At 63.3% G+C, this 56,980-nt stretch carries 48 protein-coding genes and 2 riboswitches (1 of these 50 running past the window's edge); of the genes, 21 read left to right on the top strand and 27 right to left on the bottom strand.

Annotation, left to right across the window (positions count from 1 at the left end; genetic code table 11):
- From ACB030_RS04715 to ACB030_RS04700, 4 genes are all read right to left on the bottom strand, one after another.
- Positions 1-819 carry the 5' portion of an NCS2 family permease gene (locus tag ACB030_RS04715; protein WP_371158432.1) on the bottom strand. It extends 525 nt beyond the left edge of the window, so 819 of the gene's 1,344 nt are visible here — the first part of the coding sequence; its start codon is at positions 817-819; its stop codon lies beyond the left edge, outside the window.
- A gap of 262 nt (positions 820-1,081) precedes the next feature.
- Positions 1,082-1,417 carry a hypothetical protein gene (locus tag ACB030_RS04710; RefSeq protein WP_371158430.1) on the bottom strand — a complete coding sequence of 112 codons (336 nt, stop codon included), beginning with the start codon at positions 1,415-1,417 and terminating at the stop codon, positions 1,082-1,084.
- 133 nt (positions 1,418-1,550) lie between these two features.
- Positions 1,551-3,218, bottom strand: coding sequence for an energy-dependent translational throttle protein EttA (gene ettA, locus ACB030_RS04705; RefSeq protein ID WP_371158428.1), 1,668 nt, complete (start codon positions 3,216-3,218; stop codon positions 1,551-1,553).
- Between the two features lie 319 nt (positions 3,219-3,537).
- Positions 3,538-4,380, bottom strand: coding sequence for a lytic transglycosylase domain-containing protein (locus ACB030_RS04700; protein WP_371158426.1), 843 nt, complete (start codon positions 4,378-4,380; stop codon positions 3,538-3,540).
- Between the two features lie 357 nt (positions 4,381-4,737).
- Between ACB030_RS04700 and ACB030_RS04695 the strand changes: the two genes are divergently transcribed.
- From ACB030_RS04695 to ACB030_RS04685, 3 genes are all read left to right on the top strand, one after another.
- The gene (locus ACB030_RS04695) at positions 4,738-5,478 is read left to right on the top strand and encodes a glycosyltransferase (protein ID WP_371158424.1); all 741 of its coding nucleotides are present in this window, start codon (positions 4,738-4,740) and stop codon (positions 5,476-5,478) included.
- An 88-nt stretch (positions 5,479-5,566) separates the two neighbouring features.
- Positions 5,567-5,965 carry a lipid-A-disaccharide synthase N-terminal domain-containing protein gene (locus ACB030_RS04690; RefSeq protein WP_371158422.1) on the top strand — a complete coding sequence of 133 codons (399 nt, stop codon included), beginning with the start codon at positions 5,567-5,569 and terminating at the stop codon, positions 5,963-5,965.
- Positions 5,955-7,643, top strand: a complete 1,689-nt coding sequence (locus ACB030_RS04685) for an ArnT family glycosyltransferase (RefSeq protein WP_371158420.1) — start codon at positions 5,955-5,957, stop codon at positions 7,641-7,643. The genes ACB030_RS04690 and ACB030_RS04685 overlap by 11 nt, the downstream gene beginning before the upstream one ends.
- A gap of 60 nt (positions 7,644-7,703) precedes the next feature.
- On the opposite strand, the gene ACB030_RS04680 is transcribed toward ACB030_RS04685, so the two are convergent.
- Together ACB030_RS04680 and ACB030_RS04675 are read right to left on the bottom strand one after the other, a co-directional pair.
- Complete coding sequence (locus tag ACB030_RS04680) at positions 7,704-8,702, bottom strand: NAD-dependent epimerase (RefSeq protein WP_371158418.1); 999 nt, start codon at positions 8,700-8,702, stop codon at positions 7,704-7,706.
- Positions 8,699-10,060 (bottom strand): UDP-glucose/GDP-mannose dehydrogenase family protein, encoded by a 1,362-nt coding sequence (locus tag ACB030_RS04675; protein WP_371158416.1) that lies wholly within the window; start codon positions 10,058-10,060, stop codon positions 8,699-8,701. The genes ACB030_RS04680 and ACB030_RS04675 overlap by 4 nt, the downstream gene beginning before the upstream one ends.
- Positions 10,061-10,373: 313 nt before the next feature.
- On the opposite strand from ACB030_RS04675, the gene ACB030_RS04670 reads away from it, so the two are divergent.
- Entirely contained in the window at positions 10,374-10,982 is a 609-nt protein-coding gene (locus tag ACB030_RS04670; protein WP_202047080.1) for a YitT family protein, read from the top strand.
- Positions 10,983-11,239: 257 nt separating this feature from the next.
- Here ACB030_RS04670 and ACB030_RS04665 read toward each other — a convergent pair whose 3' ends face one another.
- From ACB030_RS04665 to ACB030_RS04655, 3 genes are read right to left on the bottom strand one after another with little or no spacing between them, the layout of a single operon-like run.
- Positions 11,240-12,046 (bottom strand): heme ABC transporter ATP-binding protein, encoded by an 807-nt coding sequence (locus tag ACB030_RS04665; protein ID WP_371158414.1) that lies wholly within the window; start codon positions 12,044-12,046, stop codon positions 11,240-11,242.
- A 15-nt stretch (positions 12,047-12,061) separates the two neighbouring features.
- Entirely contained in the window at positions 12,062-13,093 is a 1,032-nt protein-coding gene (locus tag ACB030_RS04660) for a FecCD family ABC transporter permease (RefSeq protein ID WP_371158412.1), read from the bottom strand.
- Positions 13,090-13,929: a hemin ABC transporter substrate-binding protein gene (locus ACB030_RS04655; RefSeq protein WP_371158410.1), complete on the bottom strand. Its 840-nt coding sequence runs from the start codon at positions 13,927-13,929 to the stop codon at positions 13,090-13,092. The genes ACB030_RS04660 and ACB030_RS04655 overlap by 4 nt, the downstream gene beginning before the upstream one ends.
- Positions 13,930-14,097: 168 nt before the next feature.
- On the opposite strand from ACB030_RS04655, the gene hutX reads away from it, so the two are divergent.
- Complete coding sequence (gene hutX, locus ACB030_RS04650; protein ID WP_005329147.1) at positions 14,098-14,610, top strand: heme utilization cystosolic carrier protein HutX; 513 nt, start codon at positions 14,098-14,100, stop codon at positions 14,608-14,610.
- Complete coding sequence (gene hutZ, locus ACB030_RS04645) at positions 14,607-15,164, top strand: heme utilization protein HutZ (RefSeq protein WP_005329149.1); 558 nt, start codon at positions 14,607-14,609, stop codon at positions 15,162-15,164. Before hutX ends, hutZ begins: the two co-directional genes overlap by 4 nt.
- A 70-nt stretch (positions 15,165-15,234) precedes the next feature.
- Here the strand turns inward: hutZ and ACB030_RS04640 are convergent, their stop codons facing one another.
- From ACB030_RS04640 to ACB030_RS04630, 3 genes are read right to left on the bottom strand one after another with little or no spacing between them, the layout of a single operon-like run.
- On the bottom strand, positions 15,235-15,639 hold the full coding sequence (locus ACB030_RS04640) for a hypothetical protein (protein ID WP_025328092.1): 405 nt from the start codon (positions 15,637-15,639) through the stop codon (positions 15,235-15,237).
- Between the two features lie 39 nt (positions 15,640-15,678).
- Positions 15,679-16,233: a cysteine hydrolase family protein gene (locus ACB030_RS04635; protein WP_202047075.1), complete on the bottom strand. Its 555-nt coding sequence runs from the start codon at positions 16,231-16,233 to the stop codon at positions 15,679-15,681.
- Positions 16,234-16,258: 25 nt separating this feature from the next.
- Entirely contained in the window at positions 16,259-17,233 is a 975-nt protein-coding gene (locus ACB030_RS04630) for a ChaN family lipoprotein (RefSeq protein ID WP_371158406.1), read from the bottom strand.
- Between the two features lie 201 nt (positions 17,234-17,434).
- Between ACB030_RS04630 and ACB030_RS04625 the strand changes: the two genes are divergently transcribed.
- From ACB030_RS04625 to ACB030_RS04605, 5 genes are all read left to right on the top strand, one after another.
- Positions 17,435-19,528, top strand: a complete 2,094-nt coding sequence (locus ACB030_RS04625) for a TonB-dependent hemoglobin/transferrin/lactoferrin family receptor (RefSeq protein WP_371158404.1) — start codon at positions 17,435-17,437, stop codon at positions 19,526-19,528.
- Positions 19,529-19,794: 266 nt separating this feature from the next.
- Entirely contained in the window at positions 19,795-20,937 is a 1,143-nt protein-coding gene (locus tag ACB030_RS04620) for a 3-phenylpropionate MFS transporter (RefSeq protein WP_371158402.1), read from the top strand.
- 82 nt (positions 20,938-21,019) lie between these two features.
- Positions 21,020-24,493, top strand: a complete 3,474-nt coding sequence (locus tag ACB030_RS04615) for a NahK/ErcS family hybrid sensor histidine kinase/response regulator (RefSeq protein WP_371158400.1) — start codon at positions 21,020-21,022, stop codon at positions 24,491-24,493.
- Positions 24,494-24,695: 202 nt separating this feature from the next.
- Positions 24,696-24,782: riboswitch (cyclic di-GMP riboswitch) on the top strand.
- A 111-nt stretch (positions 24,783-24,893) separates the two neighbouring features.
- Positions 24,894-27,494 carry a glycosyl hydrolase family 18 protein gene (locus ACB030_RS04610; protein WP_371158398.1) on the top strand — a complete coding sequence of 867 codons (2,601 nt, stop codon included), beginning with the start codon at positions 24,894-24,896 and terminating at the stop codon, positions 27,492-27,494.
- A 328-nt stretch (positions 27,495-27,822) separates the two neighbouring features.
- A riboswitch (cyclic di-GMP riboswitch) is annotated at positions 27,823-27,908 on the top strand.
- Between the two features lie 285 nt (positions 27,909-28,193).
- The gene (locus ACB030_RS04605) at positions 28,194-30,872 is read left to right on the top strand and encodes a carbohydrate-binding protein (RefSeq protein ID WP_371158396.1); all 2,679 of its coding nucleotides are present in this window, start codon (positions 28,194-28,196) and stop codon (positions 30,870-30,872) included.
- Between the two features lie 163 nt (positions 30,873-31,035).
- Here the strand turns inward: ACB030_RS04605 and ACB030_RS04600 are convergent, their stop codons facing one another.
- Positions 31,036-31,836 (bottom strand): putative RNA methyltransferase, encoded by an 801-nt coding sequence (locus ACB030_RS04600; RefSeq protein WP_371158394.1) that lies wholly within the window; start codon positions 31,834-31,836, stop codon positions 31,036-31,038.
- A 122-nt stretch (positions 31,837-31,958) separates the two neighbouring features.
- The gene (gene crp / locus ACB030_RS04595) at positions 31,959-32,597 is read right to left on the bottom strand and encodes a cAMP-activated global transcriptional regulator CRP (protein ID WP_025328082.1); all 639 of its coding nucleotides are present in this window, start codon (positions 32,595-32,597) and stop codon (positions 31,959-31,961) included.
- 373 nt (positions 32,598-32,970) lie between these two features.
- Between crp and ACB030_RS04590 the strand changes: the two genes are divergently transcribed.
- Both ACB030_RS04590 and ACB030_RS04585 read left to right on the top strand, forming a co-directional pair.
- Positions 32,971-33,375, top strand: a complete 405-nt coding sequence (locus ACB030_RS04590) for an OsmC family protein (RefSeq protein WP_106885955.1) — start codon at positions 32,971-32,973, stop codon at positions 33,373-33,375.
- Positions 33,376-33,423: 48 nt separating this feature from the next.
- The gene (locus tag ACB030_RS04585; protein ID WP_205641133.1) at positions 33,424-33,723 is read left to right on the top strand and encodes a hypothetical protein; all 300 of its coding nucleotides are present in this window, start codon (positions 33,424-33,426) and stop codon (positions 33,721-33,723) included.
- Between the two features lie 69 nt (positions 33,724-33,792).
- Here the strand turns inward: ACB030_RS04585 and ACB030_RS04580 are convergent, their stop codons facing one another.
- The 3 genes from ACB030_RS04580 to ACB030_RS04570 all read right to left on the bottom strand — a co-directional run bounded on the left by ACB030_RS04580 (position 33,793) and on the right by ACB030_RS04570 (position 35,728).
- The gene (locus ACB030_RS04580; RefSeq protein WP_371158391.1) at positions 33,793-34,326 is read right to left on the bottom strand and encodes a DUF4136 domain-containing protein; all 534 of its coding nucleotides are present in this window, start codon (positions 34,324-34,326) and stop codon (positions 33,793-33,795) included.
- A 15-nt stretch (positions 34,327-34,341) separates the two neighbouring features.
- Positions 34,342-35,211, bottom strand: a complete 870-nt coding sequence (locus ACB030_RS04575; RefSeq protein WP_005330514.1) for a phosphoribulokinase — start codon at positions 35,209-35,211, stop codon at positions 34,342-34,344.
- A gap of 271 nt (positions 35,212-35,482) precedes the next feature.
- Positions 35,483-35,728, bottom strand: coding sequence for a YheU family protein (locus ACB030_RS04570; RefSeq protein ID WP_371158519.1), 246 nt, complete (start codon positions 35,726-35,728; stop codon positions 35,483-35,485).
- 89 nt (positions 35,729-35,817) lie between these two features.
- Here ACB030_RS04570 and ACB030_RS04565 point away from each other — a divergent pair, with 89 nt between their 5' ends.
- Positions 35,818-36,969, top strand: coding sequence for a membrane-associated sensor domain-containing protein (locus ACB030_RS04565; RefSeq protein WP_371158389.1), 1,152 nt, complete (start codon positions 35,818-35,820; stop codon positions 36,967-36,969).
- Here the strand turns inward: ACB030_RS04565 and ACB030_RS04560 are convergent.
- The 3 genes from ACB030_RS04560 to ACB030_RS04550 all read right to left on the bottom strand — a co-directional run bounded on the left by ACB030_RS04560 (position 36,951) and on the right by ACB030_RS04550 (position 39,729).
- Complete coding sequence (locus ACB030_RS04560; protein ID WP_371158388.1) at positions 36,951-37,928, bottom strand: hydrolase; 978 nt, start codon at positions 37,926-37,928, stop codon at positions 36,951-36,953. The genes ACB030_RS04565 and ACB030_RS04560 overlap by 19 nt on opposite strands.
- 59 nt (positions 37,929-37,987) lie before the next feature.
- Complete coding sequence (locus tag ACB030_RS04555) at positions 37,988-38,887, bottom strand: chemotaxis protein CheV (RefSeq protein WP_283941886.1); 900 nt, start codon at positions 38,885-38,887, stop codon at positions 37,988-37,990.
- A gap of 152 nt (positions 38,888-39,039) precedes the next feature.
- A complete protein-coding gene (locus tag ACB030_RS04550; protein WP_371158386.1) occupies positions 39,040-39,729 on the bottom strand; it encodes a hypothetical protein in 690 nt (229 codons plus the stop codon).
- Between the two features lie 39 nt (positions 39,730-39,768).
- Between ACB030_RS04550 and ACB030_RS04545 the strand changes: the two genes are divergently transcribed.
- Complete coding sequence (locus ACB030_RS04545) at positions 39,769-39,975, top strand: YheV family putative zinc ribbon protein (RefSeq protein WP_033130616.1); 207 nt, start codon at positions 39,769-39,771, stop codon at positions 39,973-39,975.
- Positions 39,976-40,198: 223 nt separating this feature from the next.
- Positions 40,199-40,831, top strand: a complete 633-nt coding sequence (locus ACB030_RS04540) for a peptidylprolyl isomerase (RefSeq protein ID WP_205641139.1) — start codon at positions 40,199-40,201, stop codon at positions 40,829-40,831.
- Positions 40,832-40,890: 59 nt separating this feature from the next.
- On the opposite strand, the gene ACB030_RS04535 is transcribed toward ACB030_RS04540, so the two are convergent.
- Both ACB030_RS04535 and ACB030_RS04530 read right to left on the bottom strand, forming a co-directional pair.
- Positions 40,891-41,106 carry a SlyX family protein gene (locus ACB030_RS04535; RefSeq protein ID WP_371158383.1) on the bottom strand — a complete coding sequence of 72 codons (216 nt, stop codon included), beginning with the start codon at positions 41,104-41,106 and terminating at the stop codon, positions 40,891-40,893.
- Between the two features lie 14 nt (positions 41,107-41,120).
- On the bottom strand, positions 41,121-42,089 hold the full coding sequence (locus ACB030_RS04530; protein ID WP_371158381.1) for a WD40 repeat domain-containing protein: 969 nt from the start codon (positions 42,087-42,089) through the stop codon (positions 41,121-41,123).
- Positions 42,090-42,208: 119 nt separating this feature from the next.
- On the opposite strand from ACB030_RS04530, the gene fkpA reads away from it, so the two are divergent.
- Both fkpA and ACB030_RS04520 read left to right on the top strand, forming a co-directional pair.
- The gene (gene fkpA / locus ACB030_RS04525) at positions 42,209-43,015 is read left to right on the top strand and encodes an FKBP-type peptidyl-prolyl cis-trans isomerase (RefSeq protein ID WP_371158379.1); all 807 of its coding nucleotides are present in this window, start codon (positions 42,209-42,211) and stop codon (positions 43,013-43,015) included.
- A gap of 147 nt (positions 43,016-43,162) precedes the next feature.
- Complete coding sequence (locus ACB030_RS04520) at positions 43,163-44,569, top strand: sigma-54-dependent transcriptional regulator (RefSeq protein ID WP_371158377.1); 1,407 nt, start codon at positions 43,163-43,165, stop codon at positions 44,567-44,569.
- Positions 44,570-44,786: 217 nt separating this feature from the next.
- On the opposite strand, the gene ACB030_RS04515 is transcribed toward ACB030_RS04520, so the two are convergent.
- The 3 genes from ACB030_RS04515 to ACB030_RS04505 form a co-directional block, all read right to left on the bottom strand.
- Complete coding sequence (locus tag ACB030_RS04515) at positions 44,787-45,653, bottom strand: tetratricopeptide repeat protein (protein ID WP_371158375.1); 867 nt, start codon at positions 45,651-45,653, stop codon at positions 44,787-44,789.
- 98 nt (positions 45,654-45,751) lie between these two features.
- The gene (locus ACB030_RS04510; protein ID WP_043132774.1) at positions 45,752-46,087 is read right to left on the bottom strand and encodes a hypothetical protein; all 336 of its coding nucleotides are present in this window, start codon (positions 46,085-46,087) and stop codon (positions 45,752-45,754) included.
- Positions 46,088-46,203: 116 nt separating this feature from the next.
- Complete coding sequence (locus tag ACB030_RS04505; protein WP_371158372.1) at positions 46,204-46,545, bottom strand: DUF2956 domain-containing protein; 342 nt, start codon at positions 46,543-46,545, stop codon at positions 46,204-46,206.
- Positions 46,546-46,797: 252 nt separating this feature from the next.
- Here ACB030_RS04505 and ushA point away from each other — a divergent pair, with 252 nt between their 5' ends.
- Complete coding sequence (ushA, locus tag ACB030_RS04500; RefSeq protein ID WP_371158370.1) at positions 46,798-48,552, top strand: bifunctional UDP-sugar hydrolase/5'-nucleotidase UshA; 1,755 nt, start codon at positions 46,798-46,800, stop codon at positions 48,550-48,552.
- A 219-nt stretch (positions 48,553-48,771) separates the two neighbouring features.
- On the opposite strand, the gene ACB030_RS04495 is transcribed toward ushA, so the two are convergent.
- Positions 48,772-49,623, bottom strand: a complete 852-nt coding sequence (locus tag ACB030_RS04495; protein WP_371158368.1) for a Tim44 domain-containing protein — start codon at positions 49,621-49,623, stop codon at positions 48,772-48,774.
- A 426-nt stretch (positions 49,624-50,049) separates the two neighbouring features.
- Between ACB030_RS04495 and dnaB the strand changes: the two genes are divergently transcribed.
- Both dnaB and alr read left to right on the top strand, forming a co-directional pair.
- Positions 50,050-51,444, top strand: a complete 1,395-nt coding sequence (dnaB, locus tag ACB030_RS04490) for a replicative DNA helicase (RefSeq protein ID WP_005330482.1) — start codon at positions 50,050-50,052, stop codon at positions 51,442-51,444.
- Between the two features lie 147 nt (positions 51,445-51,591).
- Positions 51,592-52,665 carry an alanine racemase gene (gene alr, locus ACB030_RS04485; RefSeq protein ID WP_371158366.1) on the top strand — a complete coding sequence of 358 codons (1,074 nt, stop codon included), beginning with the start codon at positions 51,592-51,594 and terminating at the stop codon, positions 52,663-52,665.
- Positions 52,666-52,819: 154 nt separating this feature from the next.
- Here the strand turns inward: alr and putA are convergent, their stop codons facing one another.
- Positions 52,820-56,773: a trifunctional transcriptional regulator/proline dehydrogenase/L-glutamate gamma-semialdehyde dehydrogenase gene (gene putA, locus ACB030_RS04480; protein ID WP_371158364.1), complete on the bottom strand. Its 3,954-nt coding sequence runs from the start codon at positions 56,771-56,773 to the stop codon at positions 52,820-52,822.
- Positions 56,774-56,980 lie beyond the last annotated feature (207 nt).

Here is a 56,980-nt window from a genome sequence, read left to right as displayed (position 1 = left end):
GGTGCCGGAAGAGTCGAACAGGTTGACCAGCATAAAGGAGAAGATGATCCCGGCCAGGCTGATGTCCAGCGATCCCATCAGGTCCAGCTGACCGAAGACGGGGGTGATGCTCGGCGGCACAGAGACGAAGCCCTTGAAGGTCACATCGCCGAACAGCCAGCCCAGGGTGGTGGTGACGACGATGGCGATCAGCACGGCGGAGTGCACGCCACGGGCGGAGAAGATGCAGATCAGGAAGAAGCCGAGCAGCCCCAGCAGGCAGGGCAGGGAGGTGAGGTCACCCACTGTCACCATGGTCGCGGGGCTAGCCACTACGATGCCGGCGTTGTGCAGGCCGAGCAGGGCGATCAGCAGGCCTATGCCGGCTGTGATGCCGACCCGCAGGGTGAGGGGGATGTTGGCAATCAGCCAGTAGCGCACCCGCAGCAGGGTGAGGATCAGCAATCCTAAGGCGCCCCAGAAGATGGTGCCCATGCCGACCTGCCAGGAGTAACCCATGCCTGCCACCACCACGAAGGCGAAGAAGGCATTCAGTCCCATGGCGGGGGCCAGGGCGATGGGCAGGTTGGCGAGCAGCCCCATGAGAATGCTGCCGATGCCGGCGATGAGGCAGGTGGTGACGAACACCGCCTGGGTGTCCATGCCCGCCGCAGAGAGGATCTGCGGGTTGACGAACACTATGTAGACCATGGTCAGGAAGGTGGTGATGCCGGCGATGACCTCGGTGCGGGCCGTGGTGCCATGGCCTTTCAGGGCAAACAGGCGCTCGAGCAATCCTTGCCCGGCGGCCTGGCTGGCAGCTTGGTGTTGTTGATTCATGTTGGATTCCAATGGGTGACGTGAAATAAGCAGCAGGCGAACGGCCAATCCCATCCATGCGGGGTAAATGGCCCTGTTTCTGGCGACTGAGTGACCAGACTCGTCCTGATACCGTGACAGCGCGCACATTTTTACACAGGCGGCGACGTTTACAAACCCCGGATCTGCGAGGCGGATCAATGAATAGAGTAAAAATTCAAACGTTTGCCCATCGAGGTGCAAAAACAAGGTTCGATAGAGGCTTGTGTTGCCATGGCGCCCCTCAGCGGCTCTTGAGGTAGCGCTCCACCAGCTGGGCCAGCACGGCGTCGCTGTGCTCCTGCAAGGTGGCGAGCGTCAGCCCCATGCGCTGCAGCAGCAGGCTGGCCTGCGCCTCGCTCAGGGTGCGCCCGTCGATGAAGTAGGCCTGTTCGGGCAACTGCTTGTCATGACGGGGGAGCAGCACCCAGCTCACCCGCTCGGGTTCGATGGCGGCAAAGATCCGGCTGGCCGCGGCGCAGAAGGTATCGATGTGGCGCTTGCCATCCGGGCCCAGGCAGCCGGGTTCGATCCGGATCTGGATGGTGAGTCTCTTCGGGGGGGCGCTGGTCTGGGTCATCGGTGAGTGCCGGTAGGGGGAAGCGGGAAGATTGTAAGCGAAAAGGCAAGAGAAAGGGGAGCCCGGGCTCCCCTTGTGACGTTGCCATCACCCTGATGGGGCGACGCATCACTTCGCTTGCATGACGGTCCGCTTACTTGGCGATGCGTTTGTACTTGGCGCGGTGCGGCTGGACGGCGTCGGCGCCGTAGGTCTTCTTCTTCCACTCTTCGTATTCGGTGAAGTTGCCCTCGAAGAAGGCAATCTTGCCCTCGTCCTGGTAGTCCAAGATGTGGGTGGCGATACGGTCGAGGAACCAGCGATCGTGGGAGATGACCATGGCACAGCCCGGGAACTCCAGCAGGGCGTTCTCGAGGGCGCGCAGGGTTTCGATGTCCAGATCGTTGGTCGGTTCATCCAGCAGCAAGACGTTGCCGCCGGTCTGCAGCAGCTTGGCCAGGTGCAGACGGCCGCGCTCACCACCGGAGAGCTCGCCGACCCGCTTCTGCTGATCTGCGCCCTTGAAGTTGAAGCGACCTATGTAGGCACGGCTCGGGAACTCGTAGTTGCCGATGCGCAGTATGTCCTGACCGTCGGCGACCTCTTCGAACACCGTCTTCTTGTCGTTCATGCTGTCGCGGAACTGATCCACAGACGCCAGCACCACTGTATCGCCCAGGGTGATGGTGCCGGAGTCAGGCTGCTCCTGGCCCGACATCATGCGGAACAGGGTGGATTTACCGGCGCCGTTCGGACCAATGATGCCGACGATGGCCCCCTTCGGAATGGCGAAGGAGAGATCGTCGATCAGCTGCCTGTCACCGTAGGACTTGCAGAGGTTTGCCACCTCCACCACCTTGTCGCCGAGACGGGGTCCGGGCGGAATGAACAGCTCGTTGGTCTCGTTGCGCTTCTGGTAGTCGTTGGTGTTGAGCTCCTCGAAGCGAGCCATACGGGCCTTGGACTTGGCCTGACGGCCTTTCGGGTTCTGACGCACCCACTCCAGTTCCTTCTCGATGGACTTGCGACGGGCCGCTTCCGAGCTGGCTTCCTGCGCCAGACGGGCGTCTTTTTGCTCCAGCCAGGAGGAGTAGTTGCCTTCCCAGGGGATACCCTCGCCGCGGTCCAGCTCCAGGATCCAGCCCGCCACGTTGTCGAGGAAGTAGCGGTCGTGGGTGATGGCGACGACTGTGCCCTCGTAGTCGTGCAGGAAGCGCTCCAGCCAGGCCACGGATTCCGCATCCAGGTGGTTGGTCGGTTCGTCCAGCAGCAGCATGTCCGGCTTTTCCAGCAGCAGGCGGCACAGGGCTACCCGGCGGCGCTCACCCCCGGAGAGGTGCTTGATCTGGGCGTCCCAGGCCGGCAGGCGCAGGGCGTCGGCCGCGCGCTCCAGCTGGTTCTCCATGTTGTGACCACCCTGGGCGGCGATGATGGCTTCCAGCTCGCCCTGTTCGCGGGCCAGCTTGTCAAAATCCGCATCCGGGTCGGCATAGGCCGCATAGACCTCATCCAGGCGAGCCATGGCGCGTTTCACCTCGCCGACCGCCTCTTCCACCGCCTCGCGGACTGTCTGCTCCGGATCCAGCTTGGGCTCCTGGGGCAGGTAGCCGATCTTGATGCCGGGCTGCGGACGGGCTTCCCCTTCGATCTCGGTGTCGATCCCCGCCATGATGCGCAGCAGGGTGGATTTACCGGCACCGTTCAGACCCAGCACGCCTATCTTGGCGCCCGGGAAGAAGGAGAGGGAGATGTTCTTGAGGATATGACGCTTGGGCGGCACGACCTTGCCGACCCTGTTCATGGTGTAAATAAATTGAGCCATTGGCTAATTCTCTTCCTTTTCAGCAGTTTAATGTCTTTGCATTAACAAACTGACGTCGTGGTGGGGCCTGGTCGGCAGGGGCCGACCCGGTTCCAAAAAACCCGTCGATTGTAAACCAATGGGAAGAGGGCGGCAAAGTAGACAACCGGGGAGTATTGAGTGCAGGGAGCCCCATCGGCAGCGGGATGAAAAGAGGCGGGCATCTGGCAGATGCCCGGTCAGGGTTTCGGGCCGAGCCGGCTTAAGACTTCCTTAATTCTGGCTCGATAGGATTCATCAGCCGACCTTGAGAAGTCATGGGATCAGCTTATGCCAGGGGTCAGCGGGGCTGCCTGGTGCTCTTGGCCGGGTCCTGCCCCGAGTAGTAGAGCACTCGCTGCACATACTCCTGGGTCTCCTGGTAGGGCGGTACGCCGCCATGGCGGATCACGGCCTGTTCACCGGCGTTGTAGGCGGCGCTGATCCTGACCCAGTCGGGACCAAACTGCTTCTCCAGCCACTTCAGGTAGATCATGGCGCCGCGGATGTTCTGCTGGGCGTCGAAGGGGCGGGTCACGCCGAAGCGCACCTGGGTCTCGGGAATGAGCTGCATGACCCCTTGCGCCTGCTTGGGGGAGACGGCTGTGCTGTTGAGATTGGACTCGGCGATGGCGATGGCGAGCGCCAGCTGGGGGTCGACCTTGTGACGGTGGGCGGCCTGGCGGATCATGACGGCCAGCTTCTGTTTGGTGAGGGATTGGCGGGCCAGATAACTATCCTGATCGAAGGGGGTGCTGGGGCGTACCCAGGGGGCGCCGCCTCCGCCCCCGCCGATACCACAGGTGCCAAGGGGAGCGTTGCCCACCCGCTCGTTGTAGTAACGAGCGGCTTGCTGATTGCCAAGGCGCATGGCCATGGCTAGGTAGGCGTTGGCGTGGCGAGGGCTGCGGATCCCCTGGGGTCCGCGAGCCAGCAGGCGGCCGATGCGATAGTAGGCCTCCGGGCTGCCCATGCTGGCCGCGGTGCAGTAGTGGGCTATGGCTCGCCGCGGGTTGCTCTGTTCCATGGCGGCGCCTTGGCGCAAGGCGCTCATGGCCTTGGGGGCCTGGCGAAAGGTGTCGGCATGGGAGGAGGTGGCAAGCAGCAGCAGGACTCCCCAGCCCCAGGTGCAGAGTCTCTGCATGATGGATACCTCGAATTAGTATCCGGAAGATATAGGCCCGATATGGGGGGGACGCCAGCCAGGGGATGGAACATCTGGTTATGTGTCAGGCCATCAGAGATGAAAACGGTCTGGAACTTTTGGCAGAGAAAAAAAGGGCTCCTGGTGAGTGTGATGGGGAGTCTGGAGTGTGCGCGGTCAGTCCCTCTGCTCGCGGCACAACTCAAATTGATGGATTTGTTACTTTCGGGGCAATAAACTGCCGGCCTTGCACTCTAACGTCTTGTATTTGCATGATGTTAGCCAGCTTGTCGAGAGAATAGAAATGGGGGACGCAGTCGAACCGATTGCATCCTTCGTCATGATTGGGAAGCGCATATGGTTGATTCGATCGATGTCTCTGTCGTAGTGCCCGCCAAGGATGAACGGGACAATCTGGCCCCCCTCATCGGCGAGATAGATGCCGCGCTGGCGGGGAAATACAGCTACGAGCTGATCTATGTGGACGATGGCAGCGAGGATGACAGCTATGCCGTCCTGTGCGAGCTGAAGAGGCGTTATGCCGGGCTGCGCCTGATCCGCCATGCCAGGGCCGTCGGCCAGAGCATGGCGGTGCTCAGCGGCGTGCGCCAGGGTCGTGGCGACTGGCTGGTGGTGCTTGACGGGGATGGCCAGAACGATCCGGCCGACATTCCCGCCATGCTGGAGGAGGCCAGGCGCCGCTTCGCCTCGGACAAGTACCAGGTGGGGCTTATCGGTCACCGTGTCAATCGCCGTGATGACTGGGTCAAGCGCCTCTCGTCCAGGCTGGCCAACGGTTTTCGCGATCTGTTGCTGCGGGACGGCATCCCGGATACCGGCTGCGGTCTCAAGGTGGTGCGGCGTGACTGGTATCTGCGCCTGCCCGGTTTCAACCACATGCACCGTTACATTCCGGCCCTGATCCAGGCCCAGGGCGGGCGCATGTCCCCCTGGCCGGTCAACCACAGGCCACGGCAGGCGGGTGTCTCCAAGTACGGGGTCTGGAACCGGCTCTGGGTCGGGCTGGTGGACGTGGTCGGTGTCTGGTGGCTGCAGCGCCGATCCAAGGTGGTCGAAGTCAGGGAGATGCTGGAGTGATGGAGCCCCTGCTTTCGTTGCCGTCGATCTGGCTGGATAGGGATGAGCTTGCCCTGCATGTCGGCGGGTTGCACCCGGGAGGGCGGCGATGATCGATGCCCTGCTCTCCATGGAGCTGACCTGGTTCGACTGGACCGGCCTGCATGTGACCGGCTGGAAGCTCATCGGCTACACGGGGGCCCTGATGTTCGGCGGCCGCTGGCTGGTGCAGTTCCTGGCCTCCAAGCGGGCCGGCAAACCCGTCATCCCGCGCCTGTTCTGGTACATGAGCGTGCTCGGCAGCCTGATGACGCTGAGCTACTTCGTCTTCTCCCCCAAGCAGGACTCCGTCGGCGTGCTGCAGAACCTCTTCCCCACCTTCACCGCCCTCTACAGCCTCTACCTGGATATCCAGCACAGGGGTTGGAAGCGGGACAAGCTCGTCGAGGACAACGAGATCCACCATAGCAAGGCCGTCGATGACAACGAGATCCACCATGACAAATGACCGCTTCTTGCTCAATCAGGCCTCACTCGGCTGGCTGCTGCTGATCGCCCTGATAGTGCTGGGTGCCGGCCTCGGGCTGCGGGATCCCTGGCCTGCCGACGAGCCGCGCTTCGCCCTGGTCGCCAAGGAGATGGTGGAGAGCGGGCAGTGGCTGTTCCCCATGCGCGGCGGCGAGATCTATCCGGACAAGCCCCCCCTGTTTATGTGGGGCATCGCCCTTGGCTATCTGTTGACCGGCTCCATCAAGGTGGCGTTTCTGCTCCCCTCCCTGCTGGCGAGCCTGCTGACCATAGCCCTGGTATGGGATCTGGGTCGCCGCCTGTGGAGCCCGGCGACGGGCTTCATGGCCGGGTTGCTGCTGCTGTTCACCGTCCAGTTCACCCTGCAGGCGAAGACGGCCCAGATAGACGCCCTGGTGACCTGCTTCATCACCCTAGGGGTCTACGGTTTCGTGCGTTTTCTGCTCTGCGGGGGAGGTTGGCGCTGGTACTGGCTCGGCTGGTTTGCCGCCGGGCTCGGCATCATCACCAAGGGGGTGGGGCTGCTGGCCCTGCTGATCCTGATCCCGGCAATCTGGACCCACAGAGACAAGATCCGCGCCGCCTCCCCTGCCGACTGGTTGAAGGCGCTGGCGGGGCCGCTGTTCATGCTGCTGGCCATCGGGCTGTGGCTGGTGCCCATGCTGACGGCGGTGGCCCAGAGCGGAGACCCAGTGCTGCAGGCCTACAGAGACAACATACTGCTGCGCCAGACGGTGACCCGCTATGCGAATGCCTGGCATCACGTCAAACCCTTCTGGTACTACCTCAGCTCGGTGATCCCGCCGTTCTGGCTGCCACTCTCCCTGCTGCTGCCCTGGCTGGTGGTGGCCTGGCGCAAGGCCATCCAGGAGCAGGACAAACGCGTCATACTGCTGCTCGGTTATCTGGTGCTGGTGGTGCTCTTCTTCTCCCTGTCGCCGGGTAAACGCGGCGTCTATGTCACGCCGGGCACCCCGGCGCTGGCGCTGCTGGCAGCTCCCTACATGGGGGCGCTGCTGGCGCGGGTCTGGCCCGCGCGTCTGCTGGGGGGGCTCGGCTGGCTGCTGGGGATCGTCTGCTTGGGTGGCGCCGGGGCTCTGGCCGTCAGCGACAAGCTGGCGAACCGGCTGGGGGAGCTGGGACCGGCCCCCTGGCTGCCCCTGCTGGTGCTGGGGGCGGCGCTGCTGCTGATCAATGTGCTGCTGCGCCGGGCGCCGCTCAGTGCCATCCTCTGTTCGCTGGCGGTGGGTTGGCTGCTCTACTCCTGCTGGATTTGCGTGCGCCTCAACGACATGCGCACGCCGCAAGGGGTGATGGCGCTGGTGGCGGAGCGGGTGCCAGCGGGGGACGAGCTGCTGCTTGCCGGTTTCAAGGAGCAGCACCTGCTGTTCGCCCGGCAACCCGTGCAACATTACCCCTACCTGCTGGGGGATGGGGAGCAGGCTCGCGAGGCGGCGGCCTGGGTGGCGGCAGCGCCCAGGCGCCATGTGCTGGGCAGCGCGGATCTGATGGTGCTGTGTTTCGAGCCTGAGAAGATGGAAAACCTCGGCAACCGCCATCGCACCGACTGGCTGCTGGCGGGGGCTGAGGCCCTCAAGCCCGCATGCCAGGGGTTGACCCCCAGGCTCGACCCCTTCCGCTATACCCCGGGTCCCTGAGGCCGGGACCCGGCAAAAGGGGCTGCCAGTGGCAGCCCCTCTTCATCTCGGGCGATGGGGTCATACCCCGTAGTAGGTCCTGTACCAGTCGACGAAGCTGGCGACCCCCTCCTCGAGCCCGACTTGGGCTCTGTAGCCGGTGGCATCGAACAGCGCCTGGGTATCGGCCCAGGTCGCCTGCACGTCCCCGGCCTGCATGGGCAGCAGGTTGCGGATGGCCCGCTTGCCGAGCGCCGCCTCTATGGCTTCCACGAAATCCATGAGTCGCACCGGGCTGCCATGGCCGATGTTGAAGAGGCGGTAGGGGGCTGGGCTGGCGTCGACCGCCCCCTGCCAGTCCGGGTCGCCCTGCGGGGGCCTGTCCGCGACCCGCACTATCCCCTCTACTATGTCGTCTATGTGGGTGAAGTCCCGGCTGAGCCGGCCCTGGTTGTAGATGTCGATGGGCTCGCCGTTCAGGATGGCGCGCACGAACTTGAACAGCGCCATGTCGGGTCGCCCCCAGGGGCCGTAGACGGTGAAGAAGCGCAGGCCCGTGGTGGGCAGCCCATAGAGGTGGGAGTAGGAGTGGGCCATCAGCTCGCCCGCCTTCTTGCTCGCGGCATAGAGGGAGACGGGGTGATCCACCCCGTCCGAGGTCTTGAACGGCATCTGCTCGTTGAGGCCGTACACCGAGCTGGAGGAGGCGTAGACCAGGTGCTGCACCCCGTGATGGCGGCACCCCTCGAGGACGGTGAGGGTGCCAGTGAGGTTGCTGTCGGCATAGGCGAAGGGGTTGTCCAGCGAATAGCGCACCCCGGCCTGGGCCCCCAGGTGGATCACCCGATCGAACCGCTCGCGGGCAAAGAGCGCCGCCATGGCAGCGCGATCGGCGAGATCACCGCGCTCGAAGCGAAAACCGGGCAGTGGCAGCAGCAGTGCCAGCCGCGCCTCCTTCAGGCTCACCTCGTAGTAGTCGTTGAGGTTGTCCAGGCCAACCACCTGATGGCCGTCGCGGCAGAGCCTCTGCGCCACATGAAAGCCGATGAAGCCGGCGGCGCCGGTGACCAGATATTTCATTGCCGTTGCTCCTCGCGCAATCCGGCGGTCAGGCTGTCGCCCCGGCCTATGGCGTAGTAAGTGAAGCCGCGCTGGCGCAGGCGGGCCGGGTCATAGAGGTTGCGCCCGTCGATGATGACGGCCTGTTTCAGGGTTTGGCGCAGCAGCTCGAAGTCCGGGGCGCGGAACTGCTGCCATTCGGTGCAGATGAGCAGGGCGTCGGCCCCCTTGAGGGCGGCCTCCTGGGTGCCGCACAGGGTCAGATCGTCCCGCAGGCCATAGAGACGCTGGGCCTCGCTCATGGCCTCGGGATCGAACGCCTGCACCTTGCCGCCGGCGGCCCAGATCGCCTCCATCAGTACCCGGCTCGGGGCTTCGCGCATGTCGTCGGTGTTGGGCTTGAAGGCCAGGCCCCAGAGGGCGAAGGTCCGCCCCGTCAGATCGCTGCCGAAGTGCTGCTGCAGGCGGGCCATGAGCTTGTGCTTCTGGCCGTCGTTGACCCGCTCCACCGCATGGAGCAAAGGGGCATCGCAGCCAATCTGGCCGGCGGTGTGGATCAGCGCCTTGACGTCTTTGGGGAAACAGGAGCCGCCGTAGCCGCAGCCGGGATAGATGAAGTGATGGCCGATGCGCGGGTCGGCGCCTATGCCCTTGCGCACCGCTTCGATGTCGGCCCCGAGCTTCTCCGCCAGGGTGGCCATCTCGTTCATGAAGGAGATCTTGGTGGCCAGCATGGCGTTGGCGGCGTACTTGGTCAGCTCGGCGCTGCGGGCGTCCATCTGGATGATGCGATCCCGGTTGCGGTTGAAGGGGGCATAGAGCTCTTCGAGCAGGGAGAGGGCGTGGGCCGAGTCGGTGCCTATGATGATGCGATCCGGCCGCAGGCAGTCGGCCACTGCGGCCCCCTCCTTGAGAAACTCCGGGTTGGAGACCACCTCGAGGGGAAAGTCGACCCCGCGATCGCGCAGGATGGCGGCGATATGCCGGTGCACCCGGTTGGCGGTGCCGACCGGCACTGTGCTCTTGTTAACCACCACCTTGCCGCCCTGCATCAATCGGCCTATGGTGCCGGCCACCGCCAGCACGTGCTTGAGATCGGCCGAGCCGTCTTCATCGGGCGGGGTGCCGACAGCGATGAAGATGAGCTCGGCGAACGCCACCCCCTCGGCCACGTCCGTGGTGAATTGCAGGCGACCGGCCTGATGGTTGGCCTGCACCAGGGGGGCGAGGCCGGGCTCGAAGATGGGGATCATGCCCTCTTTGAGGCGCTCGACCTTGGCGGCGTCCACGTCTACGCAGGTTACCCTGTGGCCCATCTCGGCAAGCACGGCGGCCTGAACCAACCCCACATAACCTATTCCGAATACGCTGACTCTCATCTGCTGTCGCTCCGCAGCCTGTGGCAAGGGGGCCATTTTAGAACGATTCCCGCCTGCTGGCAGCGAGATAGCCCAGGTTTTTCAGATGCGCTTCAGGCTGGCTTCAGCCTGAGAGGGGAAGGGTGTGACATATTTTGGTGCAAGGGTTGTAACGCGGCGCTGACGCGCACCATTTCGGCGCATGCGATCCCGTACTTGTGATCCGGGTCACTCAAAATGGACACTGTGACCATAACGAAGTCCCGACTCACGGGGCTCGCGCCCGTCACCGGGCCTCAGACACTCTTTTCACTTCGCTACTGGACATAAGGTTATGGACAACACTCCCCGCTCGGCTCATCCGCTCTATGAGGATGTGCTCGCCCTGCTGACCGCGGCAGGCTTCGTTTCCCTCGGCATCTTCCTGTTTCATCAGGTCGGTCTGCTCACCGGCGGCACCGCCGGGCTGGCGCTGCTGCTGCAGCAGGTCACCGGCCTGAGCTTCGGCCTGCTGTTCTTCACCATGAACCTGCCCTTCTACGCCCTGGCCTGGCTCAGGATGGGGCCGCGCTTCACCCTCAACACCTTCGCCGCCGTGGCCACCGTCTCCTTCATGACGGATCACCTCAACGCCGTGCTGCAGATAGGCAAGATAGAGCCTGTCTATGCGGCCCTGATCGGCGGCACCCTGATCGGCATGGGGCTGCTCATCATGTTCCGCCACAAGGCGAGCCTGGGGGGCTTCAATATCCTGGCGCTGTTTATTCAGGACAAGTTCGGCATCCGCGCCGGAAAGCTGCAAATGGGGCTGGATTGCGCCATCGTCATCGCCTCCTTCTTCGTGGTCTCCCCCTGGCTGCTGGCGCTCTCCGTGGTCGCGGCCATCATCTGTAACCTGGTGTTGACACTCAACCACAAGCCGGGCCGCTACCAGATCGCCTGAGCCTCCCTCCACTTTGCAAGCAAAAGAGCGCCTGATGGCGCTCTTTTGCTATTCGGGAGCCTGACTTGATCCACACCACCATGGGCTGTCCCGTCTTGGGGTGGTGGATGTCTTGGACGGGGTAGTCGTGGAGAGGGAGGGCGATGCGCCCGCCATCACACCACCATGGGCTGTCCCGTCTCGGGGTGATGGATCACCTGGGCGGGGTAGTCGTGGATACGAAGGACGATGCGCCCGTGTTCGCACCACCACCGATATCACACCACCATGGGCTGTCCCGTCTCGGGGTGATGGATCACCTGGGCGGGATAATCGTAGAGGCGGGCGATCAGTTCGGGGGTCAGCACCTCGGCCGGGGAGCCGTCCGCCATCAGCCTGCCCTGCTCCAGCATCACCAGCCGGTCGGCGTAGCGCGCCGCCAGGTTGAGGTCGTGCAGCACCACCAGCACGGCGGTATTGCGGGCGGCCAGGGCGCGGGCCATGGTGAGCAGCTGATGCTGGTACTTGAGATCGAGGGCCGAGGTGGGCTCGTCCAGCAGCAGCAGTCGCGGCTGCTCGGGATCAGGCAGCCGTTCCGGTGACGGCTCCTGCCAGATCTGGGCCAGTACCCGGGCGAACTGCACCCGCTGGCGCTCTCCGCCGGAGAGGCCGGGGTAGAGGCGGCCGGCCAGGTGCTCGACCCCAGCATGGGTCATGGCGGCCCGCACTATCTGGTCGCGGCGGCTGACGGGTTCGCTGTGGGGCAACCGCCCCATGGCCACCACCTCTTCGCACAGGAAGGGGAAGCTCAGGGACGAGCTCTGGGGCAGCACTCCGACTCTGTGGGCCAGGGCATCGCCGGCCCACTCTTGCCGCTTGCGACCGAACAGGGAGATGTTGCCGTCATAGGCCAGCTCGCCGGTCAGGCACTTGAGCAGCGAGCTCTTGCCCGCCCCGTTCGGGCCGAGCAGGGCGGTCAGACTGCCCCCATGCAGGTCGAGATCCAGGCTGTCCAGGATGAGGCGATTGCCCCGGGTGAGGCTGACACCGCGGCAAGCGAGCAGGGGGGAGGGGGATCCGGGCAAGGTGGCGTTCTCCTGTTACAGCGTCCGGCGACTCTTGACCAAGAGCCAGATGAAGAAGGGGGCACCCAGCAGGGCGGTGATGATGCCCACCGGCAGCTCGGCCGGTGCCAGCAGGGTGCGGGCCAGCATGTCGGCCCCCAGCAGCAGGGCGGCGCCGAGCAGGGCGCTGAGCGGCAGCAGCCTGACGTGATTGGGCCCGGCCAGCAGCCGCACCAGGTGGGGCACCACCAGACCGACGAAGCCGATCATGCCGGCCACCGCCACCGCCACGCCGACGCCGGCGGCAGTGAGCAGGATGAGACGCCGCTTGAGGCATTGCACATTGACCCCCAGATGACGGGCCTCACCTTCCCCCAGCAGCAGGGCGTTGAGGGGGTTGGCATCGCGCATGAAGAGCCACAGCAGGGCGACCAGGGTCAGCAGCGCCAGCCCCACGTCCACCGGCTTGCCGGCGGCCAGGGAGCCCATCTGCCACAGGCTCAGGTTGCGCAGCATCTGATCGTCTGCGAGGTAGGTGAGCAGCCCTATCACGGCCCCTGACAGCGCCGTGATGGCGACGCCCGCCAGCAGCATGACGGTGACCGAGGTGCCCCCCTCACGGGTGCCGAGCAAATACACAAGCGTGGTGGTGAGCGCCCCGCCGAGGAAGGCAAGCAGGGGCAGCAGACCGAGGCCGAGCAGGCTCTGCAACTGCTGGCCGAGGGGGGCCAGCAGTACTATGGCCAGGGCGGCACCCAGCGCCGCGCCGCCGGAGACCCCTATGATGCCGGGGTCGGCCAGGGGGTTGCGAAACAGCCCCTGCATCACGGCGCCACAGAGGCCGAGAATGCCCCCCACGGCGATGCACAGCAGGGTGCGTGGCAGGCGGATCTCCTGCACTATCAGCAGCTTGTGTGCCTCTATCCCGCTCTCTTTGCCGGCAAACAGGGCCTGCAGACTCTCGGCGAAGGAGAGCGACATGGGGCCGGTGGCGAGGGAGCCGACCAGTAGCAGGGCGAGCGTGCAGCCGGTGAGCGCGAGCAGCCAGGGCAGCGGCAGACGCATCATGAACCCTGCTTGATCCACTGGGCTATCTGGTTGGCCTGCTGCAAGGATCTCAGGCTGAGCCCCCCTTGCAGGGCGTGACCGTCGATGGCGTGGATGGCCCTGTTCTTGCCCGCCGGGGTGGCGGCCAGGGCCGGCACCTGGGCCAGCACGCTGTCGACGCTCTGATATTGTTGCCAGTCACGGCCGCTCACCAGCACCAGATCCGGCTGCAGTTCGATCAGGGATTCGGTGGAGACGGGCTTGTAGTCGTGCAAGCGGGCGACCGGGTTGACGCCGCCGGCCAGGGTCACCAGGGCGCTTGCGGTGGTATTGCCGCCGGCTATGCTGGTGGGCTGGCCCTTGTGTAGCAGCAGGAAGGCGACCTTGAGGGGCTTGTTCTGTTTTGCCTGGGCCGCCAGCTTGTCGCTCTGGACGGCGATCTCGGCCTTCAGCCTGGTGCCGGCGGCCTGATTGCCCAGCAAGCCGGCCAGGGCGTCGATCCGCTCGTTGAGGTTGGCCAGGGTGGGTGCCGTCGGCAGCACTGTCACCTCGAGCCCGGCCCGGCGCAGCTGTTCCAGGGCCGGTGGCGGCCCCATCTCGTCGCTGCCGACCAGTCGGGTCGGAGCCAGACTCAGTATCCCTTCGGCAGCCAGGGCGCGGTGGTAGCCGACTCTCGGCAGCCCCTTGGGTTCAGGGCTGCTGACGTCGGTGGCAATCAGGCTCTGCTCGCCCCCCAGGGCCATGATGAGCTCTGTGGTGGCCGGACCTATGCTGACGATACGTTCCTGCGCCACGGCAGGCAGGGAAAGGGCTGAACAGCCGAGCAGGCTGAGTGCGAGGGCAAAACGACGGCCCATGCGAACCTCCGAAGGGTGTATGAGAGTGGGATTGCCGCCGAGAATATCAAGCTCGTGAAAAAAATGCACTGATAATGAAAGCGATTATCAATTGCGTTAAGGGGGCCGCTTTATTACAGTATCCGCCGCGAGACCGAGTACTATCGCCAGATCATCCAGGGAGAACCGATGAGCATTGCACAACGCATTCATGCGCTGCTGGAACAAGATCCCAGCGCCCATCCTTCCAGCATCGCCACCGAGCTGGCCGTCAGCGAGTGGGAGGTGGTGCGCCACCTGCCCGCCGAGCTGATGACGCTGGTGCCGAGCGATCAGGCCGAAGCCCTGCTGGCGGATCTGGCCAGTTGGGGTCAGGTGACCACCATTGTGGAGTCTGACGGCTCCATCTTCGAGGTGAAGGCCCCCTTCCCCAAGGGCAAGACGGCCCGTGGCTACTACAACCTGATGGGTCGGGACGGCGAGATGCACGGCCACCTCAAGCTCGACAACGTGGTCGGCATTGCCCTGGTCAGCAAGCTGTTCATGGGCAAGGAGGGGCACTCCTTCCAGTTCTTCGGCCACAGCGGTCGCTGCATTTTCAAGATCTACCTGGGCCGTGACGAGCAGCGTCAGCTGCTGCCTGACCAGGTGGAGCGTTTCAAGGCCCTGCGCCACCAGTATCAAGAGGAAGTGAAAGCATGAGTGAACGTCAGGAGCGTCTGCAGAACCGTCTGCAACCGGAGATCCGCGAATTTCGTGACGGTTGCCGTACCCTGCAGCTCGCGACCGTGGATGGCGAAGGCAACCCCAATGCCAGCTACGCCCCCTTCGTGCTGCAGGAAGATGGCTACTATGTGCTGATCTCCGAGATAGCCCGCCATGCCCGCAACCTGCAACAGGTGCCCAAGGTCTCCCTGATGCTGATCGAGGACGAGACCGGCGCCCGCGAACTGTTCGCCCGCAAGCGACTCACCTTTGACGCGGTGGCCGAGGTGGTGGCACGGGATGACGAGCGCTGGGGCAAGGCGATAGCGGCGCTGGAGGGGCGTTTCGGCGACATCGTCAAAGGGCTCTCCAACCTCAAGGACTTCGTGCTGTTTCGCCTCAAGCCCGAGCAGGGACTGTTCGTCAAGGGCTTCGGCCAGGCGTTCCGGGTCTCGGGTGACGAGCTGGTGGACTTCGTCCATCTGGTGGAAGGGCACAAGCGCGTCGACAACGGCGCCGAGTTGACCAGCGAGACGGACGCACCTGTCTGAGGCGCGAGGTCATGAGATGAAAAACGGGCAGCCTGGGCTGCCCGTTTTGTTACCTGTCCCCCAATCGGGATCACTCCTGCCAGGAGGCCTTGTTGGGGAAGGCGTCGCGATCGGCCTGGGTGGCGGTCTCGTTGCACTCCCCCCGGATCTTCCAGGAGGTCTGACTGAGGACTATGTAGCCGGTGCGGCAATAGTTGCGCGCCGCCAGCGTCTCGGTCAGTTGCTCGTCCTGCAGGGCCTCGCGGCGCTCCAGCAGGCTCTTGCTGTTGCGGCTCAGCCGGCTGTCATCCTCCTGCAACCGACTCGGCAGGACGTCGAGGGGCGCGGCTTCGAAGGTGAAGCGCTTGCTCCCCTCTTCGTTGATGTTGGTATGAAACAGGGGGGCCGGGCCGTCGGGCGTGGTGCCCGGCATGCCGGAGCAGGCCGTGATCGCCGGTAACAACAGCACAAGGGCAACGGCAGAGAATAGACGCACGCAAGACTCCAATCGGGTGATCACTTCAAGGCGGGCAGATTAGCACGCCAGCGCGGGTTGAGCCGCTTCGAGCAGCTGATCCGTGGTGAGCAGGGTGATGCGTCTGCCCTCGGGCAGGTCCAGATGCTGCCACATCCAGTTGTGGTGCTCGATGATCTGCTCGGCGCTCAGGTGGGGACGATCGGCTGTGGTGTGACCATCCTGCAACACCAGCACCTCAAAGCCATGGGCCGCGGCGCTGCGTACCGTGGTATCGACGCAAAAATCGGTGTTGCTGCCACAGAGGATCAGCCTGTCGACGGACTGCTCGGCCAACAGGAAGGCCAGCTCGGTCTCGAGGAAGCTGTCGCACGCCGTCTTGCGTACCCGGCTATCCCCCTTGGCGGGTTGCAGGGCCGGGTGCAGTTGCCAGCCCGGGGTACCGGGTTCCAGCTCGCCCCCTGGCAGCTCGTCATGCTGGATGTAGATGACCCGGCCATGATGCTGTCTGACATGGGCCGCGGCCCGGTTGATGTTGGCCAGTACCTGTGGCTGTTGGTGATGGGTCGCTTTCATGACCCCTTGCTGCACATCGATGATCAATAACACGTCCATATTTTACCCGCCGTATCCTGGAAGATTAGGGTTGCAGCCACTGGCTGCAGTCACGGCTGCGGGATTGATGCAGCGCGCCCATATCTTGCTTCATTTCCGCTGCATTTAGCCAGCGTTCCGGCAGGGGGGCTATGTGCACCCGCACGTCGGCACTCCGTCCGGGGGCGGCCTTGCCATCCCGGGAGCCAGTCTCAGGCACCACCAGGGCGACTCTCAGCGCCGGATTGCGGCTGGCGATGCGGCTCGCGATACCCAGCCCCCCCTCCACGTGGAAGTTGCCGGCGATGTGCATGATGCGCCGGCCGGGATGCTGCTTGAGATAGTCGACCATGCTCTCGGCCATGGTGTCGTCCCAACTGGTCTGGGCGGCGAAGCGGCGGGCATTGCCGTCCGCATCCCCATGATGCAGGGAGGCCATGAACTTCTGGCGGTAGCCGTCATCCCCCAGGGTGAGCTCGCGGGCGAGCTGGCTGCGGCGGCTGGCTGGCAGCTTGTCGAGCCACTCGGGGCCTTCCTGACCGACGCAGCTCACCAGCGGCTTGGGGGCATTGGCGGCGATCACCGTCAGCTGCTGCGCCTTGGCGAACTCCACCAGGGGGCGGTAGTCGCTCGGGTAGTTCGGCCAGGCATGGCCGTCCCGGATCAGCGTGGATTCGCCGATGCGCCCGGCCAGGTAGGCATCCAGCACGGGTTGATCGGCGCGGGTGAACTGCTCCATGGAGAGCACCAGGGCCCGCCCATCGACGCGCGACATTCCTGCAAGCTCCGCCAGCAGGTTTGCCTGCAACAGGTGCACGGCCGGGTGGCTGTGGAGCTCGCCCACCAGCACTATGTCGGCATCCCTGACCTTGCCCACCGCCTGGGCGAGGCTGAGGGGCCTGTCGTCCGTCCCCTCGCCAAGCTGGTAGTGATAGAGGGTCTGGGGAGGCTGGATCTGCGTCGCCGTGGCGCAGGCGGCCAGCAGCAGGGGCAGGGCGAGCAGGGGGAGTCGTCGAGTCATGGCATCTCACTCACAAAGGCAGAGATTGGCAAAGGTACAGCACCATACGATGGCAGCATGGCGAGCAGGAAAAAAGAGGCGCTAGTGTAAAACCGTTCAGAAGCAAAAGAAAATGAGAATGATTCACTTTATTATTGATCTTTGTCGCGGGCTGGGTAAGATGCCGTTCGGTTGATAATGATTCTCAATAAGGACTTTGCAGTGGCGCACAACAACACCCCCTCTCTGATTGCCCTCGCCGTGGCGGCCGGGCTGGTATCCCCTGCTTTCGCCGCAGACAAGAAAACGGATGAAGTCATGGTCGTCAGCGGCTCCCGCATGGAGCAGAAGCTGGAAGACGTCTCCGGCCCCATCGCCGTCATCACCTCGGAGCAGATCGAAGAGCAGGTCGTCAGCAATGTCGCCGATCTGTTCCGTTATGAGCCGGGCGTGAGCGTGCAGGGGGGGGCGGGGGATGCCCAGACCTTCACTATTCGCGGCATGAGCGAGAACCGGGTCAAGGTGGTGCAGGACGGGGTGCGCCAGAACGACGCCTACAAGAATGGCGGTGTGGGCCAGACCTACTTCGACACCGACATGATCAAGCAGGTGGAAGTGGCCAAGGGGCCGGCGTCCGCAGCCTACGGCTCCGATGCCCTGGGGGGCGTCATCGCCATCACCACCAAGGATGCCGGCGACTTCCTCAAGGGGAAGGAGAGCTACCTGGACGCGACCACCGGCTATGCCTCCAGCAGCCACCAGAAGATGGCCGGCATCACGGGGGCGCTACGCACCGGCGAGTTCGAGAACCTGTTGCGCTACACCTGGCGCGACGGCGGGGTGACCCAGAACCATGACAGCGACAAGGACGAGTTCGACATCGTCAGCCAGGCGGTGCTGCTCAAGAGCAAGTGGAACCTCTCCGATGCTCAGTTCCTGAAGCTGACGGTCGACTACTTCATCGAGGGGCAGGATCCTGATGCCATCGATCTGACCAAGGCGGGCTCCGTCTTCAATCAGCCGATCACCGATAAAGATACCGACAACCTCTCCCTGGTGCTGGATCACGGCCTGGCCCTGAACGCCCCCTGGGCGGATCGGGTGGACAGCAAGATTTACTACACCCGCACCAAGCAGACCCTGGATCAGTACGCCTCCTCCAAGTATCCGGTCAACCCGCGCAACCCCTATGTGACCAAGAACTCCCTGGATCACAACGGCTTCGAGCAGGAGAGTCTGGGGGCCCAGGTGAAGTTCAGCAAGGCGCTCGCCAACCAGCGTCTGGCCTGGGGTGTGGAGTATGAGCACACCGACAACGAGCGTACCCGTTTCAAGGCGCCGACCGTGCCGGGCGACTTCGTTGGTTACAGCGAGCTGAGCTTCCCGTCCACCACCAGCGAGCGCAGCGCGCTCTGGGCCTTCGACGAGATCAAGTTTGGCGAGCGCTGGGTGCTGACCCCGGGTGCCCGTTACGACTACTACAAGATGACCCCGGACGAGGATCCCGCCTACACCGGCGAGAACATGCAGAAGATATCCGAAGGGGAGTTCTCTCCCAAGCTGGGGCTGGTGTTCAAGGCTCACGAGGCGGCCAACCTGTTCGCCCAGTACAGCCACGGCTTCAAGGTGCCCATGTATGACAACGCCTTCTCCACCCTGAACCACCAGGCCTACGGCTATCGCATCGAGCCGAACCCTAACCTCAAGCCCGAGAGCAGCGACGGCATCGATCTGGGGGTGCGCGGCAGCAGCGGCGGCTTCAGCTACGAGGTGGCGACCTTCTACAACCAGTTCGACGACTTCATCGAGCTGACCGCCGTGGGGACCGAAGGGCGCACCGCCATCTATCAGTACCAGAACCTGGACAAGGCGACCACCAAGGGGGCCGAGGTCAAGGCGGACTACTGGCTGAACGAGCTGGTGAACGTCTGGGGCAACCTGGCCTACATCGAGGGCAAGGACGGCGACGGCAACTACATCAACAGCCTGAGCCCGTTCAACGGCAGCCTGGGTGTGCGTCTGGAGCAGCCGAACTGGAACATCAACACCGCACTGCGCTTCGCCGACGACATGGACAAGGTGGGCAAGGACGCCAGAGGCAACGACAACATCAAGAGCGCCGGCTGGGGCGTGGTGGATATCTACGCCCAGTTCAAGCCGATGCAGGATCTGCAGCTCAACGTCGGCGTCTTCAACCTGTTTGACAAGGAGTACGTCAGTTACGAGAGCATCACGGGCCTTGCCGCCAGCGCGGACACCAGCAACCAGACCGAGCCGGGTCGCAACCTGAGCGCAAGGGTCAAGTACGTGTTCTGATACTTGCCGATGACGATGATGATGAAGGGGCCCCAGGGCCCCTTCTCTGTGTCTGGCGGCCCAAACCAGCCCCAAAAAGAAACCCGCCAGGGGCGGGTGTAAGGATTGCAACACTCATCAGGAAGCGGTGTTATCCAGATAGACAGGGGGATGTGACAAAGGTTCAACTTTATTGATATTTATCGTTTTTATTCCCCCTTGCCCCAGGGGATCCCCGCGCCAAAATCGGTTATCATTTGTGCCCCTTGTCCCGCTGCCGAGCCCCTATGCCCGCCTTCTCCTGGTTAGCCCTGTTCTTTGGCGCCTTCTACTTCGTCTACGGTGCCTATCTGCCGTTCTGGTCCCTGTGGCTCGAGGGCAAAGGGGTAAGCGCCGAGCAGATAGGCCTGCTGCTGGGGGTCGGCATGGCCATCCGTTTTGCCGGCAACCTGATGGTGATGGGACGGGTCAAGGGGGCCGGTCAGTTGCTGCCCGTCACCCGGCTGCTCTGCCTGCTGAGCCTGCTGGCCTTCCTCGGCTTTTATCTGAGCCACAGCCTCTGGTGGCTGGTGCTGCTGACCCTGGTGGCGAACTTCATCTACCCGACCCTGATGCCCATGGGGGAGGCGCTCGCCACCCGCATGGTGGTGCAGACGCACCTCGACTATGGCAAGGTGAGGCTGTGCGGCTCCTTTGCCTTTATCGTCGCCTCCACCTTGGTCGGCGCCCTGGTGAGCAACTTCGGCAGCGACTGGGTGCTGCACACCATGGTGGCGGGACTGCTGGCCATGCTGGCGCTGAGCGTGCTGCCGCTGCGACCGGTGCCCCAGGAACTCAAGGGGGAGCGGGCCCGGGCCTCCCTGCTCGTCACCCTCAAGTCGGCGCCGGTGCGCCGCTTCCTGCTTATTACTGCCTTGTTGCAGGGCAGTCATGCCGCCTACTACGGCTTCAGCGCCATGTACTGGAAGGGGGCTGGCTACAGCGGCACCCTGATCGGCTACCTGTGGGCCCTGGGAGTGGTGGCGGAGATCGCCGTGTTTGCCGCGGACAAGCGCTTCTTCCACCGCTTCGGGGCCCAGACCCTGTTTCTGGTGGGGGCCGTCGGCTGCGTGGTGCGCTGGGTGTTGCTCGGCGCCTCTACCGAACTGGTGGTGCTGGTGCTGGGCCAGCTGCTGCACGGGGTCACCTTCTGCATCAGCCACCTCGGCGCCGTGCGCTTCATGACCCGCCAACTGCCCGCCGAGCAGCAGATCCCCACCCAGGCGCTCTATGCGGCGCTCGGCCTCGGCATGACGGTGGCGGCCCTGATGGCGATCTGCGGTGTGCTGTTCGAGCCGCTCGGTGGGGGCATCTTCTTCATCATGGTGCTGGTGGTGCTGCCGGTCTTCGTGCTGCGGCTGCGCGGGGAGCATGAGGACGCCGCCGCCTGAGCGGGCACACTCAATGACGGTTGCCCGCCGGCACGCTGAGCCGGCGCGGCGCTCAACACATCTGAACAAGGGAAGAATGTAGATGCACCAAGGATGGCTGCTGATCGGGTTGTCGCTCGCCTATCTGGGCTTGCTGTTCCTCATCGCCTACGTGGCGGACAAGAGCAAGCGCCGTCGGCTCAAGGGCCAGCCCCTGCTCTACAGCCTGTCGCTCGCCGTCTATTGCACCTCCTGGACCTTCTTCGGCACAGTGGGGCAGGCCAGCGAATCCCCCTGGTCGCCGGTGCCCATCTATCTTGGCCCCATGCTGGTGTTCCTGTTTGGCTGGCGCCTGCTGGCCCGCCTCATCCTGGTGGCCAAGCGCGAGCACATCACCTCCATCGCCGACTTCATCGCCGCCCGCTATGGCAAGTCCCAGCGCCTGGCCATGGTGATCAGCCTGATCGCCGTCATGGGGATACTTCCCTACCTGGTGCTGCAGCTCAAGGCCATCGTCACCGGGCTGGATCTGCTGATGGCCAACTCGGTGCCGGCGGGGCCCACGGGCAACACGGCCGAGCTGGCCCTCGGCGTCGCCCTGTTGCTGGCCCTGTTCAGCATACTGTTCGGCACCCGCAACCTGGACGCCACCGAGCACCATCGTGGCATGGTGGTCGCCATCGCCTTCGAGTCCGTGGTCAAGCTGCTCGCCTTCATGGCGGTGGGGGGCTTCGCGCTCTGGCTCATCATCGCCAGGCCGAGCGAGGCCCGCACCCTGGTGGCCAGCGATTTTCTCGATGCGGTGGTGGCGGTGTCGCCGGGCGGTCTGCTGGAGCTCGCCATCTATACCCTGGTGGCCATGTGCGCCGTCATCTGCCTGCCGCGCCAGTTCCACGTGACTGTGGTGGAGAACAATCAGGGCCAGGATCTGCACTGGGCGCGCTGGCTGTTCCCCCTCTACCTGTTCCTGATGGGGCTCTTCATCTGGCCGCTGGCGCTGGCGGGCAAGCAGTGGGTGGGGGCCGACATGGCCTCGGATACCTATGTGATCAGCCTGCCCATGTCGCTGGGCTTCGACGGCATGGCGATGCTGGCGTTTCTCGGCGGTACCTCGGCGGCCACCGGCATGGTGATCGTCTGCACCATCGCCCTGGCCATCATGGTCAGCAACGATCTGGTGCTGCCCGTGCTGCTGCGCCGCTTCTGGCAGCAGGGGCGGGATGAGCGCCTGATGCGGCTGCTGCTGCAGGTGCGCCGGGGCGCCATTTTGCTGATCCTGCTGGCGGCCTGGGTGCTCTATCTCTGGCTTGGGGACCTCACCAGCCTGTCGCGCATCGGCTACCTGTCGTTCGGCGCCGTGGCCCAGTTCGCACCGGCCCTGCTGCTCGGCCTCTACTGGCGGCACGGCAATCGCAAGGGGGTCTATCTCGGGCTCGCCCTCGGGGTCAGCCTCTGGTTCCTCACCCTGCTGGCCGAAAGCGGCCTGCTGGCGGGCTCGCCCCTGGAGGCGCTGCTGGCCCCCCCCGACTGGCCCGCCTTTCGCGAGCTGAGCCTGGGGGCCTGGTGCATCTTCCTGAGCCTCTTGCTCAACCTGCTCGGCTATGTGGCGGGCTCCCTGCTGTCGCGGGCGGCGGTGAGCGAGCGGCTGCAGGCCGCCAACTTCGTCGGCAAGCCGAGCCGGGATACCACGGCGCTCTACCAGGCGCGGGTCTCGGTCAAGGAGCTGGAGATGCTGGCGGCCCGCTTCGTCGGCTCGAGCCGAGTCAAGCGCGCCTTCGGCCGCTTCGCCGGCGAGCGCGGCGGCACCCTGGCGCCCCAGATGCAGGCGTCGGCCGACCTGATTGCCCACACCGAGCGGCTGCTGGCCGGGGTATTTGGCACCTCGTCCGCCCGGCTGGTGCTGGCCTCTGCCCTGCAGGGGCGCAACATGCAGCTCGAGGAGATAGCCACCATAGTGGACGAGGCCTCGGACGTGTTCCGCTTCAACCGCGGCCTGCTGCAGGGTGCCATAGAGCACATGGGGCAGGGGATCTCTGTGGTGGACAGGGAGCTCAAGCTGGTGGCCTGGAACCGGCGCTACATAGAGCTGTTCCACTATCCGCACGGGCTCATCCAGGTGGGGCGCTCCATCGAGGAGATCATCCGCTACAACGCCAGGCAGGGGCTCTGCGGCCCGGGGGAGATCGAGGCCCAGGTGGCGCGCCGGGTCGCCTTCATGAAGCGGGGCAGCCCCCATGTCTCGGCGCGGGAGCGACCGGACGGCCGGGTGATCGAGATGCAGGGCAATCCCATGCCGGCGGGGGGCTTCGTGATGACCTTCACCGACATCACCCCCTTCCGGGCGGCGGAGCGGGTGCTGCGGGAAGCGAACGAGCACCTGGAGGCGAGGGTGGCCGAGCGTACCCACGAACTCTCCGAGCTCAACCGCCAGCTGCTGCTGGTGAACCAGCAGGTGGAGCGGGCGAACCACTCCAAGAGCCGCTTCCTGGCGGCGGTGAGCCACGATCTGACCCAGCCGCTGAACGCGGCCAAGCTGTTTACCTCCTCCCTGCTGGAGATGCTGCCGCAGGGAGGGGAGCAGGCGGCGGAGCAGGTCCGCATCGCCCGCCACATCGACGATGCCCTGGGGGCGACCGAGGATCTCATCACGGATCTGCTGGACATCTCGCGCCTCGAGGCGGGCAAGTTCAAGGCGAAGAAGCTCGATTTCGCCCTGAGCGACGTGCTGGGCAACCTCAAGGCGGAGTTCGGGGTGCTGGCCCAGGCGGGGGAGATCCAGTTCTCCGTGGTGGAGAGCCGCCTCGCGGTCTACAGCGACGTGCGCCTGCTGCGCCGGGTGTTGCAGAACTTCCTCACCAATGCGTTCCGTTACAACCCGGGCGGCCGGGTGCTGCTCGGCTGCCGCCGCCTGGGGGACAAGGTGCGCATCGAGGTGTGGGACAATGGCCCCGGCATTCCGCTGGACAAGCAGGAGGCGATCTTCGACGAGTTCTCCCGCCTCGATCACTCCCGCACCGCCAGGGAGCAGGGACTTGGCCTCGGTCTCGCCATCGCCCGCGGCATTTCCCAGGTGCTGGGACATCAGCTCTCCCTGCGCAGCTGGCCCGGGGCGGGGTCCGTGTTTTCCATCACCCTCAACCTCGCGACCCGGCCGGTGACGCCGAGCCAGCTGGCGGCCCCCGTGGTGCGGGACAGCCAGCTCGAAGGGATCCGGGTGCTCTGCATCGACAACGAGGAGGAGATCCTCATCGCCATGGCCTCCCTGCTGGGACGCTGGGGCTGCGAGGTGCGCTGCGCCCAGAGCCTGGAGCAGGCAGAGGAGATCATAGGAGCCGGTTTCCTGCCCCGGCTGGTGCTCTCCGACTACCACCTGGATGACGGCAAGACGGGGCTGCAGGCGCTGCACATGATCCGGCTGGCCCATGGCAACGACATAGGCGGCATCATCATCAGCGCGGATCGCAAGAGCGAGCTGCAGACCCAGATCCGCGAGCACGGCTTTGGCTACGTCAGCAAGCCGGTCAAACCCCTCAAGCTGCGGGCGCTGATGAACAGCCTGCTGCTGCCAATACAGTGACAGCCTTCACACAATCAAGCATTGCTCGGCAAGTTAGGGAACTGTCATCAGGCGCCAGCATCACCGATGTTGGCGCCAGCTTGCCGGCATGTTCGCGAACAATCTGGAAAATGAGTCCTATTCGCTGTCATTTTTACTAGGTAGCGCCTCCTCCGACTCCCTCCTATAGTCATCCGGCGATTATTTTTGTCGCAAATCAAGTTGTGCAAAAAGGCAAACCGGACGAAAGTCCGGGACGCAAAGCCTCCGGTCTAAGGGTCAAAGCACCTAGGATAGCGGGGTCACCACAGGTTGTATCGTCCATGGGCCAAGCCATGGTGGCGATGATGTCTGCGTTACCTGGCAGGTTGCGTTGCCTTTTTCGTTGTTAATTCCAATAACGAAATAAGGAAGTTCAAATATGTTAAGTCCAAAACTATCCCTGCTGACGCTCCTGGTCGGGGGACTCTGTGCTACCTCCGCCTTCGCCGCTGCCCCGGGCAAACCCACCATAGGCTCGGGCCCCACCAAGTTCGCCATCGTCGAAGTCAATCAGGCCGCCTCTGCCTACAACCAGCTGGTGACAGTTCACAAGGATGGTGCCCCCGTCAGCGTGACCTGGAATCTCTGGTCCGGTGACGTCGGTCAGACCGCCAAGGTGCTGCTCGATGGCAAGGAGGTGTGGTCAGGCCCTGCTTCCGCCGCGGGTACCGCCAACTTCAAGGTGACCAAGGGGGGCCGCTACCAGATGCAGGTCGCCCTGTGCAACGCCGACGGCTGCACCCTCTCCGACAAGAAGGAGCTGATGGTCGCCGATACCGACGGCAGCCACCTGGTGCCGCTCAATGCGCCCCTCAAGGAGAACAACAAGCCCTACGCCAACAAGTCTGGCAAGGTGGTGGGGGCCTATTACGTGGAGTGGGGCGTCTATGGCCGCAAGTTCACCGTGGACAAGATCCCGGCCCAGAACCTGACCCACATCCTCTACGGCTTCACCCCCATCTGCGGCGGCAACGGCATCAACGACAGCCTCAAAGAGATCTCAGGCAGCTTCGAGGCGCTGCAGCGCTCCTGTGCCGGTCGTGAGGACTTCAAGGTCTCCATCCACGATCCCTGGGCGGCTGTTCAGATGTCCCAGGGCAACCTCAGCGCCTGGGATGAACCCTACAAGGGCAACTTCGGCAACCTGATGGCGCTCAAGCAGGCCCATCCGGACCTCAAGATCCTGCCGTCTGTCGGGGGCTGGACCCTCTCCGATCCCTTCTACTTCTTCGGCGACAAGACCAAGCGCGACACCTTCGTTGCCTCGGTCAAAGAGTTCCTGCAGACCTGGAAGTTCTTCGATGGCGTGGACATCGACTGGGAGTATCCGGGTGGACAGGGAGCCAACCCCAACCTCGGCAACCCGGCGACCGATGGCCAGACCTATGCCGTGCTGATGCAGGAGCTGCGGGCCATGCTCGACGAGCTGGAAGCCGAGACCGGCCGCCAGTATGAGCTGACCTCCGCCGTCGGCGCCGGTGGCGACAAGATCGAGGATGTGGACTACCAGAGCGCCCAGCAGTACATGGATCACATCTTCCTGATGAGTTACGACTTCAAGGGCGCCTTCGACCTGCAGAACCTGGGTCATCAGACCAACCTCTATGCCGCGAGCTGGGATCCTGACACCAAGTACACCACCGACAAGGCGGTGAAAGCCATGCTGGCCAAGGGCGTACCGCCCGGCAAGCTGGTGGTGGGCGCCGCCATGTATGGCCGTGGCTGGAGCGGGGTGAAGAACTACCAGGCCGGCAATCCCTTCACCGGTACCGCCACCGGGCCGGTCAGCGGCACCTGGGAAAATGGCGTGGTGGATTATCGCGACATCGTCAACAACCGCATGGGCGCCGGCTGGGCGCAGGGTTATGACGAGGTGGCCGAGGCTGCCTATGTGTTCAAGGCCAGCAGCGGCGATCTCATCAGCTTCGACAACGATCGCTCTGTCAAGGCCAAGGGGCAGTACGTGCTGGCGAACCAGCTTGGCGGCCTGTTCGCCTGGGAGATCGATGCGGACAACGGCGACATCCTCAACGCCATGCACGAGGGGCTGGGCCACGGCGAGGGCACACTGCCGCCGGTCAACAAGCCGCCTGTGGCCAATGCCGGCAGCGATCTGAGCGTCACAGGCCCGGCCGAGGTGACCCTCAACGGCTCCGCCTCCCACGATCCGGAAAGCGGCGTGCTGACCTACAGCTGGAAGCAGGTCTCGGGTCCCCAGGCCAGCCTGCTGGACGCCACCCAGGCCAGGGCCCGCGTGGTGCTGGATGCCGCCACTACCGACATCAATCTGGTGTTCGAGCTGACAGTGACCGACGATCAGGGACTCTCGGCCAGGGATCAGGTGGTGGTGACCAACAAGGCGCCACAGCCGAACCTGCCCCCCGTGGTCAGCGTACCGGCCAGTGCGACCGTCGAGTCCGGCAAGCAGGTGACCATCAAGGCCACTGCGTCCGATCCGAACGGTGATGCCCTGAGCTATCAGTGGAGCCTGCCAGCGGGTCTCACCGCCACCGGTCAGGACAGTGCAACCCTGGTGGTCACAGGCCCGAGCGTCACCAGCGACACTGTCTATGACCTGACCCTGATGGTGACCGACGGGGCACTGGACGCCAGCGCCGGCACCCGCCTGACCGTCAAGCCGGCCAGCACGGGGGGCGGCTGCGAGACAACCGATCCCGATGCGGCCAACCATCCGGCCTGGAACGCCGGCACCGTCTACAACACCAATGACAAGGTGAGCCACAAGCAACTGGTGTGGCAGGCCAAGTACTGGACCCAGGGCAACGAGCCAAGCCAGAGCGCCGATCAGTGGAAGCTGGTGAGCCAGGTGCAGCTCGGCTGGAATGCCGCTGTGGCCTACAACACCGGGGATCTCACCAACCACAATGGTCGCAAGTGGAAGGCCCAGTACTGGACCAGGGGCGACGAGCCTGGCAAGGCCGCCGTCTGGGTGGATCAGGGGGCTGCCAGCTGCAACTGATAGTCATAAGGAATGGGGCCTTGGCCCCATTCCTTTCTCCTGTGACTCTTTGCGGGCTGACCTCAGCTCGGGGCGGATAAACCGCCAGCCATGGCCACCAGCGTCAATGTTGTCGAAGAAATTCATCATTTTCCCTCAAAATGAAAAAATATTTTCATCTTGAAATCGCTCTCAATAGAGTTGGTTGGGTGGTTGACATCCGCTCTCACACCGAGCTTAACCCTGTCTGCAGGGTTCTTTTTTGATAAATCAATCAACTGAGTCCCCGCTCTGCCATTTGCAGTGACTGCGCCTATGGAGAATAATCGCCGCGCACTACTGATTAATTTGTGTATAAGGGCAAACCGGTCGAAAGGCCGGGACGCAAAGCTTCCGGTCTAAGGATCCATGATCTAGGACAGCGGGGCCGCCACAGGTCGTATCGATCCTCTGCCAAGGGGAGATCTTGCACCATCTGTTGGTTACGTCGTCCTTATCGTATTGACTAATAACGAAAAAGGATTATTCGCCATGCAAAGTCCACCCCTCCTCACTGTCGACCTGTCTGGTTGGCGCCCTGCTTGCCTTCCCCCTTCATGTCGCCGCGCCAGGCAAACCCCGCCTCGGCTGGGGTTTAACTCTGTGCTCATGTCAACGCAATAACAACGACGCCCCTGCCACCGAAGCAGGTGCCAATAATAGGGAAATCACGGAATGCAGATGAAAAAAAACAAGGTAAATCTGGCGGTGCAGGGGGGCATGCTCGCCCTGCTGGCCGCATGGGGGCCGCAGGCTCTGGCCCAGCAGAACAGCACCACAGGCGAGTTTCGCAAGGATCAGACCAAGCCACGCCTCTACAGTCAGGAGGCCTGGGTCGATGGCTTCGTCCTGCAACTGCCGCTCGGGGCGACCTTCGCCCCTCAGATGACGGCCTGGGACGAGAACGATGGGGATCTCAGCGGCCGCATCAAGCAGCTCAGCGGTGTGAACACTCAGCAGGTCGGCAGCTATCTGGCGAAGTACGAGGTGCGCGATAACGGCCTGCCTCTGGAGCCAGGCTACAAGAAGGTTGGCGCAAGCACCTCTACCTTCTCCCTGCCCGTCACCGTCTATGATCCCGCCGTGGCCGTGCCGAGTCTGATTCAACCCCTGAGCACCCTCTGGCAGGAGCCCTCTGTCAGCAATGGCCTGCTGAAACAGCGTCCCGGTCAGAGCCTGAGTCGAACTATCCGTATCGCCTCGGCCGAGCACCCCCTGAGCGGGGACGAGCTGGAGATCACCCTGTTCAGGGTGCAGGAGGGGGTCTGGGGCGGCAACGACCGCCAGTTCAGCCTGCGCCTCACCGACATCGAGAGTGGCGAGCCTGTATACGAGGGGAGCATACAGCTCAGCGGCGGTACACAGCTGATCCCGACCGCCCCCATCAAGGTGCGGGCGGATCAAGACTATGAGTTCCGCCTGACTTATGTTTCTGGCCCGGATGAGCAGGGCTTCAGCTCCAATGAGGAGGGGGAACTCTGGTTGGCGGCCGAGGGGCAGCAGGTGCGCGAGGCAAACCCTTATGCCCTGGTGCTGCCAGACCCTGCCAACCAGCTGGCCTTCGATCCAGGCTTGGGGTCTGCTACCAAGCAGAAGCTGCTCAGCAGCCAGGGCGTGCCGGAGGCGCTGCTGATCGGCAAGGTGCCGGGCCCGCAGCCGCTGAGTTATCGCATCGCCAACCCCGAACTGGTCAGTCTGCAACTGGTAACGGGGGAAACTCAGGACAGGTTGCAGTTGCAGGGTCTGGCCGCAGGGGAAACCTGGCTCGATATTCTGGCGGGCGACAGGCTGGTGGAGCAGGTGCGGCTGTTTATCACAGCCCCCAAGGCGCTCAGCCTCTCCTACAGCTACATCGCCTTCCCCGGCGAGCGCCAGACCCACCTGTGGGATGACGGCGCCATCATCATGGCGGACATGAGCAGACGTTTTGCTCCCTACAACATCCGCCTCAACTGGGTGGATCACGGCATCTTGGTACACGAATGGGACAAGAATGGTGATGGTCAAGTCTATGAGACGGATGGCTCGGAATTAGGGGCGCCGCTGCGGGAGGGCTGGATCCCGAACACGGACCAAGTCTTCTCCAACATCTATGTCATGCGTAGCTACAAAGATGATGCCAGGGAGTGCAGTGGTTCGGGGGCTGGTTTGTCCTTCGGCATTGGGCCAGAAGATAGTGCGCCGCGTGCTGGCTATCGGAGCGCCTGCCCCGGCAATATCACCGTCTATGGGCAGTCGCTGACCCTGAGCCACGAGCTGGGCCACAACCTGGGGTTGTGGCATACAGGGTCTGCAGATCCTTACCGAATGAGCAACCTTATGACGTCGGGTAGGCCAGAGGGTATCTTCTTCGCCGATCAGTGGCGCATCATGCACCAGACCATAGACGCACGGATCGTGGCCGGTGATGCGGGGGTAAGTGAGGTAAGTGCAGACCCCATCCTGCCGCCGCCTGCCATCAACCAGCCCCCCTTGGCCAATGCCGGTGGCGATATGCGTACCACGGGCCCTGCCGAGCTGGTGCTCGACGGTGCCGCCTCCCGGGATCCGGAGAACGGTGCCCTGCGTTATCAATGGCGCCAGGTCGGCGGTCCGCAGGCCTCCCTGAGGGATGCGGAGCAGGCGCGAGCCAGGCTGAGTCTGGGCACAGTCGCCCAAGATACCCAGCTGACGTTCGAGCTGACCGTCACCGATGAGCAGGGACTGGCGGGCGTGGACCGCGTGGTGGTGACCCACCAGGCACCACCGCCCAACCAGCCACCCGTGCTGACCGCGCTGGCTCCCGCCTCGGTGCAGGCGGGCATGCAGGTGAGCATTACCGCCAATGCCACCGACCCCAATGGCGACAGCCTGAGCTATCAGTGGGCGGTGCCGGCCGGTCTGACCGCCAGCGGCCAGAGCAGCAAGACCCTGGTGCTGACGGCCCCTAGCGTGGCGGTCAACACGGATTACGATCTGACTGTCACCGTGACCGATGGCGCCCTGGATACCCAGGGCCAGACCCGGCTTACCGTCACCCCGGCAAGCGGTGGTGGTGAATGCAGTGCCACCGATCCAGACGCGGCCAACTGGCCGGCCTGGAGTGCCGGCGCCGTCTACAACACCAATGACAAGGTGAGCCACAAGCAGCTGGTGTGGCAGGCCAAGTACTGGACCCAGGGCAACGAGCCGGGCCCGGCCGCCGATCAGTGGAAGCTGGTGAGCCAGGTGCAGCTCGGCTGGAATGCCGCTGTGGCCTACAACGCCGGTGACCTGACCACTCACAATGGCCGCAAATGGAAAGCCAAGTACTGGAGCAAAGGCAACGAGCCGGGCAAGCACGATGTCTGGGTGGATCAGGGGGCTGCCAGCTGCAACTGATGGTCATCAGGAATGGGGCCAAGGCCCCATTCCTTGGTCAGGCTTCCAGGTGAAGATCCGCTGCCGTCCCTGATTCCTTGCTGCAAGCGGCAAGGCCAGGACGCCATGCCGCGCAGACTAAAAAGGCCCGTATGGGCCTTTTTTTTCATCTGGGATAGACAGCTCAGAGCGGCTTCTGCCACAGGCTCAGCAGCAGATCCTGTTCAAGCTCGTCCGGCCCCTGCTGGGTGAAGGCGTGACGCTGTTCACCGCCGGCGCGCCAGCCGAGGCGACTGGTTTCCAGCACATGGGCGCGCAGAGCCTGATCCATGGTCATGGAGAACTGGCAGCGTTGCCGCTCAACGGGGACTAGCCCGGCCAGGGCTGGCCAGCTGAGGGGGTGCTCCATGCTCACCGGGTTGAGGCTGACCCTCAGCTGCCACTGGTGGCGCGGGCCCGGTTGCAGGTGAAGCAGGTAGCCGCCCGGGGTCAGCAGGCTGACCAGCAGCTCTGTCTTGATCTTGAGATCGTTGACCAGCAGCACCTGGGCGGAGCCGGCCAGCAGCGGCGCCTTGGCCGGATCGGCGATGACGAAATGGCCGTCGGGCTGCGCCTTGTTGGCGGCGAAGATGGCGTTCTTGGCCAGATCGAGGCCGCCAAACTGCCAGCCCGGCAGGCGCTCTGCCAGGGCGCGGCAGTAGTACCCCTCACCACAGCCGAGATGGATCAGCTCGCGCTCGCCGAGCGGTGCCAGCAGGGTTGCCATGGCCTCCACCAGGGGCAGCTGGTGCCCTTGCTCCAGGAAGCGGCGCTTGGCGCGCAGCAGGGCCCGGCTGTCGCTGTCCTTGGGATCCTTCTTGCCCGGGATGAGATCCAGATAACCTTCCGGGGCCGGATCGAAATGGTGCTTGTTGTCGCAATAGACCCCGCGGGAGGCTTCATGAAGATGCAGGGGGCTGCGGCACAGGGGACATTGAAGATGCATACACACTCGCTTGGTTGAGGCCGGGGAAGGGCGTGCGGGATTATAGGGGAGGAGATCAGAAAAGGCTGCCGTGGCAGCCTTTTTTATCCAACGACCCTGTGCTGAGCCGTCGGGGAACCCGGTCAGCGGGTGCCAAACACCACTATGGTCTTGCCGTGGGCCGAGATGAGCTCCTGCTCTTCCAGCATCTTGAGGATGCGGCCGACGGTTTCGCGAGAGCAGCCGACGATCTGGCCTATCTCCTGGCGGGTGATCTTGATCTGCATGCCATCCGGGTGGGTCATGGCGTCCGGCTGCTTGGCCAGGTTCAGCAGGGTCTGGGCAATCCGGCCGGTCACGTCCAGGAAGGCGAGGTTGCCGACCTTCTGGCTGGTGTGCTGCAGGCGCTTGGCCATCTGGCCGGAGAGGCGCAACAGGATGTCCGGGTTGACCTGGATCAGCTGGCGGAACTTCTTGTAGGAGATCTCGGCGACTTCACAGGCGCCTTTGGCACGTACCCAGGCGGAACGCTCCGGATTCTCGTTCTCTTCGAACATCCCCATCTCGCCCAGGAAATCCCCCTGATTCAGGTAGGAGAGGATCATCTCCTTGCCCTCGTCATCCTTGATCAGGACGGCGACTGTACCCTTGACGATGTAGTAGAGGGTTTCCGCTTTTTCACCGGCGTGAATAAGGGTGCTCTTGGCGGGATACTTATGAATGTGGCAATGCGACAAGAACCACTCGAGGGTGGGATCGCTTTGCGGTTTGCCAATGATCATGAGACTTCCTCTGTAGTGTCATTTTTATGGACTGTGCGTCCAGGCAAGTTGCCAAGCTTGCCATTCCTTAGTCTTTGGTCGCAGTAGAATAAGAGCCTTTGTCTGTGCTGACAAGGCTTTGGGACTTTGGTGTCCATCTGTGTACATCGATCTGCTGCGCCATTCGGGCCATTCTAGGCAAGAAGGGGGAGGAAGATGTTGATTTCGATCTATTTCCGTCAGGGTCTGCCGCGGTTTCGGAGCAAGTCGTGGCGCCGGGGCGAGGCGATCATCAAATCGGATGTGGCGCAACGTGACGGGGCATGTGCCACTCGACCCCTGCTTGAGGTATGCTATGGGCGTCAGAACCGTCGTCATTGAGAGGAAAAGTGAGATGAAAGCCAAGGTCAGCTGGGTGGAAGGCATGAAGTTTGTGGGCGAGAGCGAGTCCGGTCATCAAGTGACGCTGGACGGCGCCAACCCGGGCGAAGGTGCCAGCCCGATGGAGATGATCCTGCTGGCTGTCGGTGGGTGCAGCTCCATCGATGTGGTCTCCATTCTGGAGAAGGCGCGCCAGAGCGTGACCGCCTGTCATGTGGAGCTGGAAGGGGCCCGTGCTGACTCAGTGCCCCGGGTGTTTGAGAAGATCCACCTCAAGTTCGTCGTGACCGGCAAGGGGCTGGCCGAGAAACAGGTTGCCCGCGCGGTCGACTTGTCGATGGAGAAGTACTGTTCCGTTTCCCTGATGTTGGAAAAAGCGGTAGAAATTACCCATAGTTATCAAATCGTTGAAGCTTGATAGTTGTAGTTTGTCCCGTCGATAACGCCATGACATAAGGAAAGTGCGATGAAAAAAATAATGATGTTGCTTCCTCTGTTCGGGCTGGCTGCCTGCAGCATGCCACAGCCCACCCAGTATCAATACAGCCAGTATCAGTGTGGGGAAGAGTTGCTGGCTATCACCTATGATGCCCAGGCCGACATGGTGCAGTTCCCTTATGCCGGGGTCTATCACAAGCTGGGTCGCATCGAATCACCCAAAGAGACCGCCAGCTATTCCGATGGGGTGACCACCTTCTCCCGTCAGGACAAACAGGCCACCCTGGTCAAGAACGGCGTGACCCTGCTGACCTGTGAACTGAAGTAATCCTCATGCCGTGCAACGGCGTGTATCCACAACGGCCTGCTTGAAGCAGGCCGTTGTGTTATGGGGCGCTCATTGAGCAGGCAGGGAGTCCAGGAGTTGAGCGGCGAGCTGCTGGCTCAGCTGGCTGCGGGCGTCCTCGGCGACGGGCACGTCGCTGGCGAGCTGGATGGCGCTGCTCCAGACGCTTTGCTGGGTGCGCCTGTCGATCAGCAGTATGGCCAGGGTGCCCTTGCGGGCATCGGCGGCGGCATTGAGGCCTGGGGTCATGCCGATGCGGGAGAATATCTCCCCATCGCTCATGTCCTGGCTGCCCGCCACCCCGATGGCGACCCAGACGTCGGCCTCATCGAGGGGCACGCTCTGCCAGCCCTTGCCATCGAGCGCCTGGGTGACGGCCTGCTGCACCGGCTCCAGCCAGGGTGCGGCGCTGTTGCCCGCGTACTGGAACTGCTCCGCCAGCGCATAGCGTGGCGTCGCCCCGTAGGCCCAGTTGTCTGCCGGACGGACCACCATGGTGCCCGTCTCGACCGTGGGGGCGGCGGGGCCAGTGCTGCAACCGCCCAGCAGGGCTGCCAGTGTGAATGAGAGAAGTGCACCGCGCATCATAAGCTCCTTGGCTCAGGTGATCTTGCCGGTTTCTAACAGTTGCTGGATCAGGGGGCGCAGGATCAGCTCCATCGCGAAACCCATCTTGCCCCCCGGCACCACTATGGTGTTCATCCTGGACATGAAGGCCCCGTCTATCATCGACAGCAGGTAGGGGAAGTCCACCTGCTTGATGCCCCGAAACCGGATCACCAGCATACTCTCGTCCAGGCTGGGTATCACCTTGGCGCTGAAGGGGTTGGAGGTGTCCACCGTCGGCACCCGCTGGAAGTTGATGTGGGTGCGGGAGAACTGCGGGGTGATGAAGTTGATGTAGTCATCCATGGAGCGGACGATGGAGTCGGTTACCGCCTCCCGGGAGTGGCCGCGCTCCGAGGTGTCGCGAATGAGCTTCTGGATCCACTCCAGGTTGACGATGGGCACCACGCCGATGAGAAAGTCCACGTGACGGGCCACGTTGTGTTCGCCGGTCACCACGCCGCCATGCAGCCCTTCGTAGAACAGCAGGTCCGTCTCTCCCGGCAACGCCTGCCAGGGGGTGAAGGTGCCCGGCATCTGGTTGAAGGGGACCGCCTCGTCGAAGCTGTGCAGGTAGCGTCTGTACTGGCCGCTGCCGCTCTGGCCGTACTCCTGGAAAAAGGATTCCAGCAGGCCGAAGTCGTTGGCCTCGGGGCCGAAGTAGCTGATGTGGCGCCCCTGCTCGCGCGCCTTGCGGATCGCCACGTCCATCTCGGGCCGGGTATAGCGGTGAAAACTGTCCCCCTCGACCACGGCCGCCTTGTATCCGAGCTGGTGGAACATGGAGCGGAAGGCGTTGGTGGAGGTGGAGGTGCCGGCACCGGAGGAACCGGTAACCGCGATGATGGGATGCTTGGCCGACATAGAATTCTCTCTTCCTTGGGAGTTCCGTTATAAAGGCAGGTTCAAAGTGCGGTCAAGTGCGCCTTGCAACGCGGGCGACATCATGAGCCCCCCATGCTCCCGGCTGCGGGCCTCTATCGGCGCCGCGACAGTCTGCGACGGAGGCAAAACAAGCCTGTTCGAAGCGCCTGTCTCATCGGGCGAGCCGCCCATCTTCCCCCTGAACTGAACGCCTTTCGTGCTCGGCAGGGCCCGGGCCGGACATTGTTCAGCTCGTGTTCCAGCTCTGGTGTCACTCTGCCGGATAGTCGTCCCTCGGCGCATTGCTCAAATGCGTCTTGGGCACGACGTTGACACTCTCGTGCAACTCGCTGTAGACGAGCACGGCACTACCTTGTAGTAATTGCTGTCTGACCTCTTCAACCTTGTCGGCCAGGCTGACATCCTGTTCGCCGTATTCGGTGCCCTCTTGCAGGACGAAATGCTCGAGCAGGTTGTTGAGGGTATCTGGATCCAGTTCTTGCCAGGGGATAATCATGATTTCATCTTCAGTCATAGCGATGCGGATATTGTCGGTGTCTGACCGGCAAGCGCAAGGAGTTTATCTCGGCCCGGGAGAGGGTATTCATGCGATCAGCTGAACAGCGTCGCCCAAGCAGTGAGTTTGACCAGCACCTTCATGATGCGCGGCGGCGCGCTCTGAGCGCGGGGCTGCGCTGGTTCTGGGCCATCAACCAGCTGGCCATCCTCTATCTGCTGGCGCGCTTTTATATCTATCAGGATGCCCGGCCGGTGCGGATTGAGGGGCTGCCCTGGGGGTATGAGTGGCAGATAGGCCTAGTGATTCTGGCCAGCGTGTTGCTTCCTCTGGGCTGGCGCTGGTCCTCTCGCCAGGGGACACCGAGATGGCAGCCCTGGCTCTGGGGTTGCGTCCTGCTGTGGGGACTGGCCTGGGCGCTGACGGCCTATGCCATTGCCACCATAGAGCTCAGAGGGGGATTCAGTCTGGCATTCAACATCGTCAGCCTGTTGCTGCTGACGGCCCTGATCGCCTTCTACTACGAATGGCGCGTCTTCTATTGCCTGAGTGCCCCACCTCTGCTCTTCCTGCTGTTCGAGGAGCGCTGGGTGATGGTGCCGTCCGTCGCTGTGCACTGGCTGGCGGTCGGGGGCTTGTTGATCGTCCTGGAGACGGGGCGGCGGATGCTCAACGGCTGGTTCGAGCTGGCGGTGTCACGCGAATATGACAACCTGATGCTGGCACGCAAGATGGACGCCATGGCCCATCAGGATCCCCTGACCGGGCTCGCCAACCGCCGACACTTCGATCAGGTCTGCAAGCGCGCCATCGCACAGGGCACGACGTTGGAGACACCGCTCACCGTGATCCTGCTGGATGTGGATTTCTTCAAGCGATACAACGACCACTACGGCCATCAGGCGGGGGATGAGTGCCTGATCCTGGTGGCCGAGTGTCTGGAGGAGAGCGTGCGGGAACCCGGCGATCTGGTGGCCCGTTACGGCGGGGAGGAGTTTGTGGTGTTGCTGCAGGAGACGACGTTGGCCGGTGGCCAGGAGGTGGCGGAGCGCATTCGCGCCACCCTGGCGGCCCGGGCGCTGCCCCACGAGGGCTCCGATGTGGCTCCCCATCTCACCCTGAGCCAGGGGATCGCCCAGTGGCGTCCGGGGGAGAGCCTGGTCATGCTGCTCGAGCGGGTGGACGGCGCCCTCTATGAAGCCAAGGAGGCAGGACGCAACGGCTACCGCCTGGCGTCCTGAGTCTGCTCCCGCAGCCACTGGCTGATGCGCTCCTCCAGCCAGAAGCGGGGCCGCCAGGGGGTACCGTGCAGGAAGCCCACGTGGCCACCGCGCCGGCTCAGCTCGTAGCGCACCATGGGGGAGAGCTGCTCCGGTCTGGGGATCACGGCCCCGGTCATGAAGGGATCGTCGGCGGCGTGGATGATCAGGGTCGGGATGGTGATGTGCGCCAGCAGATCAAGGCCGGAGCAGGTCTGATAGTAGTGATCGGCGCTGTCGAAGCCATGGAGCGGGGCCGTGACCTGCTCGTCGAAGTCGCGCAGGGTGGCGATGCGGCTCACCTGCTCCGGTTGCCAGCGGGCTGCGGCTTGTTGGCGGATCTTGCTCTGCAGATTGGCCCTCATGGTGCGCAGCAGGTAGCTCTGATAGACCCGTGAGAACCCCTGATTGACCCTGTCGGCGCAGCTCGCCAGTTGCAGCGGCGCCGAGATCACCACGGCGGCGGTCAGTTCATCCGGACAGGCCCGCGCCAGCAGATTGACCAGCATGTTGCCCCCCAGGGAGTAGCCGATGGCGATCAGCGGCTTGCCGGGAAAACGGCGACCCAGCTCGGCGATCAGCGCCTCTGCATCCTCGATGGCGCCGGAGTGATAGGCCCGCAGCAGCCGGTTCGGCTCGCCGCTGCAGCCGCGAAAATGCATCAGCACGGCGTCGTTCCCCTGCCGCTGCAGGTGGGCAAACAGCCCCTTGGCATAGTGGGAGTGAATGCTGCCCTCCAGACCGTGAAACAGCACCAGCAGCGGCCGCTCATCCGGGCTGATGGCCCCGCTCCAGGCAAGGTCGACGAAGTCCCCATCCGCGAGTTCGAACCGTTCAGGGATGAAGCGGGCCGGTGAGCGGCGCAGCCACTTCGGCAATATGGTTTGCAGATGGGCATTGTGCGCCCACCAGGGGGCGTGGAAGTGGCTTTCTGTCAGCATGCAACGACTCGGGGCAGCAGAAGAGGAAAGGGGCGGCGAGCCCATGGCCCGCCGCGGTATCAGGCGGGCAGGCGATCGTGGTGTTCGGCGCCGCGCAGCATCGCCTGGATCAGCTCGTTGGCTTCAAACTTGGTCAGTGCCTCGTGGGCGCCGACCTGATGGGCCCGCTCCACGCTGATCTCGCTGGAGAGGGAGGTGTGCAGAATGATGTAGGCCTCCGCCAGCCTGGGATCGCTCTGCACCTCGAAGGCCAGCTCGTAACCGTCCAGCCCCGGCATCTCTATGTCGCTCACCAGGATGTCGATCCGGCTGCCCTGAGCGACCCTGGCCTGCATCAGGCTGAGGGCATCGCGCCCGTTGGTGCACACCTCGTAGGGAATGTTGATGTAATCGAGGGCCGCCATCAGCTGGCGGCGGGCGACGGAGGAGTCGTCCACCAGCAGGATCCGCATCGGCTTGAGCCGTTCGCGCTGCACATCGGTCAGCACGGGATAGAGGTGGCTGGGATCGTCCGGATAGACCCGGGACAGGATCAACTCCACGTCCAGCAGCTGGATCAACTGCTCGCCCACCTTGGTCACCCCGGTGACGAAGACGTTCTGACCGAGGGAAGGGGGCGGCGGCTCTATGTCACGCCAGTTGCACTCGGTGATCTTGTCGATGCCCCGCACCAGGAAGCCCACCAGGGTGCGGCGGCAATCCGTGATGATGATGAAGCAGCTGGGCATCTCCTCCCGGCTGATGGGGCGATAGCCCACCGCCATCGCCATGTCGATCACGGGGATGGTGGTGCCCCGCATGCTGGCCGCCCCGAGCACGGTCGGGTGCGAATGGGGCAGGGCGGTGAGCTGGGTGTAGGGGACTATCTCCTTCACCTTGAGGGTGCCGATGGCGAAGGATTGCCTGGCAGAGAGGTGAAACAGCAACATGCCCTGGGATTGGTTGGCCTTGCTCGTCATGGCGGATGTCCTGTTGATCTAATCGGTGACGGTCAATCTGGTGTTCAGCATAGAGGATGATGACCAGGATGATGCCGTTGTTATTAACGGTTATTAGCGACCGCGAGCCGCAAAACTGGACCCTGTCACCCTCATTTATTTTCTCGTCCGGTTCACTGGGGGGAGGCCACCGCCTCCAGCGTCAGCCCGAGCCAGTGCTGGCACGCCTGCGCCAAATCCTGTTCATCCCGGTAACCGAGCTTTGCCACCACCTGGGCCGGCTTGCTGCCACTTCTGAGCAGGCGTACCCCCTGCAGCAACTGCCACTGGGCACCGAGCGCATCGGCTGCCAGGGCGGGATCCACGATGCCGCGCTGGGTGAGGCAAGCCTGCCAGGCCGCGGCGCTGCCTTCAGACTGACCGGCCAGGGCGCGCCAGGCACCTTGCAGCGGCTGATCCACCTGCGCCAGGATGGCGCACGCCTGCAACTCGTCCCCGATGACCCGCAGCCGGTGGCCATAGGCCTCCTGCCAGTCACGGGGCCTGGACCAGGCGGCCAGGCTGTCCAGCAGGGCGTCCATCAGCGGGGTGGGTTGTAACCAGCCAGCCTGGGCCGGTTGCGCCACCCGCACCGAGCAGGTCAGCCGATCATGCTGACAACCCGCCAGGGGAGTGAAGGCGGCGAGGGCATCGGCGCACAGCCAGAAGTGGCTGCCCGCCGTCAGCAACAGCTCATGGGAGCCGAGTCTCAGCAGTGCCGCACCCCGGGTGACGCGCAGCAGCTGACCCAGGGGGGAGCGTTTGCGGGGGCCGACCTGCAGGCAAGGAGTGGAAAAATGCTGATATTCGATGGCGTGATGCATGTAAAAACCCTGATATGATGCTGCCTGGAGGTAACACAAATGGAAACCAGACGTAAAAAACGCTTCATTGCCGGTGCGGTTTGCCCGGCGTGCGGCAAGATGGACACCATGATGCTGTATATGGAGCATGGAGTCGAGAAGGTGACTTGTGTCGACTGCGGGGATACCCAGGTGCAGACCCAGGCCGAGGTGGACAAGGCGACCCGCGAGGCCGAACAGGTCATAGGGGTCTTTCGTCCCGAATGACGTACCGCCGGATGGCCGGGGTAGACCAGGCCATCCGCGAGGCTGAACCGCTCATAAAGGTGTTTCGCCTCCAGTGAGGGGCCTCTTGATAATACCCGGGGTGGGGCAAGGCTCGTTCTGGACTGCTGACTTTTTCGGCATGGCGGAGCGGGGCAGATCATATGCTTGGCCACCTTTTTAAGGTATTCTGGGCCCGTTTTTTTCTATCCGCAGGATCCCTGACATGAAAGTAGCTCCCCTGAGCGTGGTTACGCTGGAATACACGGTCACCGACGAACACGGTGAAGTCATCGACACCACTGTCGGTAAAGAGCCTCTGGTGTATCTGCACGGTACCCGTTATCTGGTCTCCGGCCTCGAAGCCGAGCTGGAAGGCCGCAGCGTGGGCGAGGCGTTCGACGTCACCCTGACGCCAAGCCAGGCCTATGGCGAGTATGACGAGAACCTGGTGCAAGAAGTGCCCGGCGAGCTGTTCGATGGCATGGAAGTGTCTGAAGGGGATACTTTTGTGGCCGAGACCGACGATGGCCACCGTCCGGTGACCGTCATCGAAGTCTCCGAAGAGTTCATCAAGGTGGATGGCAACCATCCGCTGGCCGGTGTGACCCTGGGCTTCAAGGTCGAGATCAAGGACGTGCGTGCCGCCACCGCCGAAGAGCTGGCTCATGGCCACGTGCACGGTGCCGGTGGCTGCGGTCACGATCATGGCCATGATCACGACCACGACCACGATCATGACCACGGTGGTTGCTGCGGCGGTCACGGCCACGATCACGGTCATGACCACGGCGACGAGCAGGGTCACGGCGGTTGCTGTGGCGGCGGTGGTTGCGGTGGCAAGGGCCATCACCACTGATCTGCCGACTGGCAAGATGAAAAAACCCGCTGCGTGCGGGTTTTTTTATGGCGGCGCACTCAGTAGTGCGGGGGCGGCATCTCTTCGGCCATGCTGGCGATCTGGCTCGGCTGCACGCTCTGCAGCTTGTCCACCAGCAGCTGGATCTGATGCTTGAGCCGGTCGAGTTCACGGCCCTGGGTGGTCACCTCTTCGTTGAGTTGCTCCACCGTGTATTCGGCATAGGCGAGACGGCTTTCCAGGGTCTCGAGACGATCGTTAACTTGCTGAGTCATGGGCCTCTTGGTCCTTACTTGATAGTCCAGATTTCGGCCAGGCCACTGGAGCTGGCGCTGACGAGGTGGCCATTGTCGCGCAAAGCCACGCCATAGACCACAGCGCTCGGTGGTTTCACCTTGGGATGGGGAGAGACGCGCCAACTTTGCAGCAGGCTGCCATCGCTCACCTGCCACAGGGAGAGCTGACGGGAGGGGGCGCCGGTGACGAGCCAGTCGCCATCCTTGACGAACCGGGCGCTGGTGTAGACCTCGAAGCGGTGCGCGAACTGCAGCCGGCTCACCTCCTTGCCAGTTGTCAGATCCCAGATGCTGGCCTGACGACTGTCGGCGGTGAAGGCGAAGCGCCCCGCCGGATCCAGTCTCGCCATCACCACCCGGCCACCGTGGTTGAAACGCCACACCACCTGGCCGCTGCGGGTATCCCACAGATAGGCGCTGTAGTCGTTGCCGCCGGTGAGGGCGTAGCGGCCATTGGCGGAGAGATCCACCGTATTGACCTGCTCGCTGTGGCCGAGGAACTGCAGCCTGCGCCCGGTCTGGGTGTCCACCAGCTCCGCCTTGCCATCTTCGCGGCCGATCAGCACCAGACGACCGTCGGCCGAGAGTGCTGCATCCCTCAGGCTGGATTCAGGAAGTGAATAGTAGCCTTGGGAGCGACCATCTTGCAGGCGCCAGATGGCAAAGGTGCGCTGGGTGGCGGTGATGGCGTGGCTGTCGCCCGGGGAGAAGCGGGTGAGGGTGACGAACTCTTCTTGGTCCTCGCTCTGACGCCAGCGCCAGCGTTCCTTGCCCTGTTCCAGATCCCAGACCACAGTGCCCTGTCCCAGGCTGGAGACGATGGCCTGCTTGCCGGAACTGGCGAGATCCGCACTCAGCAAGCCCTGGTTGGCGAGGCGGATCTGCTCACCGGGAAGTGAGCTCTGTTCGCACCCTGTCAGCATCAGGCAGATACCGATGAGATAAATGGCACTTTTGATCATTTTTCCTGTCTCATGCTTTCGTTACCTGCGATCACGGCGTTAGTATAAGGCGCTTATCACGATAAACCTCTCATTTCACGAAGGAACCGAGAGCGGTATTTAGAGTTTTGGAGAAACTGATGAACAATTTTCTGAAGGTGTCCCTGTTGGCTGCGGCGGTTGCCGTGGGTCTGACTGCTTGCCAAAAAGATGAGAAGCCTGCTGCGAACACCGCAGAGGTCAAGGCAGAAGCCAGCAAGCCGGCAGAGGCTCCCAAGGCAGCAGCCAAGAGCTTTGAAGAGCAATCCGGCTATGCGATCGGCCTCTCCATGGGTCGTTATATCGCCAATACCCTGGAGCGTCAGCAGGAGCTCGGCATCAAGCTGGACAACAGCGTCATCCTCAAGGGTGTGACCGACGGTCTGGGCAAGGAAGCCAGCATGACTGACGAGGAGATCCAGAAGGTCCTGCAGGAATACGACGCCAAGATCAACGAACTGACCAAGGCCAAGGCTGACAAGGATGCGGTGGAAAACCTGAAGAAGGGTGAAGAGTACCTGGCCGCCAACGCCAAGAAAGAGGGCGTGAAGAGCACCGAATCCGGCCTGCAGTATCAGGTCGAGAAGCTGGGTGATGGCGCCAAGCCCAAGGCCACCGACATCGTCAAGGTGCACTACACCGGTACCCTGACCGATGGCACCAAGTTCGACAGCTCCGTCGATCGCGGCGAGCCGGCCACCTTCCCGCTCAACCAGGTGATCCCGGGCTGGACCGAAGGCGTGCAGCTGATGCCGGTCGGTTCCAAGTTCAAGTTCTTCCTGCCCTCCAAGCTGGCCTATGGCGAGCACGGTGCAGGCTCCATCCCGGCCAACGCCGTGCTGGTATTTGACGTCGAGCTGCTGGCCATCGAAAAGCCAACCGCCGAAGGCGATGACGCGAAGAAATAAGCGGTAAACGCGATGAAAACGGCTCCCCAGGGAGCCGTTTTTGCTTGTGTCGCGCCAGGATAGGCCGGAGAAAGCAGGGGCCCGTCTTGAGTGTGTGGCGGCTAGCCCCCAGAATAGACAACAAAATCAATCGCAAGGATGGATCTCGTGGCTGAAAGCAAACCCCGTGTCCTGCTGGTGGAAGATACCCGCAGTCTGGCCGTCGTCTATGAGCAGTACCTGGTTCAGGATGGCTATGACGTAGTGCTGGCCGATTGTGGCCAGCAGGCACTGGCACAGTTGCTGGCCAGCCCGCCCCCCGTGGTGCTGCTCGACCTCGAACTGCCCGACATGTCCGGCATGGCCATACTGCAGCAGATCACCGAGCAGCAACTGCCCTGCTCGGTGGTGGTGATCACCGCCCACGGCTCGGTGGACGTGGCGGTGGAGGCGATGCGCTGCGGTGCCTTCGATTTCCTGACCAAGCCGTTCGACGGCAAGCGGCTCTGTGCCACCGTCCGCAACGCCTTCAAGCATCAGCAGCTCAGCTCGCTGGTGGCCCAGTATAGGGAGAACTTCGAGCGCAGCGCCTTTGCGGGCTTCATCGGTGCCTCCATGGCGATGCAGGCTGTCTATCGCATCATAGAGAGCGCGGCGCCGAGCAAGGCGACCGTCTTCATCACGGGGGAGAGCGGCACCGGCAAGGAGGTCTGTGCCGAGGCCATCCATCAGTGCAGCCCGCGCCGGGATCAGCCCTTCATCGCGCTCAACTGCGCCGCCATTCCCCATGACCTGATGGAGAGCGAGATCTTCGGCCATGTGAAGGGATCCTTTACCGGTGCCCAGGGGGATCGCAAGGGGGCGGCCAGCCTGGCGGACGGCGGCACCCTGTTCCTCGACGAGATCTGCGAGATGGATCTCGACCTGCAGAGCAAGCTGCTGCGTTTCATCCAGACCGGCACCCTGCAGCGGGTCGGCAGCGGCAAGGTGGAGACGGTGGACGTGCGCTTCGTCTGCGCCACCAACCGGGATCCCCTGGTGGAGGTGAAGGCGGGGCGTTTTCGCGAGGATCTTTACTACCGGCTGCATGTGATCCCGCTCTCCCTGCCCCCCCTGCGCGAGCGCGGTGAAGACATACTGCTGCTGGCGCGGGACCTCTTGCTGCGATATGCCAAGGAGGAGCACAAACGTTTCAAGGATTTCGATGCCGATGCCGTGCGGGTGCTGCTCGATTACCCCTGGCCCGGCAACGTGCGCGAGCTGCAGAATGTGGTGCGCAACATAGTGGTGCTCAACGATCGCGAGCTGGTGAGCAAGGAGATACTGCCGCCGCCGCTCAACGGCGGCCGTGCACTCCCGATGCCTTTCCCTGCCGAGGCAACTCCCGAGATCCAGGCCGAGCCCATGCCGACCCCGCCGCCGGTGCGCCCGCTCTGGCTGGTGGAGAAGGAGGCCATAGAGCAGGCCATCGCCAGCTGTGACGGCAACATCCCCAAGGCGGCGGCGCTGCTGGAGATCAGCCCCTCGACCATTTATCGCAAGAAGCAGGGGTGGGAAGAGGCGAGTCTTGCTTAAGCCTTAAGGCCGCGAGGTTGGAGATCAGCCCTTCACTCCCTCATTTATCGCAAGAAGCAGGGGTGGGAAGAGGCGAGCCTGGCTTAAGGCTTAAGGCCGCGGGGTTGGAGATCAGCCCTTCACTCCCTCATTTATCGCAAGAAGCAGGGCTGGGAAGAGGGGGGCTTGGCCTGAGCGACGGGCGGCGTGAGCCGCCCGCTCTTTTTGTGGCGCGCCGTCAGAGCTTGGCGAGGCGCTTGAGCCTGGCCAGCCGCTCTGCCTCGTTGGCCTTGAACCAGCCATCCTGTGACAGCAGAAACCAGGCGCGGGCAAAGTATTCGGTCACAGTTGGATCATTCAGCGCCAGCGCATTCTCCCCCAGCTCTTCAAATACATAGCCATCCTCGGGGACGCCGGCGGCGGCCATGTCGTCCCGCAGCTGGCTGAGTTCGGCCTGCGCCTGTTCGTGCAGGCCCTGGGCCCGGCTCAGCCGTGCCAGGCTCCAGCGGGCGATAAAGGCCTTGCCCTGGTTGTCGTGCTGCTGGTGCCAGGCCAGGCACTTCTGCTGACAGGCTCTGGCTTCATCGAGGCGTCCCAGCTCGAACAGGGTCCAGCCCTGATTGTTGTAGAGGGTGGCGAGCCAGCCGCGCACTCGCTTGTCCTGGCTGTGTTCGGCCAACTCCATCGCCAGCTGATGCCAGCGGCTTTGCTCCTCCAGCGGGGCGGCTATGGCCACCATGTGGGCCGCGTCGATGGCCAGATAGCGCTCCTCGTGCTTCACCCCCTGCTGCCAGGCCTGTTCGAACAGGACTCTGGCGCTGGCCTTGTCGCCGGCGGAGTTGAAGGTGCGGCCACGCTCCAGCAAGGCGCGAAGGCGGGCCCGCGGGGTGGCGTCGGTGAGGCGGGGTTCTATCTCGTCGAGCAACTGGTGGGCCTGTGAAAACTGGCGCTGCAGCGAATGGGTGCGGGCTATCTGGGTGAGCAGCTCCAGTTCGTACTGCAGATCGGTAACGCGTGCCTCGGGCAGTAGTGCTTGAAAACGCAGGGCAGTGGCGGCGGGATCCTGATAATCCCACTGCGCCATGAAATCGGGCGGATTGTTCATTTGGCCTCCTTGCCGGTTATCCGCCCACCAAGATGCCTGAAGGCCATTGTTTGTACAAGAAGGGGAGAGCCCCTTGAGTCATGCCAACGGCCAACCGGTCAGTAGACCATGGCCAGGCTCATCAGCATCAGGCCGAGGGCGGCGAAGGCCCCCTCCTTGATGGCCAGGCGCGGCACCAGCGCCTTGGGCAGTGCCGGGAACAGGCAGAGCGCGAAGCCAAGCCCCGGCATCAGCCAGTGAAAGCCGGGGCTGCGCAGGCTCGGGTCTGCCGCCCCATTGATGACGATGAGCAGGATGAAGAGGGTGAAGGCGGGCAGGATAAACCAGCGGGCGTTGCCGGCGGCGACCGCTCGCAGGGGAGAGATGCGATAGAGCACCAGGGTCACGATAAAGAGTACAAGGGGGGCCAGCAGATAGAGGGGGGCCGGATTCATGATGGGGGTCTCCAGACAAGGGGGGAAGAGTGTAAGCAGCCGGGGCGAGTAATGACCAGCGCGCCGGCCCCGGGCTGTGAGGCCGATCCCAGGGCAAAGGTTTGCCAGGCAAGGGATCAGCGCAGCCAGATCCAGGCACAGCCAAAGGCTAGCCAGCTCAGCACCAGCAATGCCCATGGCAGCGGGTGCTGGCGAGTGACCTCGACAAGCTCGATCTCATGGGCCTCTTCCTCATGCTCGCCCTGCTGTGGCGGCTTCGCCCTGGCTTGCTGCTTCTTCTGGCGGTTCGCCTCCCGGGCTCGCGCCTTCATCTGCTTCTTGTATTCGTCTATGCCCTTCTGGACCCCCTGGGCGATCAGCTGGGTCTGCTCCTTGGTCTGCCCCGGCTTCTGGTTGGCGCGGGCTACCTTCATCGCCTCCTGCTGGGTCTCGGGGGAAATCTTGTCGTATTTTGCCATTCACGGCTCTCCTTGGCATCGATTGGCGGGAAGTATGCCATAACTGTTTCCGGCCGGCTGCCATCACCACCGATGAAATGATGCGGCTGGGCAGGGGCGCATAATGGGAATATGAAGAGACAGGTTGCGCTGGTGATCACATTTGGCGGAATTTGTGAGTCACTGATGAAAAAGCGTCACATGTTGTTTGTTATATTACGGACCGACTCGAGACCGGGTCATCCAATAACAAAATAACAAGGTGATATGGAAATGAATTATAAATTTGTCAAAGGAAGTGTCGCGCTGGCTGTGCTCGCCGCGCTGAGTGGCTGCAATATCTCAAGCAATGACAGCGTCGCCCCCTGCAGCGAGAATGTCTGCAAACTGACCATTCTGCACACCAATGATACCCACGGTCGTTTCTGGCACAACGCTGAAAATGAGTACGGTATGGCTGCCCAGAAGACCCTGGTCGAGCGTCTGCGTGGGGAGGCCAAGGCGGCCGGCAGCGAGGTGCTGGTGCTCTCCGGTGGTGACGTGAATACCGGGGTGCCGGAATCCGATCTGCAGGATGCAGAACCCGATTTCATCGGCATGAACAGCATCCGATACGATGCCATGGCGGTGGGCAACCACGAGTTCGACAACCCTCTCAGCGTGCTGGAAAAACAGCGCAAGTGGGCCCAGTTCCCCATGCTGTCTGCCAACATCTATGACAAGGCCAGCGGCAAGCATTACTTTGACCCCTACAAGGTGTTCAAGCTGGAGAACGGCCTCAAGGTCGCCGTACTGGGCCTGACCACCGAGGATACTGCCCAGCTGGTGGATCCTGACAACGTGAAAACCCTGGAGTTTCGCGATCCTACCAGCGAAGCGGCAAGGCTGGGCAAACAGATCCGTGACAATAAAGAGGCCAATCTGGTCTTCGCCATCACCCACATGGGTCACTATGCCGATGGTCAGCACGGCAGCAATGCACCCGGTGATGTCGAGATGGCCCGGGCGCTGCCGGCAGGTACTCTGGATGGCATCATTGGTGGCCACTCCCAGAACCCGGTCTGTATGGAGCCGGGTACCACGAACAAGTACGCCAATTTCAAACCGGGTGACGACTGCCTGCCGGATCAACAGAACGGCACCTGGATCATGCAGGCTCACGAGTGGGGCAAGTATGTGGGCCGTGCCCAGTTCGACTACCAGAATGGCAAGCTGACCCTGACCAGCTATGAGCTGATCCCGGTCAACCTCATCAAGCGCAACGCCAAGGGGGAGGCGGTCGATGCAAATGGCGTCGTGACCAAGGACCCGACCAAAATGGTGTTGATCAAAGATGAGATCATCAAGGATCCAGAGCTGCTTTCTACCCTCCAAGTCTTCCAAGACAAGGGAGAGGCAGAACTCAATATCGATATTGGTGCTACTGATGGCCTGCTTATGGGAGAGCGGAAATACGTTCGCTATATGCAGACCAACCTGGGTCGTCTGATCACGACCGCGACCACAGAAAAGCTGAAGGCAGATTTCGGTATCGTCAACTCGGGTGGCGTGCGGGCTTCCATCCAGGCTGGCACTATCTCCTATCGGGATGTGCTGACCGTCCATCCGTTTGGCAACACCGTCAACAAGGCCACCATGAAGGGCAGCGAGCTGGTAACCTATCTGGGCAAAGTCGCAACCCTGACTGGTGGCGGCTATCCCCAGTTTGGCGGTATCGATATGCAAGTTAACTGTGGCGCCAAGAGCGTGACCATCAACTCAATTGCAGGCAAAGCATTCGATGCCGATAGCACATACAGTTTTGCCATCCCGAGCTTTAGCGCATCCGGTGGTGACGGTTACCCGGTGATCAACACCATCAACGCTGGTCTGGTCGATGCGGGGGTGCTCAAAGAGTATGTGGAAATGAAACAGACTATTTCTGCTACGGAATATCAACCAAAGGGTGAAGTGATGTTTATCAACAACACCCTTAATCCCGCCAATGCAAATAACTGTGGCAAAGACCCCATAGACCCAATCAATTAATAACCACCACACAAAACCGGAACCCTTGGGTTCCGGTTTAATGTGATGGTCAGTCTGACCCACAGACCAGCAGGCTATGCTTGTTGGTCTATTTTTTTATACTTCAGGAGAGCATCATGGCGACTATCGAACTCTCATGTTCAGGGCATTAAGGAAATAAGAGAAGAGGCGGCCTATTGGCCGCCTCTTGCTTAGTAACAAACTGACAGGGATAACGCCTTACAGCTGCTCGATGCCGACGATGTGCCAGGGGGCATTGTCCTTGGCCAGGTTGCGCTCGAGGTGCCACACCTCCTTGATGTCCTCCTCGACCTGCTCCTGACGGTCCATGTAGCGACCGCTGAAGCGCACACTGACCTGGGCCCAGTCGCTGCCGTAGTCGGCACGCACCAGCTGGGTGTCCACATACATCACTTCGGTGTGCTGCTCGCCGGTCAGTTCGGCGCGCTCGGCCTGGAGGTGCTGGAACAGTTCCGGGCTCACGTACTCGCGTACCTTCTCCAGATCGTTCTTGTTCCAGGCTTCTTGCAGGGTGCGATAGTGATCGCGGGCACCGGACAGGAAACCGTTCATGTCAAAGCCTGGCGGCAGGCGGAAGGGGACGTCGCTGTCGGCAAAGCCGGTCGCCTGCGGGGCGCCGTTATTCTGCTCGAACTGCTGCGGCGCCGACGGTGGCTGATAGCCCGCATAGGCCGCCTGGGGTGGGGTCGCAGCCGCCTTGTTCTTGCGCAGGGCGCGGATCAGGAACACGGCACCGAGCGCCAGCAGGGCGATCAGCAGGAAGTCCATGCCCTGCAGGCCTTCGAAGGCGCCGCTGCCCAGCAGGTAGGCGAACAGGCCACCGGCCAGCAGGCCGCCCAGCAGACCACCCATCATGCCGCTCTTCTTGGGCGCCGCAGCCAGGGTCGGGTTCTTGCCATTCACGGGAGCTGCAGTCGGAGCCGGTTGGGCCGGTGCCGTCTTGTAGCTCTTGCCAAAGGATTTGCCGCCACCAAATTTCTTGGCCTCGGCGATGGGTGCCCCAAGGCCAATGGCCAGGATCACGGCAAACAGGGTCAGCATCTTTTTCATTTTGACTCTTTCACTCTCATGTAGGTGGGGGCATGCTCTGCTTGTGCAAGCTCAGCGAGGCGCATGGCAGGCTGCCGGTCCCTTTTTGTGTTGCAGCTTGCGGGTATGATTAACATGTCTGGCATGAATTATTCATGAACAGATTGCCCCTCCCGGGGGCACCAAGGAGGATGCCCATGAGAAACAGACGACCGAGTCGTTCGGTGCGCAGGCTGCGCAACAAGCTCAAATCCAAGGCGAAGGATCAGACCCTGGTCTGGCCCTTCCTCGTGCTGTGAGGGGCAAGGAGGGTTCCAGAAGCCGATGAGCCGGCCACCCGAAAGCAGGCAGGCCACCGGATGAGGTGAATAGCGCGCATTAGCGCTCGCGATGGCGGGGTTTCTTTTGTAAAATTCCCGTCCCCTTCCCGCTGCGGTTTTTATGTGTATGGCAGAGCAAGTGACGGCGAAAAAAGACGCCAAGACACAACAGCTGAAAGTTCCCCCCCACTCTTTTGAGGCCGAGCAGTCCGTACTGGGCGGCCTGATGCTGGATAACGAGGCCTGGGATCGGGTGGCCGAGCGGGTGATCGACAAGGATTTCTACAGCCGTCCCCACCGCCTGATCTTCCAGGCCATGACCCGCCTCTCCAACGCGGGCAACCCCATCGATCTCATCACCCTGCAGGAGGAGCTGGAGCGCTCCGAGCAGTTGGAAGAGTCCGGCGGCTTCGCCTATCTGGTGGAGATCGCCAAGAACACCCCGAGCGCCGCCAACATCAACGCCTACGCCGAAATCGTGCGTGAGCGGGCCGTGGTACGGGAGATGATCTCGGTCGCCAACGAGATAGTCGAAGCGGGTTACGAGCCCCAGGGCCGCACCTCCGGCGATCTGCTGGATCTTGCCGAGAGCAAGGTATTCCAGATTGCCGAGCAGCGCTCCAGCGCCAACGAGGGCCCGCAGCCCCTGAAGCTTATTCTGGAGCAGACGGTCGACAAGATTGAGGAGCTGTTCAAGACCCCCCACAACGGGGTGACCGGGGTCTCAAGCGGTTACGGGGATCTCGACAAGATGACCGCCGGTCTGCAGCGCTCGGACCTCATCATAGTCGCGGCCCGTCCCTCCATGGGCAAGACGACCTTTGCCATGAACCTGTGCGAGCACGCGGCCCTCACCGCCGACAAGCCGGTGCTGATCTTCTCCCTGGAGATGCCCTCCGAGCAGATCATCATGCGTATGCTCGCCTCCGTGGGGCGCATTGACCAGACCAAGGTGCGGACCGGCCAGCTCGACGACGAGGACTGGGCGCGCCTCTCCTCCACCATGGGACTCTTGCTGGAGAAGGGCAAGATGTACATCGATGACGCCTCCGGCCTCACCCCGACCGACGTGCGCTCCCGTGCCCGGCGCATCGCCCGCGAGCACGGCGGCCTCTCCATGATCATGATCGACTACCTGCAACTGATGCGGGTACCGGCGCTCTCTGACAACAGAACCCTGGAAATCGGTGAAATCTCCCGCTCCCTCAAGGCCTTGGCGAAAGAGCTGCAATGCCCTGTGGTGGCGCTCTCCCAGCTGAACCGAAGCCTGGAGCAGCGGGCCGACAAGCGACCGGTCAACTCGGATCTGCGGGAATCCGGCTCCATTGAGCAGGACGCGGATTTGATCATGTTCATCTACCGCGACGAGGTGTATCACGACGACAGTCCCGACAAGGGGATCGCCGAGATCATCATCGGCAAGCAGCGTAATGGCCCTATCGGAAGAGTGCGCCTCACCTTCCAGGGCCAGTTCTCCCGGTTCGACAACTATGCCGGCCCGGCGTTTGATGACGATTACTAAGCCGGGGTCGAGATCGCCCCGGATACCAGCAACAGTTTTCCCGGTTCGACAATTCTGCCGGTCCGGCCTTAGACGATGACTATCAAGGGATGACACCACTCGGTGCCTGGCGCAGGTGCGCCATCATGCCCTCGTAAGGGAAAACAGATGAAAGCGGCTATTGCCCAAATCGATACCTCGGCCCTGCGCCACAACCTCGCCGTGGTCAAGCGCCACGCGCCTTCCTGCAAGATCATCGCCGTGGTCAAGGCCAACGCCTATGGCCATGGTCTGCTGCCGGTGGCCCGCACCCTGGTGGATGCGGACGCCTATGCGGTGGCCCGCATCGAGGAGGCGCTGATGCTGCGCTCCTGCGCCGTGGTCAAACCCATAGTGCTGCTGGAAGGCTTCTTCTCGAGCGCCGATCTGCCGGTGCTGGCGGCCAACAACCTGCAGACCGCGGTGCACACCTGGGAGCAGCTCGAGGCCCTGGAGCAAGCCGAGTTGCCGGCTCCCGTGGTGGCCTGGCTCAAGCTCGACACCGGCATGCACCGGCTCGGGGTGCGGGCCGATGAGATGCCCGCCTTTATCGAGCGACTGGCCCGCTGCAAGAACGTGGTGCAGCCGTTCAACGTCATGACCCACTTCAGTCGCTCCGATGAGCTCGAGCAAGCCACCACCCGCGAGCAGATCGATCTCTTCAGCCGCCTGACCGCGCCCCTCAAGGGCGAGCGTGCCATGGCAAACTCGGCGGGCATCCTGGCCTGGCCGGACTCCCACTGCGACTGGGTGCGCCCCGGCGTCATCCTCTACGGCGTCTCCCCCTTCCCGAACACGGTGGCGGCGGATTACGATCTTAAACCCGTGATGACCCTCAAGACCCAGCTTATCGCGGTGCGGGATCACAAGGCGGGCGAGCCGGTGGGCTATGGCGCCAACTGGGTGTCGAGCCGGGATACCCGGCTCGGCGTCATCGCCATCGGCTATGGCGATGGCTACCCGCGCATGGCACCCAACGGCACCTCTGTGCTGATCAATGGCCGCATAGTCCCCCTGGTGGGCCGGGTCTCCATGGACATGACCACTGTGGATCTCGGCCCAGGCGCCACCGACAAGGCCGGCGACGAGGCCGTGCTCTGGGGCGAGGGCTTGCCGGTGGAGCGGGTCGCCGAGGAGATAGGCACCATTCCTTACGAGCTGATCACCAAGCTCACCTCCCGGGTGTTTATGGAGTACGTTTAACCCCCCTCATCCCCGACCCTTCTCCCGCAAGGGGAGAAGGGAGAACAAGAAGGCCGCCCCGATAAGGGCGGCCTTCTTTTATGCTCGTTTATCCCATTGCCGAAAGAACAAGCCCCGCGTCTGCGGGGCCTGGGTCTCTGTCGGTGTGTGGTGCTTAGCCTATGGTCATCAGGCTGGCATTGCCACCGGCGGCGGCGGTGTTGACCGAGAGGGCGTGTTCGATCAGCAGGCGCTCCAGGGGGATGTCGGTCTCGCCACGGTGCAGGCCGTGCACGCCGACGATGGCACCAGCACGGGCGGCGGCCAGCTTGGCCACTTCCCGCAGCTGATCCGAGTCGCCGTGGTGCAGCAGGGCATCGAAGCCGATGTCGCTGCTGGCCCAGTCCGCCACCAGCTGGATACGCGCCTGTACCTCGCCGGGCAGGCTGGTCAGCAGGGTGCGGTTCTGGGCATTGTCCTGCCACAGCACTTGCGTCCCGACGGCCAGACAGGCCGCCAGCTGGGCCAGCAGATCCGTTTTGGCTTCTTTATCGTCTGCGGCCAGACAGAGCACCCGCTCCCGGGGCAGCAGGCTGTAGCTGTTGCGCTCGCCGGTGGGGCCGACCAGCAGCTGGGTCAGGCCGCTCAGTGCCAGCTCGCCGTAGCGATCGCACAGGGCCACCAGTGCCGGGGCCTGCTTGCTCGCCCAGCCGCGCAAGGCCAGCAGTGCCGGTTTGGCGGCCTCGGCTTGCGGGGTTGCCCCCGGCTCCTGGCGAAGCTGGCTGGTCACCGCCTCCTGCGGGCGTGCCCCGAGCAGACGGTACATGTAGAGCGGGCCACCCGCCTTGGGACCCGTGCCGGAGAGCCCTTCGCCGCCGAACGGCTGCACCCCGACCACGGCGCCCACTATGTTGCGGTTGACGTAGAGGTTGCCGACCTTGGCGGTGTTGACCACCTGGGCTATGGTCTCGTCGATGCGGGTATGGACCCCCAGGGTCAGGCCGTAGCCGCTGTCGTTGATCTGCGCGAGCAGCTCGCCGAGCTTGGCACGGGGGTAGCGCACCAGGTGCAGCACAGGGCCGAACACCTCCGGGCCCAGCTCATCCAGGCTGTCGAGCTCGATGAGCGTCGGCAGCACGAAGGTGCCGCGGCTGCAGGCGCCCTCCTGCGTGCGGGCAATCTGGTGCACCCGGCGACCCTTGTCCCCCATGGCCTTGATGTGGCGCTCTATGTTGGCCTTGGCCTCGGCGTCGATGACAGGGCCTATGTCGGTGGAGAGGTGCTCGGGGCTGCCGACCTTGTACTCGGCCATGGCGCCCTTGAGCATGCGGATCACCCGTTCGGCCACGTCGTCCTGCACGCACAGCACCCGCAGGGCGGAGCAGCGCTGACCGGCGCTGTCGAACGCCGAGGAGATGACGTCCATCACCACCTGTTCGGTCAGGGCGGAGGAGTCGACGATCATGGCGTTCTGGCCGCCGGTCTCGGCGATGAGGGGAATGGTGCGGCCCTGGGCGTCGAGGCGACCGGCCAGGTTGCGGGAGATGATGCCCGCCACCTCGGTGGAGCCGGTGAACATGACGCCGCGCACGCGTTCGTCCGCGATAAGGGCCGCGCCCACGGTTTCACCGCGGCCCGGCAGCAGTTGCACCGCACCGGCGGGGACGCCGGCCTCACGCAGGATACGCACCGCTTGCGCCGCGATGAGGGGGGTCTGCTCGGCAGGCTTGGCGAGCACCGTATTGCCGGCTGCCAGCGCCGCGCACACCTGGCCGCTGAAGATGGCCAGCGGGAAGTTCCAGGGGCTGATGCAGACCACGGGGCCGAGCGGTCTGTGGCTCTCGTTGGCGAAGTGGTTGCGCGCCTGGGCGGCGTAGTAGCGCAGGAAGTCCACCGCCTCGCGCACCTCGGCGATGGCGTTGGCGAAGGTCTTGCCGGATTCGCGCACCAGCAGACCCATCAGGGGTTGCAGCTCGGATTCCATCAGATCGGCGGCGCGCTCCAGCACGGCGGCCCGCTCGGCCGGCGGGGTCGATTGCCAGATCTGCCCGCTGGCCAGGGCGCAGGCGAGAGCCTTGTCCACCAGCTCTATCGTGGCTTCGCTCACCTGACCGACGACGTCGCGGTGATCCGCCGGGTTGACGACGGGCTGGAGAGTGCCGGAAGCCTCAAGCTCGCAACCCAGCATGGGCAGGGCCTGATAGGCGGTGTTGGTGCTGGCGAGCAGGGCGGCGGACAGGGACCCCAGACGGTGCTCGTTCGCCAAGTCCAGGCCGGCGGAGTTCGGGCGAGCTTCACCGTACAGCTCACGGGGCAGGGGAATGCGCGGGTGGGGCAGACCCAGGCTGCCTTCACGGGCGGCCATCTGCTCGATCTGCTGTACCGGATCCTGAACCAGATCCTGCAGGGAGATGCTGTTGTCCGCGATGCGGTTAACGAAGGAGGTGTTGGCCCCGTTCTCCAGCAGGCGGCGCACCAGGTAGGCGAGCAGGGTCTCGTGGCTGCCGACCGGCGCATAGATGCGGCAGGGGCGACCCAGCTTGCCGTCGGCGACCTTGCCGACCACCTGTTCGTAGAGCGGCTCACCCATGCCGTGCAGGCACTGGAACTCGTACTGGCCCGGGTAGTAGTTCTGCCCCGCCAGCTGGTAGATGGCCGACAGCGAATGGGCGTTGTGGGTGGCGAACTGGGGATAGATGGACTCGGGCACCGCCAGCAGCTTGCGGGCGCAGGCGAGATAGGAGACATCGGTGTAGGGTTTGCGGGTATAGACGGGGTAACCCTCCAGGCCATCCTGCTGGGCGCGCTTGATCTCGCTGTCCCAGTAGGCGCCCTTCACCAGCCGGATCATCAGGCGGTGACGGCTGCGCTTGGCAAGATCGATGACGTAGTCGATCACATAGGGGCAGCGCTTCTGATAGGCCTGGATGACGAAGCCGATGCCGTTCCAGTCCGCGAGAGACGGGTCGAAGCAGAGCTTCTCCAAGAGATCCAGAGAGATCTCCAGCCGATCGGCCTCCTCGGCGTCGATGTTGATGCCGATGTCGTACTGCCTCGCGAGCTGGGTCAGCCCCAGCAGGGTGGGGTAGAGCTCTTCCATGACGCGATCGTACTGGGCGCGGCTGTAGCGCGGGTGCAGGGCGGAGAGCTTGATGGAGATGCCCGGGCCCTCATAGATGCCGCGGCCATGGGAGGCCTTGCCGATGGCGTGGATGGCCTGCTCGTAGGAGGCGAGATAGCGCTTGGCATCCTCCTCGGTGAGGGCCGCTTCCCCCAGCATGTCGTAGGAGTAGCGAAAGCCCCTGTTTTCCATGTTGCCCGCGTTCGCCAGCGCCTCGGCTATGGTCTCGCCGGTGACGAACTGCTCCCCCATCAGGCGCATCGCCATGTCCACACCCTTGCGGATCAGCGGCTCGCCCCCCTTGCCGATCAGCCCCTTGAGGGAGCTGTTGAGGCCAGCCTCGTTGTGGGTGGCCACCAGCTTGCCGGTGATGAGCAGGCCCCAGGAGGCGGCGTTGACGAACAGGGAGGCGCTCTGGCCCAGATGCTGGCTCCAGTTGCCACCGCTTATCTTGTCGCGGATCAGGGCATCGCGGGTCGCCTTGTCGGGGATGCGCAGCAGCGCCTCCGCCAGACACATCAAGGCCACCCCTTCCTGGGAGGAGAGGGAGAACTCCTGCAGCAGACCCTGCACCAGGCCCTGACGGCCGCTGGCGCTCTTCTGGTTGCGCAGCTTCTCGGCGATGCTCAAGGCGAGCCTCTGGGTGGCCTCGGCCTTCTCCTTGGGCAGGCGGGCCTGCTCCAGCAGCATGGGCACGGCCTCGGTCTCGGGGCGGCGATAGGCGGAGGTGATGGCGGCGCGCAGCACGGACTGCGGCAAGATGCTCTCGGCAAACTCGAGGAAGACCTGGATCCCCTGCTCGGTGAGGGTCTCGATGGCCTCTTCCCCGGCGGCAGCGGCCAGACCGGACTGCTCGGGCGGGGTCAGGCCCCGCTCCAACTGCTCCAGATAGGTGAAGATCGCCTGCTTGATCAGCCAGTGGGGGGTGCGGTCCAGGGTCTGGGCGGCCTGCTTGAGACGGTCGCGGGTCGCTTCATCGAGTTTAACGCCGAGGGTGGTAGTGGCCATGGGACTTCCTGTGTCTAGAAGGTAACAATATTACCGGACGGTTAAATTTTGCCGAGAATGGCGCAACCAGGTGCAACCTTCAAGCAAGAATTTTTAATGTCCCGGCTACATTGTTGAATTCTTCTATGCCAAATGGCTCGGCAGATTGATCATGAAAATAGGGCTAAATACAGCTTTTCACCGAAATATTAATAGGTTGTATGCATG

Origin of the sequence: Aeromonas sp. S16(2024) (assembly GCF_041403065.1) — a bacterium.
Classification (GTDB): domain Bacteria; phylum Pseudomonadota; class Gammaproteobacteria; order Enterobacterales; family Aeromonadaceae; genus Aeromonas.
The sequence above is the reverse complement of the archived record's forward strand: the minus strand, read 5'-3'. Positions and strand labels throughout refer to the sequence as shown.

Coding starts and splice junctions, on each gene's coding strand:
- ACB030_RS04600 (WP_371158394.1), bottom strand. CDS start 31,836: ATGCATCTTCAATGTCCCCTGTGCCGCAGCCCCCTGCATCTTCATGAA.
- ACB030_RS04505 (WP_371158372.1), bottom strand. CDS start 46,545: ATGGCAAAATACGACAAGATTTCCCCCGAGACCCAGCAGGAGGCGATG.
- ACB030_RS04620 (WP_371158402.1), top strand. CDS start 19,795: ATGCCCGCCTTCTCCTGGTTAGCCCTGTTCTTTGGCGCCTTCTACTTC.
- ACB030_RS04680 (WP_371158418.1), bottom strand. CDS start 8,702: ATGAAATATCTGGTCACCGGCGCCGCCGGCTTCATCGGCTTTCATGTG.
- ACB030_RS04655 (WP_371158410.1), bottom strand. CDS start 13,929: ATGGGCCGTCGTTTTGCCCTCGCACTCAGCCTGCTCGGCTGTTCAGCC.
- ushA (WP_371158370.1), top strand. CDS start 46,798: ATGAATTATAAATTTGTCAAAGGAAGTGTCGCGCTGGCTGTGCTCGCC.
- ACB030_RS04515 (WP_371158375.1), bottom strand. CDS start 45,653: ATGAACAATCCGCCCGATTTCATGGCGCAGTGGGATTATCAGGATCCC.
- ACB030_RS04695 (WP_371158424.1), top strand. CDS start 4,738: ATGGTTGATTCGATCGATGTCTCTGTCGTAGTGCCCGCCAAGGATGAA.
- crp (WP_025328082.1), bottom strand. CDS start 32,597: ATGATCATTGGCAAACCGCAAAGCGATCCCACCCTCGAGTGGTTCTTG.
- ACB030_RS04535 (WP_371158383.1), bottom strand. CDS start 41,106: ATGACTCAGCAAGTTAACGATCGTCTCGAGACCCTGGAAAGCCGTCTC.
- ACB030_RS04580 (WP_371158391.1), bottom strand. CDS start 34,326: ATGCGCGGTGCACTTCTCTCATTCACACTGGCAGCCCTGCTGGGCGGT.
- ACB030_RS04570 (WP_371158519.1), bottom strand. CDS start 35,728: ATGATTATCCCCTGGCAAGAACTGGATCCAGATACCCTCAACAACCTG.
- ACB030_RS04550 (WP_371158386.1), bottom strand. CDS start 39,729: ATGCATCACGCCATCGAATATCAGCATTTTTCCACTCCTTGCCTGCAG.
- ACB030_RS04560 (WP_371158388.1), bottom strand. CDS start 37,928: ATGCTGACAGAAAGCCACTTCCACGCCCCCTGGTGGGCGCACAATGCC.
- dnaB (WP_005330482.1), top strand. CDS start 50,050: ATGGCAGAGCAAGTGACGGCGAAAAAAGACGCCAAGACACAACAGCTG.
- hutX (WP_005329147.1), top strand. CDS start 14,098: ATGAGCATTGCACAACGCATTCATGCGCTGCTGGAACAAGATCCCAGC.
- ettA (WP_371158428.1), bottom strand. CDS start 3,218: ATGGCTCAATTTATTTACACCATGAACAGGGTCGGCAAGGTCGTGCCG.
- ACB030_RS04670 (WP_202047080.1), top strand. CDS start 10,374: ATGGACAACACTCCCCGCTCGGCTCATCCGCTCTATGAGGATGTGCTC.
- ACB030_RS04555 (WP_283941886.1), bottom strand. CDS start 38,887: ATGACGAGCAAGGCCAACCAATCCCAGGGCATGTTGCTGTTTCACCTC.
- ACB030_RS04635 (WP_202047075.1), bottom strand. CDS start 16,233: ATGGACGTGTTATTGATCATCGATGTGCAGCAAGGGGTCATGAAAGCG.
- ACB030_RS04530 (WP_371158381.1), bottom strand. CDS start 42,089: ATGATCAAAAGTGCCATTTATCTCATCGGTATCTGCCTGATGCTGACA.
- hutZ (WP_005329149.1), top strand. CDS start 14,607: ATGAGTGAACGTCAGGAGCGTCTGCAGAACCGTCTGCAACCGGAGATC.
- ACB030_RS04495 (WP_371158368.1), bottom strand. CDS start 49,623: ATGAAAAAGATGCTGACCCTGTTTGCCGTGATCCTGGCCATTGGCCTT.
- ACB030_RS04685 (WP_371158420.1), top strand. CDS start 5,955: ATGACAAATGACCGCTTCTTGCTCAATCAGGCCTCACTCGGCTGGCTG.
- ACB030_RS04575 (WP_005330514.1), bottom strand. CDS start 35,211: ATGTCGGCCAAGCATCCCATCATCGCGGTTACCGGTTCCTCCGGTGCC.
- fkpA (WP_371158379.1), top strand. CDS start 42,209: ATGAACAATTTTCTGAAGGTGTCCCTGTTGGCTGCGGCGGTTGCCGTG.
- ACB030_RS04615 (WP_371158400.1), top strand. CDS start 21,020: ATGCACCAAGGATGGCTGCTGATCGGGTTGTCGCTCGCCTATCTGGGC.
- ACB030_RS04545 (WP_033130616.1), top strand. CDS start 39,769: ATGGAAACCAGACGTAAAAAACGCTTCATTGCCGGTGCGGTTTGCCCG.
- alr (WP_371158366.1), top strand. CDS start 51,592: ATGAAAGCGGCTATTGCCCAAATCGATACCTCGGCCCTGCGCCACAAC.
- ACB030_RS04605 (WP_371158396.1), top strand. CDS start 28,194: ATGAAAAAAAACAAGGTAAATCTGGCGGTGCAGGGGGGCATGCTCGCC.
- ACB030_RS04710 (WP_371158430.1), bottom strand. CDS start 1,417: ATGACCCAGACCAGCGCCCCCCCGAAGAGACTCACCATCCAGATCCGG.
- ACB030_RS04675 (WP_371158416.1), bottom strand. CDS start 10,060: ATGAGAGTCAGCGTATTCGGAATAGGTTATGTGGGGTTGGTTCAGGCC.
- ACB030_RS04540 (WP_205641139.1), top strand. CDS start 40,199: ATGAAAGTAGCTCCCCTGAGCGTGGTTACGCTGGAATACACGGTCACC.
- ACB030_RS04700 (WP_371158426.1), bottom strand. CDS start 4,380: ATGCAGAGACTCTGCACCTGGGGCTGGGGAGTCCTGCTGCTGCTTGCC.
- ACB030_RS04510 (WP_043132774.1), bottom strand. CDS start 46,087: ATGAATCCGGCCCCCCTCTATCTGCTGGCCCCCCTTGTACTCTTTATC.
- ACB030_RS04565 (WP_371158389.1), top strand. CDS start 35,818: ATGCGATCAGCTGAACAGCGTCGCCCAAGCAGTGAGTTTGACCAGCAC.
- ACB030_RS04630 (WP_371158406.1), bottom strand. CDS start 17,233: ATGACTCGACGACTCCCCCTGCTCGCCCTGCCCCTGCTGCTGGCCGCC.
- ACB030_RS04690 (WP_371158422.1), top strand. CDS start 5,567: ATGATCGATGCCCTGCTCTCCATGGAGCTGACCTGGTTCGACTGGACC.
- ACB030_RS04610 (WP_371158398.1), top strand. CDS start 24,894: ATGTTAAGTCCAAAACTATCCCTGCTGACGCTCCTGGTCGGGGGACTC.
- putA (WP_371158364.1), bottom strand. CDS start 56,773: ATGGCCACTACCACCCTCGGCGTTAAACTCGATGAAGCGACCCGCGAC.
- ACB030_RS04585 (WP_205641133.1), top strand. CDS start 33,424: ATGAAAAAAATAATGATGTTGCTTCCTCTGTTCGGGCTGGCTGCCTGC.
- ACB030_RS04660 (WP_371158412.1), bottom strand. CDS start 13,093: ATGATGCGTCTGCCGCTGCCCTGGCTGCTCGCGCTCACCGGCTGCACG.
- ACB030_RS04590 (WP_106885955.1), top strand. CDS start 32,971: ATGAAAGCCAAGGTCAGCTGGGTGGAAGGCATGAAGTTTGTGGGCGAG.